Consider the following 57671-nt stretch of genomic DNA (forward strand, 5'->3'; position numbering starts at 1 on the left):
ACCGGAGGCCGTCGGGACCGGTGCGGGCGGCCTCGGCCAACCCCGCACGCGCCACCACGAGCAGTTGGGCGGGGGTGCGGTGCGGCAGCACGTGCGCGGGCACCGTGGGTGCCGGGGCCGGACTGGTCGGCATGGTTTCTCCTCCGCGTGATGGCCGGGGCGGGCGGTCGCGCGACGGGGAAAACCGTCGCCCGGTCGCCCGGAGCGGTCGGTGCGGAGGAAGACGCACCAGTGGTGGCGGCCGGCCGGGTGTGGACGCTTCCCCACACCACACCCGGCCGGCGTACCGGCGGGTCCGTCGCCCGCCGCCCGGGGGNTGTCCGAGGCCCGGTGCGGCCCGCGGAGCCGCACCTTCCGGAAGCTGGTGCCGCGAAACACCGCTACCGGAGCGTGGAACGGATGCGCGACCCGATCGCACTCGACTTGGATCGCACTCGACGTGGATCGAACTCGAATCGAATCGAACACTCGTTCTAACTACCCTGACAGTACACCTCCACACCGACGAAAACGCAACGTGTGACGCGCCCACGACCACCCCGCCCCACGCGCCCCCACCGGATCGCCCGGGGGCGGCAGACTGACGCGCATGGCTGACAAGGACGACCCGAAGACGGCACTGCGCCACTATCTCCAGGCGTGCCGCGACGACCTGATCTGGAAGCTCGACGGGGTGGGTGAACGCGACGCCCGACTGCCCCGCACCCCGACCGGCACCAACCTGCTGGGCATCATCAAGCACTGCCTCAACGTCGAGGCCGGCTACTTCGGGCCCACCTTCGGCCGCGAGTTCCCGACGCCCGAGGAGCTGGTCCCCCTCGCCGCACAGGAGGACGACCCCCAGGCGGACTGGTACGCCCGGGCGGACGAGACGAAGGACGGGCTGATCGACCTCTACCGACGCGTCGGGGCCTTCGCCGACGAGACGATCGCCCAACTGCCGCTCGACGCCCCCGGACGGGTTCCGTGGTGGGGTCCGGACGCCCCGGACGTCACCCTGCACCAAATCGTCGTGCACGTGATCTACGACCTCGCCCGCCATGCGGGGCAGGCCGACATCCTGCGCGAACAGCACGACGGGGCGATCGGCTGGCAGCGGGGGAACACCAGCCTCCCGCCGGGCCAGGACTGGCCGGCGTACGTCGCCAGGCTGACCGGGCTCGCCGACCGGTTCCGGTAGCCGGCCCGGCGGGAGGCGACGTGGGGTGGTGCGGGCCGGGTGGGCGCGGCGGGAGAGAATGACCGGCATGCAGCCACACCCGAACGTGCAGGCGGTGCAGCGGGCCCTCGACGACGCGGGGGCGCGGGACGGGTCCGGCGACGCCAGCGCCGTTCGCCTGCTGCCCGAGGCGGTGCACACCGCCGCCGCGGCGGCCGGGGCGCTCGGCGTCGACGTCGGCGCCATCGCCAACTCGCTGGTCTTCGACGCGGACGACGCGCCGCTGCTGGTGCTCACCTCCGGCGCGCACCGGGTGGACACCGCCGGGCTGGCCGCCACGCTGGGCGTGACCCACCTGCGCCGGGCCACCCCGGACTTCGTCAAACGGCACACCGGCCAGGTGATCGGCGGGGTCGCCCCGGTCGGCCACCCCGGGCCGCTGCGCACCCTGGTCGACACCGCCCTCGCCGGGTACGACGAGATCTGGGCGGCCGGCGGGGTGCCGCAGGCGGTGTTCCCCACCACGTACGCGGAGCTGCTGCGGATCACCGGCGGCGCACCGACCGAGGTGGCGTGAACCCCGAACTCGTCACGCTGCACGTCTGGCGTGTCCCCCGTCGGGCCGTACCCGGAGCACTCGCCCGGATGGCCACCCACCCGGCGCGGCTGCGCCGGGCGCCCGGTGTCCGCTTCGCCAAGCTGCTCGGCACCGGGACCGGGACCGGCTTCGGCCCGGGCGACGCCGACCTGACCCGGTGGGCCGCGCTGGTGGTCTGGGACTCCCCCGCCGCGGCGGCCGGCTTCGACGCCTTCCCGGTCGCCCGCTCCTGGGCGCGGATTGCCCGCGCCGCCGTGCGGGTGGAGCTGCGCCCGCTGACCAGCCGGGGCCGGTGGTCCGGCCGGGAGCCGTTCGGCACGCCGGCCGGCGGGCGGAGCACCGGGCCGGTGCTGGCGCTGACCCGGGCCCGGCTGCGGGCCCGCCGGGCGGCCACGTTCTGGCGGGCCGTCCCGCCGGNCTCGCCCGGTTCGGCGTCGGCGAGGCGCCGCTGGGCTGGCAGGGCACGGTGAGCGTGTGGCGTGACCCGGCGGACCTGGTCGCGTTCGCGTACCGTTCCCCCGAGCACCGCGCCGCGATCACCCGCACCCCCACCGAGGGCTGGTACGCGGAGGAACTGTTCGCGCGGTTCGCGGTGGGCGACGTGATCGGCGACCGTACGGTGCTCGGCTGGGTCGCCGCCGAGGGCGACCCCGACTCGGCGAGAGGGAACGCATGAGGCTGGTGCGGTGGACGCCGGACGACCTGGTCCGGCGGTTGGACGACGTGGTGGCCGTCTACGGGGAGGCGATGGGTTACCGCGCCGACCTGCTGGAGGCCCGACGTGGCTACATCGCCACCCACTCCCGCCGACCCGGCTTCCGCGCCGTCGCCAGCCTGACCAGCGAGGGGCACCTGGCCGGATTCGGCTACGGCTATCTCGGCGCCAGCGGCCAGTGGTGGCACGACCAGGTGCTGCGGGCACTGGACGGAGAGGCCCGGCAGCGCTGGCTGACCCACCCGTTCGAGGTGGTCGAGCTGCACGTCCGGCCGCCCGCGCAGGGGCACGGCCTGGGCACCCGTCAGCTCCGCGCGCTGCTCACCATGGCCGAGGGCGACACCACCCTGCTCTCCACGCCGGAGGCCGACGAGCGGACGTCGCGCGCCTGGCGGCTCTACCGCCGGTTCGGCTTCGTCGACGTCCTGCGTCACTTCCACTTCCCCGGCGACGAGCGCCCGTTCGGCGTGCTCGGGCGGGACCTGCCGCTGCCCGCGCCCGAGCCGGACGGGTCATGAGCGCGAGGACCGAGCCGGGCCGGCGCGCCCCGAGGGAGTGGCTACCCTGGGCGCTGCTGGCCGTGCTGGTCCTCGCGCAGATCTGCTACCCGCTCACCGGCGGCGCGACCCGGGCCGGGCTGACCGTGGCCACGGTGGTGCTGGGTTGGCTGCTCTCCGTCGGCCACGCGCTGCTCACCCGGGGTCCCCGGGCCGCGCTCGCGCTGGTCGCGGTCGCCACCGGCGGCGGCTTCGCGGTGGAGGCGCTCGGCGTGGCCACCGGGTTCCCGTTCGGCAGCTACGACTACTCCGGCGAGCTGGGCCCGAAGCTGGCCGGCGTGCCGCTGGTCATCCCGCTCGCCTGGACCTGGATGGCCTGGCCGGCGTGGCTGACCGCGGTCCGGCTCACCCAGGTGGTGTTAAGAAGGGGCCCCGCCTATACCGGAGGCGTTAACAAGGGGCCCCGCCTTACGCGGGTTGCGCTGGCGGCGGTGGGGCTCGCCGCGTGGGATCTGTTCCTCGATCCGCAGATGGTGGCCGAGGGGTACTGGACCTGGCGCGACGCCTCCCCGGCGCTGCCCGGGCTGCCCGGCATCCCGGTCAGCAACTACCTCGGTTGGCTGGGCTTCGCGGTGCTGCTGGCCGCCGCGCTGCGCCCGCTCGCCGGCCCGGCCGCCGACCGGGTCGACCGCCGCGACGCCCCGATGTTCGCGCTCTACCTCTGGACGTACGCCTCCAGCGTGCTGGCGCACGCGGTCTTCCTCCGGCTGCCGGCGTCCGCGCTGTGGGGTGCCGCCGGCATGGCGGTGGCCGCGGTGCCGCTGGCGGTGGTGCTGTGGCGGGACCGCCGGGACCGGGCCGCCACCCCGGAGCCCACCCCGCGCGTCGACACGCCAGCATGACCGCCGCCCTCGCGCTGGCCGTCGCCGTCGCCGCGCTCACCGGGCACACGCTGGTCAACGCCGTCGCCTGGCTGCGCCGCCCCACCGCCGGGCCGGCCGAGGTCACCGAGGCGGTGGCGGTGCTGCTGCCGCTGCGCGACGAGGCCGACCGGGTCACCCCGTGCCTGCGCGCCCTGCTCGCCCAGCGCGGCGTGCCCGGGTTACGGATCGTGGTGCTCGACGACGGCTCGACCGACGGCACCGCCGGCGTGGTCCGCGCGGTGGCCGACGCCGATCCCCGGGTCACGCTGCTGACCGGCGTCGCCCCGCCGCCCGGCTGGCTGGGCAAGCCGCACGCCTGTTGGCAGCTCGCCACCCGCGCCGACCCGGCCCCGACCGTGCTGGCCTTCGTCGACGCCGACGTGGTGCTCGGCCCGTACGCGGTCGCGGCGGCGGTGACCGAGTTGCGCGCGGCGGACGCGACGCTGCTGTCGCCGTACCCCCGGATCGTGGTGCGGACGGCGGCGGACCGGCTGGTGCAGCCGCTGTTGCAGTGGTTGTGGCTGACGTTCCTGCCGCTGCGCGCGATGGAACGCTCGCGACGGCCCTCCCTCGCCGCGGCGGGCGGACAGTTCCTGGTCGTGGACCGGGCCGGTTACCTGCGGGCCGGTGGGCACGCGGCGGTGGCCGACAAGGTGCTGGAGGACATCGAGCTGGCGCGGGCGGTGAAGCGCGCCGGCGGCCGGATCGCGCTGGCCGACGGCTCCCGGCTGGCCGCCTGCCGGATGTACGAGAGCTGGCCGGAGCTGCGGGACGGCTACACCAAGTCGCTGTGGGCCTCGTTCGGGCATCCGACAGCCGCGGCGGCCGTGCTGGCGCTGCTGTTCGCGCTCTACGTGGCGCCGCCGCTGCTGACCCTGGGCGCGCTGGTGGCCGGCGCGCCGGCGGTGGCCGGGGTGGCGTTCGCCGCCTACCTGGCCGGCGTCGCGGGACGCGTGGTCAGCGCCCGCGCCACCGGCGGCCGGGCCTGGCCCGACGCGCTGGCGCACCCCGTGTCGGTCGTGGTCCTCGGTTGGCTGACCGTCCGGTCGTACCATCTGCGGAAGCGACGCCGGCTCACCTGGCGGGGTCGCCCGGTCACCTAGGAGGGGCACCCCATGGCGCGCATCGTGGTCATCGGCGCCGGTGTGGGCGGGCTCGCCACCGCCGCCCGGCTCGCGGTCACCGGGCACGAGGTCACCGTCCTGGAACGGTTCGGCACGGTCGGCGGCAAGCTCGGCCGGTGGGCGCACCACACCCCGGAGGGGTCGTGGCGGTTCGACACCGGGCCGAGCCTGGTCACCCTGCCGCAGGTCTTCGCCGACCTGTTCGAGGCCACCGGCGCGAAACTCGACGAATACCTCGACCTGGTCCCGCTCGACCCGATCGTGCGGCACGTCTTCCCCGACGGTGGTCCCACCCTGGACTCCTGTGCCGACCCGGACGAGTTCGCCGCCCGGATCGGCGCCGCGTTCGGTGACCGGTCCGCCGCCGACTGGCAGCGCCTGTGGCGCCGCGCCGAGCGGGTGTGGGGTGCCTCGCACCGGGACATCCTGCGCCGCACCGTGGACTCCCCGCGCGACCTGGCGGCGCTGGCCTGGCGGCTGGGCGACCTCGCCGCCATCGGTCCCGGCCGCACCCTGCGCGGGCTGGGCCGGTCGTACCTGTCCGACCCGCGGCTGCGGATGCTGCTCGACCGGTACGCCACGTACACCGGCGCCGACCCGCGCCGCGCGCCGGCCGCGCTGGTCGCCGTCCCCTACGCCGAACTGGCGTACGGCGGCTGGTACCTGCGCGGCGGNTCCGCACCGATGCGACGGTCACCCGCATCGACGCCGCCGGCGGCCGGGTGCACGGGGTACGCGTCGCCGGGTCGGCCGCGCCGGTCCCCGCCGACGTGGTGGTGGCCAACGTCGACGCGCTCACCGTCTACCGGGACCTGCTGCCGGACCCGCGCCGGCTGGCCGCGCTCACCGACCGCAGCCTCGCCGGTTTCGTGCTGCTGCTGGGCGTACGCGGCGACTCCGGGCTGGCCCACCACAGTGTCTTCTTCCCCGGCGACTACGACGCCGAGTTCGACGCCGTCTTCGGCGACCCCGGTCGCGGGGTGCGGGCCCGCCCGGCGGCCGACCCGACCGTGTTCGTCACCGCCGCCGACGACCCGGCGGTCCGCCCGCACGGCCACGAGGCGTGGTTCGTGCTGGTCAACGCGCCCCGCCACGGCACCGCCGCGGACGCGGTGGACTGGCGGCGGCCGGGGCTGGCCGAGGCGTACGCGGACCGGATCCTCGACGTGCTGGCCGAGCGGGGCGTGGACGTGCGGGACCGGCTGGTGTTCCGGGAGGTGCGCACGCCCGCCGACCTGCACGCGTCCACGGGCGCGCCGGGCGGGGCGATCTACGGCACCGCGGGCGGGTTGCTGCGCCCGGCCAACCGGGGCCCGGCGGCCGGCCTGTGGCTGGTCGGCGGCTCCACCCACCCCGGTGGCGGCCTGCCCATGGTGACCCTCTCCGCGGAGATCGTCGCCACCGCCGTCGGGCCTGCGTGGTAAGGCGGGGGCCCCGCTTAACGTTTTCGGTAGAGGCGGGGCCCCCGCTTAACACCCGCGGCGGCGGGTCAGCCGGCGTCGACGAGAGCGCGGCGGACCGCGGAGAGCAACTGGCCGAGACCGAACCCGGCCAGCAGCACCCACACCGTGGTGGCCATGGTGATCGTGCCGGCGGTCAGGTCGACGTCGACCAGCCCGGTGAGCCCGGCGACCAGCAGCCCGACCAGGGCCACGCAGACCCGGGTCGGTCGCTCCCCCACGGTCACCGCGCCGATCTCCCGCATCCCGGCCGAGACGGACCGGGCCCGCACGTACTCGTGCAACCAGGCCAGGCCACCGGCCGCGACGACCAGCGCGCCGGGCGCGCCGAGCAGCCAGAACGCGATCAGCCAGGCCACCTCGCCCAGCCGGTCGGCGACCGAGTCGTAGACGTAGCCGAGCCGGGTGGTGCGGTTGGTGGCCACCGCCACCGCGCCGTCGACGCTGTCCGCCACGGCGGCCAGCAGCACGAACAACGCGCCCAGGAACGGCCCGTCGCCGGCCCGGCCCACCACCAGGGGTACGCAGAAGCAGAGCAGCACCCCGACCACGGTCACCGCGGTCGGGCCGACCCGCAGCCGACCCAGGACGAAGCCCACGTGGTACGCGAAGCGCAGCCAGGCGCGTACCACGGGCGCGGCCGCGCGGGGATCGAAGCCGCCGTGCAGCCGCGCCCACGCGGTCGCGTACTGGTCCCAGTTCAGCTGTGTGCCCACCACGGATCAACCGTAGAAGGGTGCTCCGGGTGTCGTGTGGCGGGTGGTCACACCCGCGCGTCGGCGCGTAGACGCTGCCAGACCTCGCGGGTGGCGGTGGACCGGTTGAGCGTGATGAAGTGGATCCCCGGCACGCCCTCGTCCAGCAGCTTCGCGCACATCTCGCCGGCCTGCTCGACGCCGAGCCGGTGGACCGCCTCCGGATCGTCGGCCACCCGCTCGAACCGCTCGGCCAGCGCCCGCGGGAACGGCGCGCCGGAGAGCTGCACCGAGCGCTCGATGGTGCCGATCTGGGTCACCGGCATCACCCCGGCGAGGATCGGGGTGTCGCAGCCGGCGGCCGCGACCCGGTCGCGCAACCGCAGGTAGTCGTCGGCGTCGAAGAACATCTGGGTGACGGCGAACTCCGCGCCGGCCCGGNGTACGGGAAGGCGGCCACCCCGACGCAGAAGTCGCCGCTGTGCCGGACCAGCCGGACCAGGTCCTCGGCGTACCGCACGCCCTCCGGGTGGACGACCCACTCGCCGCCCGGGTCGCCGGGCGGGTCACCCCGCACGGCCAGCACGTTGCGCACCCCGACCGAGGCCAGCCGGCCGATCACATGCCGCAGCTCGGCGACGGAGTGGTTGACCGCGGTGAGGTGCGCCATCGGCAGCAGGGTGGTCTCGGTGGCGATCCGCTCGGTCACCGCGACCGTGGTGTCCCGGGTCGAGCCGCCCGCGCCGTAGGTGATCGAGACGAACGAGGGACGCAGCGGCTCCAGCTCGCGGATGGCCTGCCAGAGCAGCTTCTCCCCGGCGGCGGTCTTGGGTGGGAAGAACTCGAAGGAGAAGGTCGGCCGGCCGTCACGGACCAACTCCCCGATGGCCGGTTGGGAGTTGGGAAGGACCGAGGGAAGACCGAGCGCCACGGACCGACTGTAGCCGGATCGGGACTCCGGGCCGAGAACTTCCCAGCCCGCGAGCACGCCACGGGGGCAGCGTCGTACCCCGGGGGTAGAAACGACGGCAGCGCGGTGGGGCGGGCGACCGGCCCCGGGGGCCCGCGCGGGGGCCGACACGACGGCGACGCGGCGGTGCGACACGGCCGGGCGTCGCCACCACGCCGACTCCCGGAGGACCCGATGGACCCGTCCCCGCCGGCCGTGTCCCGCCTGCTCGGGCCGCTCCTGGCCGAGCTGCGGACCGCCCGCGGCTGGAGTCAGCAGCGGATCGCCGCCGAGCTGTGCGCCGCCGCCGGCGTGCCCACGCTCACCCGACACGAGGTGTCCCGCTGGGAACGCCAGGTCCGGCTGCCCGGCGACTTCTGGTCCGCCTGGCTGGCGGCCGTGCTGGAGGTACCGGTCGAGCTGATCGCCGACGCGACCGCACGCAGCCGCCGACGCCGGCGGGGGCCGTTGGCCGCCGGGACGGGACGCGCAGCCGGCAGAGGGCGAGGGCCGCTGGCCGCCGACTCCACCGGGGCGGAATACGCAGCCGCCAGGCGGCGAGGGCCGCTGGCCGCCGACTCCACCGGGGCGGAACACGCAGCCGCCAGGCGGCGGGGCGGACGGTCGCCCGAGCCGCCCGCCCGGCGCCGTCCGGAGCTGCCCCCGGCCACCCGCCGGTCGCGCCCGGCGTCCACGATCGGGCGGCAGCGAGCGCCCGGCGTGCCGCGCGGCACGCCGGGGCGGCGGCACNGGTGACCCACGCTGCTCCCGTCTCCCCCGTCGACCGCGCCGGCCTGCGCCAGCGGATCGACAAGGCGCTCACCGAGTTCCTCGCCGGCAAGCGCGGTTGGCTGACCGCCGTCGACGACGGCCTGCTCCCCGTGGCCGAGGCGATCGAGGCGTTCGTGCTGGGCGGCGGGAAGCGGCTGCGTCCGGCCTTCGGTTACTGGGGCTACCGGGGCGCCGGCGGGGTCGACTCCGACCAGATCGTCGCCGCCCTGGCCGCGCTGGAGTTCGTACAGGCCAGCGCGCTGATCCACGACGACCTGATGGACCGGTCGGACACCCGGCGGGGCGAGCCGGCGGTGCACCGGCGGTTCGCCGCCCGGCACCGCGCAGCCGGGTGGGGTGGTGACGCGGGCTCGTTCGGCGACGCCGCGGCGATCCTGCTGGGCGACCTGTGCCTGGTCTGGTCCGACGAGGTGCTGCACTCCGCCGGGCTGGCGCCGGCGACGGTGGCCCGGGCCCGGCCGGTCTTCGACGAGATGCGCACCGAGGTGACCGTCGGGCAGTACCTGGACGTGCTCACCCAGGCCACCGGGGACACCTCGCTCGACCGGGCCGGCAAGGTCGCCCGGTACAAGTCGGCGAAGTACACCGTCGAGCGTCCGCTGCTGCTGGGGGCGGCGTTGGCCGGCGCACCGGCTGAGGTGCACGCGGCCTACTCGGCGTACGGGCTGCCGTTGGGCGAGGCGTTCCAGCTCCGCGACGACGTGCTGGGGGTCTTCGGCGACCCGACGCGCACCGGCAAACCGGCCGGCGACGACCTGCGCGAGGGCAAGCGGACCTATCTGGTGGCGGCGGCTCTGGAGACGCTCGACCCGACCGGGCGGGAGGCGTTGCTGGGCGGGCTCGGCGTACCGGACCTGGACGCCGCCGGGGTGAGCCGGCTGCGCGAGCTGATCACCACGAGCGGCGCGCTGGAGCGCACCGAGCGCCGGATCGCCGCACTGACCGAGGGCGCGCTGGCCGCCCTCAGCGCCGTCGACCTGGACACCGAGGCCCGCCAGGCCCTGGTCGACCTGGCCATCGCCGCCACCCGCCGCACCGACTGACCCCCACCCCGCACACCCCCACCCCACCGCCCCACCCGCCCAGCCCCGTTGATCATGAAGTTGACGGCGGAGTTGATCTCTTATCGTGCCGCCAACTTCATGATCGACGGAGTGACGGTGGGGCGGGGTGGGTCAGAAGGCTACGGCCTGGGCTCGCCGTTTGACCTCGCGGGCCTGGTCGCCGGCGAGCGCGGTGGCCGGGGTGCCGGGGAGGGTCGGGTCCTCCCGGTAGAGCCAGCGCAGCGCCTCCTCGTCGTCGTACCCGGCGTCGGCGAGCAGGTTGAGCACGCCGGGCAGATGCTTGAGCACGGTGTGGTTGGCCACCAGCTCGGCGGGGATCCGGCGGACGCCGTCGCGGCGCACCGCGAGCAGCTCCCGGTCCCGGATCATCTGGTGCACCTTGCTGATCGACAGGTCGAGGCGCTCGGCCACGTCCGGCAGCGTCAGCCAACCGGCCGGATCGGTCGGTCCGGGCAGGTCGGCGCCGGTCTCGGCGGGTACGGAATCGGTCACCCGACCACCCTGCCATGTGTCCGCGGCTCCCGGCGCACGGCACCCCCGGGCCGCCCGCCGAGCGAGGTGGTCCCTTCCTGTCCCACCCCGGCGGTAACATCCTGTGCAAGGTTCACCGTTCCGACACATAGACTGCCTGCCGATGGACACACAGGTCGCCGACACGTTGCTGGGCTCGCTGATCGACGGGCGCTACCGCATTCGCGGTCGCGTCGCTCGTGGCGGCATGGCGACCGTGTACACCGCCACCGACGAGCGCCTGGAGCGCACTGTGGCGGTCAAAATCATTCACCCGACCCAGGCGCCGCAGGCCCGGGCCCGGATGGCCGGCTTCGTCGAACGTTTCACCGACGAGGCGAAGACCATCGCCCGGCTCACCCACCCGAACGTGGTCGCGGTCTACGACCAGGGCATCCACGCCAACCTGCCCTACCTGGTGATGGAGTACGTCCGCGGCCGCACGCTGCGCGACGTGCTCGCCGAGCGGCGCCGGCTGCACCCCGACGAGGCGCTCGCCATCGCGGAGCAGATGCTCGCCGCGATCGCCGCCGCGCACCGGGCCGGCCTCGTGCACCGCGACGTCAAACCGGAGAACGTGCTGGTCGCCGAGGCACCCACCGGCGGCACCGGCAACCTGGTCGACAGCGTGGTCAAGGTGGCCGACTTCGGGCTGGCCCGGGCCGTCGAGGCGAGCGCCGAGGAGGAGAACGGCAACCAGCTGATGGCGACCGTGGCCTACGTAGCGCCGGAGCTGGTCACCCAGGGGCACGCCGACGCGCGCACCGACGTCTACTCCGCCGGCATCGTGCTGTTCGAGATGCTGACCGGCCGGGTGCCCTACGACGGCGACCGCCCGGTGGAGGTCGCCTGGCAGCACGTCGACCGCGACGTGCCGGCCCCCTCCACCCTGGTGCCGGCGCTGCCGCCGGTCCTCGACGCGCTGGTCGCCCACGCCACCCGGCGTGACCCGGCGGCCCGTCCGGCCGACGCCGGCGCGCTGCTGACCGAGGTGCAGGCGGCCCGCGAGGAGGTGGGCAACCCGCACGCGCACACCACCGTGCTACGGCAGCTCGGCGACGACACGGCGGTGCTGAGCCAGCCGACCCAGGTGGTCGCCGCGGTCCGGCCGGCCGAGCGTCCGGCCTGGGCCCGCCTGCCCGAGAGCGGTGGGCAGCGTCCGCACCGGCGCCGGGCCGCCGAGGAGCCGGAGAGCCTGGGCACCCGGCTGGCCGCTCTGCGTACCCGGATCATGGGCTCGCCGCGCGGCCGGCTGGCCGTCGCCGCGGCGGTCGTGGTGCTCGGCCTGATGGCCGCCGTCGGTGGTTGGTGGTTCGGGGTGGGCCGCTACACGGTCGCACCGCAACTGGTGAGCCTGACGAAGGCCGAGGCGGAGGCGCAGGCCCAGCGCGGCGGTTTCACGCTGCGCTACGCCGACCCCCGGCACGACGAGAAGGTGCCGAAGGACACGGTGCTCGGGCAGGCGCCCGGCACGGCCGCCCGGATCGTCAAGGGCGGCACCATCACGCTAACCCTGTCGCTCGGCCCGGAGCGGTTGCCCGTGCCGGACGTGGTGGGCAAGGACTTCGAGCTGGCCCAGACCGAGCTGACCGACGCCAAGCTGGTGGCGGCCAAGGGCCCCTCCCGTTACGACGACGCGCTGCCGGCCGGGGTGGTGCTGGCCACCGACCCGAAGGTGGGCACGGTGGTCAAGCCCGGGGCGAAGGTGACGCTGATCCTCAGCAAGGGCCGCGCGCCGGTGAGCGTGCCGAACCTGGTCGGCAAGAACCTCAACGAGGCGCGGACCATTCTCGGGAAGCTCGGGCTGACCGCGGAGGAGAACTTCAAGGACTCCGACAAACCGAAGGACGAGATCCTCGGCCAGAGCCCGGCCGACGGCACCGGCGTGGAGCGGGGCACCACGGTCAAGCTGGAGATCAGCAAGGGCCCGCCCCAGGTGGCCGTTCCCGGGGTGGTCGGCATGCCCTGTCAGCAGGCCAAGCAGACGCTGGAGAGCCAGGGCTTCCCGGTCAACGTCCAGCTCAACCCGAACGGCGTGGCCCGGTTGCAGAACCCGGCCGCGAACACCCCGGTTCCACCGGGCACGTCGATCACGGTGACCTGCCTGTGAGCCCGGTGGACGCGGCCGGCGGGCGCCGCTGGGTGGGCTCGCACACCCCCACCTCGGGCGGGCTGGCCCGGGCGGCCCTGCCGTACGCCGAGGCGGCGGCCTCCGAGGCGGTGCAGGTCTACGTCTCCAACTCGCGCGGCTGGGCACTGCCGCCGGGCGACCCGGCACAGGACGTGCTGTTCCGCGACGGCTGCGGCGAGCGTGGCCTGCCGGTGTTCATCCACGCCTCGCTACTGGTCAACCTCGGCTCTCCCACGCCGGCCACGGTCACCCGGTCGGCGGAGACGCTGGCCCACGCGCTGCGGCGCGGCCGGGCCATCGGCGCCGAGGGGGTGGTGTTCCACGCCGGCAGTTCGGTCGACGCCGGGCATGCGGAGGCCGCCCTGCGGCAGGTGCGGGAGTCGCTGCTTCCGCTGCTCGACGAGACCTCGGCGACCGGTGGCCCGATGCTGCTGGTCGAGCCGAGCGCCGGGGGCGGCCGGTCGCTGGCCTCCCGGGTGGAGCACCTCGGCCCCTACCTCGACGCGGTCGACCGGCACCCCATGCTGGGCGTCTGCTTCGACACCTGCCACGCCTGGGCCGCCGGGCACGACCTGGCCGCCGAGGGCGGCATGACCGCCACGTTGGACACGCTGGTCGCCACCGTGGGCGCCGGCCGGCTGCGGCTGGTGCACGCCAACGACTCGAAGGACCTGTGCGGCTCCACCCGGGACCGGCACGAGAACATCGGCAAGGGCAGCATCGGCGAGCCGGCGTTCGCCGAGCTGATGCGCCACCCGGCGACCGCCGGGGTGCCGGTGCTGGTGGAGACCCCGACCGAGAAGCACGTCGGCCACGCCGCCGACATCGCCACCCTCAAACGCCTCCACCCCTGACGCAGACCCGACCCCGACCCCGGGCCCCGGGCCCCGGCCGTTGATCATGAAGTTGACCGCGCGAATTGTCCGGTTCGATGCCGCCAACTTCATGATCAACGCGGTCGGGAGCGGGGTGGGGGTGGGGTGGGGGGTGGGGGTGGGGGTCAGGCTCGGAGGAGGGTGGTGAGGATCTCGGCGGCGCGGTCGGCTTGGGCGTCGGTGACGTCCAGGTGGGTGACCAGCCGGGCGGTACGCGGGCCGAGCACCGACATCAGCAGGCCCTGCTCGCGGGCGGCCGCCGCGAGGGCGTGCGCGTCGAGCGGGTGCTTGGTCAGGTCGATCGGGACGATGTTGGTTCGCACCCCGGTCGCCAGCACCCCGTGCGGGGCGACCGCCTCCGCCAGCCGGGCCGCCTTCGCGTGGTCCTCGACGAGTCGCTCGACGTGGTGCGCCAGCGCGTACCGGCCGGCGGCGGCCAGGATGCCCACCTGCCGCATCCCGCCACCCATCCGCTTGCGCAGGAACCGGGCCCGGGCGATCTTCTCCGCGCTGCCCACCACCAGCGAACCGACCGGCGCGCCGAGGCCCTTGGAGAGGCAGACCGACAGCGTGTCGAACAACGCGCCGTACTCGGCCAGCGGCACCCCGTCGGCGACGTGCGCGTGCCAGATCCGGGCGCCGTCGCAGTGCAGCGCGAGCCCGTGCTCGTCGGTGACCTCCCGCAGCCGGCGCAGCGTCGACAGCGGGATCACCCCGCCGCCGCCGCGGTTGTGCGTCTGCTCCACCGCGACCGCCCGGGTCGGCACCGCGAAGTAGCCGTCCGGCCGGATCATCCCGACGACCACGTCGGGGTCGATCTCCGCGCCCACCGCCGGCCAGGTCCGTGACGAGATTCCGGCGTACGCGGCCGCGGCCCCGATCTCGTACGTGACCACGTGCGCGTCGGCGTCGCAGAGCAGTTCGTCACCGGGCGGGACGAGGAGCTGGAGGGCGAGCTGGTTGGCCATCGAACCGGTCGGGGCGAACAGCGCCGCCTCGTGCCCGAACCGGGCGGCCACCTCGGCCTCCAGTGCGGTGACGGTGGGGTCCTCGCCGTAGACGTCGTCGCCCACCTCGGCGGCGGCCATGGCCTCCCGCATCCCCGGCGTCGGCCGGGTCACGGTGTCCGAACGAAGATCGATCACACTATCCACGGGGCTCACTCCTCGCGTCAGCCACGGAGCATCTCCGCGACCAGGAAGGCCAGCTCCAGCGACTGCTGGGTGTTGAGTCGGGGGTCGCAGGCGGTCTCGTACCGGTCGGGCAGGTCGAGGTCCTCGATGCCCTGGGCGCCGCCGAGGCACTCGGTGACGTCCTCGCCGGTCAGCTCGACGTGCAGGCCGCCCGGGTGGGTCTCCAGGCCGCGGTGCACCTCGAAGTAGCCGAGCACCTCGTCGACGATCCGGTCGAAGTGCCGGGTCTTGTAGCCGTTGGAGGACTCGTGGGTGTTGCCGTGCATCGGGTCGCACTGCCAGACGACCTTGGCGCCGGCGGCGGTCACCTTGGCCACGATCGGCGGCAGCGCGTCCCGGACCCGGTGGTTGCCCATCCGGCTGATCAGCGTGAGCCGGCCGGGGATGTTGTCCGGGTTGAGCTTCTCGCACAGCTCGATCGCCTCGTCGGGCGACGTGCCGGGGCCGAGCTTGACCCCGATCGGGTTGGCGATCCGGGAGATGAAGTCGATGTGCGCGCCGTCGATCTGCCGGGTCCGCTCGCCGATCCAGAGGAAGTGCCCGGACAGGCCGTACGCCTTGCGGTTGGAGATCCGAGTCAGCGCCCGGTCGTACTCCAGCGCCAGCGCCTCGTGGGAGCAGTAGAGCGTGACCGTGCGCAGCGCGTCGTCGTCGGTCATCCCGCAGGCGCGGATGAAGGCCAGTGCCCGGTCGATCTCCCGGGCGATCGCCTCGTAGCGTTCCCCGGCGGGTGACCGCCGGACGAAGTCCTTGTTCCAGTCGTGCACCGCGTGCAGGTCGGCCAGCCCGCCGGCCAGGTACGCCCGGAGCATGTTCATCGCGGCGGCCGAGTTGGCGTACGCCCGGATCATGCGCTGCGGGTCGGCGACCCGCGCCTCCGGCGTGGCCTCCAGCGAGTTGATCATGTCGCCGCGGTAGGCCGGCAGGCCGCGCGCGTCGGTGGGCAGGGACCGGGGCTTGGTGTACTGGCCGGCGACCCGGGACACCTTGATCACCGGCAGCGACGCGCCGTAGGTGAGCACGATCGCCATCTGCAGCAGGGTGCGGGCGTTGGCCAGCAGGTGGCTCTCGGTGTTGTCGGCGAACGTCTCGGCGCAGTCCCCGCCCTGGAGCAGGAACGCCTTGCCCTCGCAGACCAGTGCCAGCCGCCGTCGCAACTGGTCGACCTCGTAGGGCGCGACCACCGAGGGGACCGTGTCCAGCACGGTGCACACCTCGGCGACCTGCGCCGGGTCGGTCCAGGGCGGGGTCTGCGCACGCGGCAGCTCCCGCCAGCGGTCGAGGCCGAGGGCCGCGTCCTCGGCGGAGTCGGCGGTCGGGCGGCTGGTCTGGAGACCGGTGCTGCCCACGTCGGGGTGACTGAGCTGGTGCCACTCATGGCGCATGGGAGAAAGCGTACGGCGACCCGAGCGGTCACTCGCCGCCGAGGGGGATGGTTCCGGTCACTGGGAGGGCATCGGCGGGGCCGGCTCGCCCGGCGGTGGCCCGGTCGGATCAGGGGTCGGCTCGGCCTCGGGGTTGACGGGCACCTCGCCCGAGATGCACCAGTCCGCCCCGCTGCGGGTGACGGTGAACAGCAGCGACCGGGCGGCCGTACGCGAGCCGGCGGCGACCGTGATCGTGGCGCTGACCTCCTGGCCGTGCGGCCCGGAGCGGACGCCGGTGATGGTCGCCTGCGGCACCGTGAAGTGGTCGGCGAAGTCGCCGTTCAAGCCGGTGGCGGCGGTGTCGAAGGCCGAGTGCATGGGCTCGCAGAGCTGGCTGCGGCCGGCGGCGACATCGCGGGCGGCCAGCGCGTCCAGGTACGCCTGGACCCGCTCGCGGCTCTTCGCCGCGGCCTCCTGCGCCGGTGCCCGACCGGTGGGTGTGGCGGTGCCGCCGGCCCCGGGGGCGCCGCAGCCGGCCAGACCGACCGGCAGGAGCGTGAGCAGGGCGAACGCGGCGACCCGCCCTCGGTGTGCGCGACTCATCGACCCCTCCTCCTCGCCCGCGGACCCGTCGAGCGGCGAGTCTGACACACCGGCCGGCACCACGCCCACTTCTGCCTTCCCGGGGACGGCACACGGGCGGGGAGGGGCCGGTGCGGCCCCTCCNGCCGAGACCGCCCTTGATGGCGCTGATCAGCTCACCGTTGCTGGTGTCTCCGGAGAGCTCCCAGAAGAACGCGCCACCGAGGCCCTGGGTGTTGGCGTAGCTCATCTTCCCGCCGATGGTGGACGGGGTGTCGTAGCTCCACCAGTTGCTGCCGCACTTGGCGTACGCGGTGCCGCCGACGGTGCCGGTGGCCGGGCAGGTGTTCTTGAGGACCTTGTAGTCCTCGATGCCCGCCTCGTAGGTGCCCGGGGCGGCGCCGGTGGCGGTGCCGCCGGGTGCGGCCTGGGTCACGCCGGTCCAGCCGCGTCCGTAGAAGCCGATGCCGAGCAGCAGCTTGTTGGACGGCACGCCCTTGGACTTCAGCTTCTGGATCGCCGCGTCGGACCAGAAGCCCTGCTGCGGGATGCCCGAGTACGAGTAGAGCGGCGAGTGCGGTGCGGTCGGCCCCTGGGCCGCGAACGCGCCGAAGTAGTCGTACGTCATCGGCATCAGCCAGTTGAGGTTCGACGCCGCGCCGGCGTAGTCGGTCGCGTCGATCTTGCCGCCGTTGCTGCCGTCGGCGGTGATCGCCGCGGTGACCAGAGCCGAGGAGCCGAACTTGCTGCGCAGCGCGGAGATCACGTTCTTGAACGCGTTCGGGCCGCTGGTGTCACAGGTGAGGCCGCAGGCGTTCGGGTACTCCCAGTCGACGTCGATGCCGTCGAAGACGTCCGCCCAGCGCGGGTCCTCGACCAGCGAGTAGCACGAGTCGGCGAACGCGGCCGGGTTCTGCGCGGCCTGGGTGAAGCCGCCCGACCAGGTCCAACCGCCGAAGGACCAGATGACCTTCAGGTTCGGGTACATCTTCTTGAGCTTGCGGAGCTGGTTGAAGCTGCCGCGCAGCGGCTGGTCCCAGGTGTCGGCCACCCCGTCGACGCTGTCCGCCGCGGTGTACGCCTTGTCGTAGTCGGCGTAGCTGTCACCGATGCTGCACCGTCCGCCGGTGGTGTTGCCGAAGGCGTACAGGATGTGGGTCAGCTTCGCGGCCGAGCCGCTGGTGTGGATGTTCTTGACGTGGTAGTTGCGGCCGTAGACGCCCCACTCGGCGAAGTAGNCGGCGGCTTCGTGGTGGGCGGCGCCGTCGTGGTCGGCGGCTTGGTGGTCGGCGCGGTGGTGGTCGGCGGGGCGGTCGTCGGGGTGCTGCCACCGGCGCAGGCACCGCCGTTGACCGTGCAGTTCGACGGGCCCTGGTACGCGCCGGCGCCGTTGTAGCCCCAGCTGAAGCTGGCGCCCGGGGCGAGCGGCCCGGCCCAGCTCTTGTTGACCGCGACGTAGTGGTTGCCGCTGCGGGTCACGTCGGCGTCCCAGAAGCTGCTGATCGTGGTGCCGGAGGGCAGGTCGAACTCGAGGCGCCAACTGCTCACGCTCGCCCCGGTGCCGTTGGTGACGGTCACACGCGTTTCGTGACCGGTCCCCCAGTCCTGCACCTTGGTGAACGTGGCGGTGACGCTGCCGGCGGCCGACGCGGTGGTCATGGGCACCGCGGCGACCGCGAGCGCGACCACGGCGCCGGTGGCCCACAGGGCCCGGCGGAGCGATCTCTTCATACGGCGTCTCCCCAATAGTTAGGAAACTTTCCAGATTGGTTGCTGAGACGCTACTCACGCCGTCATCAGTTCGTCAAGATGCAGATGCTTCGATTTCGCGGGTGGCGCGCGACGACCGGGCCAGGGCCGTAGCCTCGTCGCATGACCGTTTTCGACGCGCAGATCGACGCCCTCACCGGCGGCCCGGCCGATCTCGGCCGCTACCGCGGCCGCGCCCTGCTGGTGGTCAACGTGGCCTCCCGCTGCGGCCTCACCCCGCAGTACGCGGGCCTGCAGGCGCTCGCCGACGCGTACGCCGACCGGGGGTTGACCGTGCTCGGCGTGCCGTGCAACCAGTTCGCCGGCCAGGAGCCGGGCAGCGCCACGGAGATCGAGGAATTCTGCCGGGTGGACTACGGCGTGACGTTCCCACTGACGGAGAAGGTCGACGTCAACGGCCCGGGTCGGCACCCGCTCTACGCCGCGTTGGTGTCCGCTGCGGACGCCGAGGGGCACACCGGCGACGTGCGCTGGAACTTCGAGAAGTTCCTCGTCGCGCCGGACGGCACGGTGGCGGCCCGGTTCGCCCCGCAGGTCACGCCCGACGATCCCGAGCTACGCGCGGCGATCGAGAAGGTCCTGCCGGCCTGAGCGCACGGCGCAGCGGCGTGCCTCCGGGCGAGGAGGCACGCCGCTGGCGGTTCGNCCGGCGGCGGACCGGAAGACCGGGTAGTAGCCGCCGGACTGTCCCGCGGCCGTCGGGTGGTACGACTTGGTCAGGTTCAGCACGTTCAACGCGTGCAGCCACTTCTCCCCGTAGCTGCACAGCTGGTGGCCGACGAAGGCGGACCGGACGTCGGCGAACGTGAAGCCGGCGGAGGTGGCGGCCGTCCGGGTGATGTCGTCGAGCAGGTTGATGCCCTCGTTGATCTTCGCCCGGGAGGTGGCGGTCAGCCCGACACAGACGGTGCCGAGCTGGTAGAAGACCGGGTAGCCGACGACCACGACGCGGGNTGGTTGCGGGCCACGCTCATGGCCGAGTTCACGGCCGCCACGCACTGCGTCTCACCCTGGAGCACACAGGTGCTCATGATGTTGGCGAAGCCGACGTCGTTGCCGCCGATCGTGACGCTGACCAGCGTCGTGGTCGAGGAGAGCGCGGAGAGCTGGTTGTTGATGACGTCCGAGGTGGTGGCGCCGGAGCAGGCCACCGAACGGTACGAGGCCGGTCGGATGTTGGCGTTGTAGAGCGCCGGGTAGGCGTTCGTGCTGCGTAGGCAGTTGCCGCTCTCGGAGGTGTAGCTGTCGGCGCCGACGCCGGAGGCGTACGAGTCGCCGAGCGCGACGTACCGGTCGGACGGGGATGCCTGCGCGGGCGCGGCGGCCAGGGTCAGCGTGACCCCGATCGACGCGGCCAGGGACAGGGCGAGGGTGGCAAGACGGGATCTCCGCACGTCGCACTCCAGGGGATGGGAAGTGGTGGTGGGAGATTGATACCAATGAGATCACCAAACATGGAAGATCACCGATTGGCGGTCCCTGCTCATAACGACTTGTGCCTACAAATTGGTGCCAGGCCAGCGCGGCTGAATGAAGGATTTCGCCAAGGCGAACAACCCATCGACCCGGTCGGGAATTCCGCCGGGTGCCGATCGGGTTGGCACCGACATGACGACTGTGGGACTGATCGGCAGCGGCAACATCGGCGGCACGGTGGCACGGCTCGCGGTGGACGCCGGCCACCAGGTGGTACTCAGCAACTCACGGGGGCCGGAGACGCTCCAGGACCTGGTGACCGAGCTGGGCCCTCGCGCCCGCGCGGCCACCGCCCAGGAGGCGGCGACCGCCGGCGACCTGGTGGTCGTCACGATCCCGCTGCGGGCCTACCGGGAGGTGCCGGCCGCACCGCTCGCCGGAAAGGTCGTGATCGACACGAACAACTACTACCCCGAGCGCGACGGGAACGTCCCGGAGCTGGACGACGAGTCCACCACCACCAGCGAACTGCTCCAGCGACACCTGCCGGACTCGCACGTGGTGAAGGGCTTCAACAACATCTACTTCGCCCATCTGCGCGTCCTCGGCCGCCCGGCCGGCGCGGCGGACCGCACCGCCCTGCCGATCGCCGGTGACGACGCGGCGGCCAAGGCCACCGTCACCGCGTTCCTCGACTCGCTGGGCTACGACGCCGTCGACGTCGGGCCGCTCGCCGAGGGCTGGCGGTTCCAGCGCGACACGTCGGCGTACGCCGGCATCTACGCCACCGACGGCGACTGGGAACGGCCGGCGTCGGTCGACGCGCAGCGGTTGCGGGCCGCTCTCGCGCAGGCCCGCCGCTACGCGGACGCCTGACCCCCGACACCCGGCGGCCGGTCCGTCCGGCCGCCGGGTCCGCACCGGTGGAAAACCGGTGGGTACGGGCCGGCTCGAACCGACGGGGGCGGGCCGGCCCGGATCGGGCTGGACGGCGGCTGGTCAGACCGGGCGGCGGCCGGCGAAGCCGCACTCGACCCGGTGGTACCAGCGGACGTCGGTGTCCCCCTCCAGCCAGCACCAGAGCACCGCCCGGCCGTCGCGCTCACCGGGGAAGTCGAGCAGCACCGGGGCGATCCCCTTGACCTCGATGCCGTGCTGGTGGAACTCCTCCACCACGGTGTGCAGTTGGGCTTCCAGGCCCTTGACCTCGGCGAGCCCGCCGAGCACGCTGACGCCGTGGTCGGCCAGGTCGACCCGCAGCTCGGCGAGGTCGGCCCGGAGCCGGATCAGCTCGTCGACGCGCGGCCGCAGGGTGGCCACCAGGTATCGCGCCTGGGCGAGAGTGAACACCGGGCCAGTATGCGGCACGACGTCGCGCTCGGTGTTCCGGTACCGCGGCAGTGCCATCGCCACCCGGCCCCGGCAAGCGGTGGTACGAAGCCCGGCTGCGACCATCGACGAGCGGTCACTCGTTCGACTGATCCTCCGACAGCCGCCGGCCACGCCGAATCGCTTCGTCGTAGACGCCCATGTCGATCGCATCCGCCGTCAACTCGTCCAACGCCTCACGGCGCGTTCTCGATCGGTGTTCCCCAACACCGGCAAGCCTGGTCAGGCACAGGGTGGCGGGCGGCGCCCGGTGGGCCAGCTCGACGAGGTCGATGTCCGCGACCTCGGCATCGTCACGAATTCCAACACACCTCTAGACAACCTGTAAGGAATCTCTCTGGTTTCATCAGATGACCGGCAGGTGGATGCGCTCGGCCGGCACCCCGGCGGCGAGCAGCCGCAGCCGCGACCCGGCGACCATCGGCGGCGGCCCGCACAGATAGACCTCCTGGCCGGGCCGGTGATGGTCGAGCGCCACGGTGAGCGCGTCGCCCCGCTCCCCCGGCTCGGCAAGCGGATCGTGCGAGAACGCCGGCACCAGCGTCAGCCAGTCGTGCGCGCACTGGAGCTTGTCGAGGCTGATCGCGTCGTAGAGGTCGGCGAAGGCGCGAGCGCCGACGACCATGGTCACCCGCCGCCCGGCCGGCGCCGAGGCGACCTGCTCGACCAGGGCGCGCAGCGGCGCGAGCCCGGTGCCCCCGGCCACCAGCAGCAGGTCCGCCCGCGACGCGGGGTCGAGACACAGCCCGACGTCGCGTGGCGGGCCGAGCCAGAGCCGGTCGCCGGGGCGTACCTCTTGGACCAGGGCGCGGGAGACGGCGGCGACCGCCCGGACGTGCAGTTCGATCGTGCCGTCCGGGCGTGGGGCGTTGGCCGGCGAAAACCAACGCCACCGGCCGGGCCACCGCTGCGTGCAGACCGGCACCGCCGCACCCGGCCGGACCGGCAGGCGCCGCTCGGGGCGTACCGTCAGGCTGGCGACGCCCTCGGCGTCGCGCTGGTGGTCGACGACCTGGGCCGGCTGCCAGGCCGGGCCGTCGCCAGCCCGCGCGGCGGCCCGGGTCACCGCTGCCGATGCCCGCCGGGCGGCCTCCGCCCACGCCGCCGCCAGCTCCGGCGTCCCGGGCGCGTGCCGGGCGACGGTGGCGGTGAGCGCGGCCTCGACGGTGGCCCGGTGCGGCAGCAGGCGATAGCGGCGGTAGGCATGGCCGAGTACGGCCAGCAGCGCCGCCCGGCCGGCCGGGTCGTCGCCGCCGGAGGCCAGCCGCCCCAGCGCGGCGAGGAACACGATCGCCTCCCGCTGCGGGCAGCGCTCCTCGACCGCGCGCCAGAAGTCCTCGGCCGCCGCGTCGGCGTACCGCAACACGATGGACCACGACGCGGCCAGGGCGGCGGTCACGCGCCGGCCTCGTCCGCGAAGGCCCGCCGGGCCGCGTCCACCGCACCGGCCGGCACGTCGAGCGCCCACAGCACCCCGGCCAGGTAGTCGACCACGCGGCGGTGCTGCTCCTCGGTCAGGCCCAGGCCGCGCCACGCGCCGGCCGCCGGCCCGCCGAGCGCCACCGTGAGGGTCAGCGCGAGATGCCCGGCGAGCCGGGCCCGATCAACCCCGATGAGGTACGGCGCCAGCTCGGCGTCCGCCGCCACCAGCCGCAGCCACCGAGCCACCACGTCGCGCGCCCCCGCCGGCCCGAGCGCGTCAATGGGGTACGGCCCGAGCCCGCTCACGCCCACCGCCAGGTGCCCAGCATCGCCACCATGGAGAGTCCTTTCGTCGATTTCGCGAAGTGGAGCGGCACCGGGGCGGGCGGGGACGGCGGGCGCACTGTCGGCAGCGCCCGCCGGAGCCCAGCACCCGCCCNGGCCATGGGGACAGGTTCGCGGTACGCCACAGCCAGCGTCATGACTGCCGACACATGGGCGATACGCACGCCGGGCAAGTGCGGTTCTTCGATATGCGCGCGGCGTATGACGAGTGCTCACACAGCGAGTTGAATGGATAGGCTCAGCGCAGCCCACGACGGACGGAGACGCCCGACCATGGCGAAATCGCCGGGACGTGACGCAAGCTGCCCCCGCTGCGGCGGATGGCTCGCCCGCGACAACACCAGCGGGCGCTGTGGACCCTGCCAGGCCGCCGAACGGGACCGCGTTGCCTCACCACCTGCTCTGCCCAACTCCTTCTGGGACCACGGGCCCATCCGGCAAGCGTTGGCCGAGCGTCACGTGGGCCGCACCATCCGGGCTTACCGATGCCACCCGTACCACGGCCGTCATCCACTGCCGCAGGAGACCGTGGCCCGCTGGCTCGGGCTCTCTCAGGCTCAACTCAGCCGAATCGAGAACGGCCCCGCGATCGTTCATCTTGACCGCCTGGCCCACTGGGCGCAGCTCCTACAGATCCCCGCTCGCCTGCTGTGGTTCGCGTTGCCCGAAGGCCATGAAAGTGGCAGAGCCGTCAGCTTCGCCGAGGTGGGAAAGCCGATCCTGAGGCCAGCAGGAGATCAATCCCTGCACTTCGTCCGGTCACTCCGACTGGCCGACCGCCGAGTCGGCGGGGGCCATCTGTACGCCACTGTGAGGGCTTATCTTGCGGACACGATCGCCGGACCAGTAGCCGGTGGCGCAAGCCCACCAGAAAAGACAGCATTCGCTGCTGTCGCCTCGCTCAACGAGATGGCCGGGTGGATGGCACACGACTCCGGGGCCGCGGAGCCGGCCCGCCAACACCTCGGCAACGCCCTGATCCTGGCAGGCAGGAGCGACGACCATCAACTGGTGGCGCAGGTGCACGCAGGGCTGAGTCATCTCGCCAACCACTGCGGCGACGCACACGGAGCGTTGTCCCACGCCCGGAACGGACTGGAGCATCTTCGGCAGGCTCCGTCGCACGGTCGGCTCCACGCCCGGCTCCTGGCGTTGCAGGCACGCGGTCTCGCCATCGCCGGCCAGCCGGTCGAAGCCACTCGAACGCTCGCCGACGCGGAAACATCGATGCACGGGCCGGTCGCGATGGCATCGGAATGGTTGAGCCCTTTCGACGTGACCTCGTTCGCCATCGAGGCAGCACGCTGCTTCCTTCGCGTCGGTGATCTGTCCGAGTCCCAGCGCCGGCTGCGAGCGGCCCTGGCCGTCAGCCCGGCCGATCGGGTCAGAAGCCGCGCGCTGGCTCAGCTCATGCTGGTCACGGTGTTGCTCGGCAGGGGTCAGATCGAGGAGGCGTGCGCCGTGACCCATGAGGTCATGGACGAGATCGCCAGTCTCGGATCAGGTGTGATCATCGATCAGCTACGACACGCTTCGGTACTCTTCACGTCTTACGCAACGGCATGCGCCGTGGTCCCGCCGCTCCTCGACCGCCTCCGCGACACGATTCGCGAACGGTCATGGATCGGCGCGGTGGGTGCGCTACAGGCAGGAGCAGCCGGTGACGGACAACCCGGATGATCGCCCACTCTACGAGCGGGATCCGGTTGCATGGCAGGCACACCTGGCGGAGGGAAACGCGAAGCAGGCCCGCAAGCGGGTTGGCGCAGACGTCCTGATCAGGGACGAGCAAGGCAAGGTGCTGCTCGTCAACCCCCGGTACAAACCGGACTGGGACCTTCCCGGCGGCATGGTGGAGGCCAACGAGCGACCCGATGAGGCCGCCGAACGAGAGCTACACGAGGAACTCGGTTTTCGACTGACGGTAGGAAGGCTGCTGGTCGTCGACTGGGTAGCTCCGCATGGCCCGTGGGACGACAGCCTCATGTTCATCTTCGACGGCGGCGTGATTCGTAGCGACGAAGCAGAAGCATTGCGACTGACCGACAGCGAACTACTGGCGTATCGGATGAGTTCGCATGACGAAGCGAAGCTGATGCTCCGTCCGCATGTCTGGCAACGAGTCGCAAACGCCGTCGCAGCGGTCACGCTCGGCGCATGTCGATATCTTGTCAACGGCGAGTCTCATCCGGAAGACGCCCGTTCACCCCAGGGCGACGGATCGGCGTAAGCCGTCTGGTCACGACTTGAGCAGGCTGACCACGCCCGCCGAACACGAAGTCGGAGATCCGACTCCTCCTCACCAGCTCGGCATCGGCAGCTTGTTAAGCGGGGGCCCCGCCTCTACCGAATGCGTTAAGCGGGGGCCCCGCCTTACACCTGGGCCGCCAGTTCGCGGGCGCGGTCGCGGGCGGCCTCCAGCGCCGCGAGCATCGCCGCGCGTACCCCATGGTTTTCCAGCTCGCGCACGGCGGAGATGGTGGTGCCGGCGGGCGAGGTGACCGCCTCGCGGAGCTTCACCGGGTGTTCGCCGGAGTCGCGCAGCATCACCGCCGACCCGATCGCCGTCTGCACGATCAGCTCGTGCGCCACCTGGCGCGGCAGGCCGAGCAGGATGCCGGCGTCGATCATGGCCTCGACCAGCAGGTAGAAGTAGGCCGGGCCGGAGCCGGAGAGCGCGGTGACCGCGTCCTGCTGCGACTCGGGCACCCGGACGGTGGCGCCGAGCGGGGAGAACATCTCCTCGGCCAGGGCCAGGTGCTCGCCGGTGGCGTGCGGGCCGGGCGAGATGGCGCTCATCGCCTGGTCGACCAGCGCCGGGGTGTTGGTCATCACCCGCACCACCGGGGTGCCCTCGGGCAGCCGGCGGTTGAAGAAGCTGGTGGGCAGGCCGGCGCAGAGCGAGATGACCAGCTTGTCGGCCGGGACCTTCGGGCCGATCTCGTCGAGCAACGCGGCGGCGTCCTGCGGCTTGACGGAGACGGCCAGCACGTCGGCCTCGTCGACCGCGGTCGGGTTGTCCACCACCCGGACGCCGTAGCGGGCAGTCAGCTCCTCGGCGCGGGCGGGCCGCCGGGCGGTGGCGAGCAGCCGCTCCACCGGCCAGCCGGAGCGGAGCAGCCCGGAGAGCATCAGCTCGCCGATCTTGCCCGCGCCGATCACCGCGACCGTGTGCCCGCCCACCGCGCCTCCTCGTCCAACTCCGACGACTGTTAAAAGGGGGCCCCGCCTATGCAGAAGGCGTTAAGCGGGGCCCCCTCCTTACACCTCAGCTGCCGAAGAAGACTTCGGCCTCCTCGTACCGCTCCAGCGGCACGGTCTTCAGCTCACGGGTGGCCTCGGCCAGCGGGACGCGGACGATGTCCGTGCTCTGCATCGCGACCATCTTGCCCCAGTCGCCCTCGTGCACGGCGTCGATGGCCTGGAGGCCGAGCCGGGTGGCGAGCACCCGGTCGAACGCGGTCGGGGTGCCGCCGCGCTGGATGTGGCCGAGCACCACGGTGCGGGCCTCCTTGCCGGTCTTCGCCTCAAGCTGCTCGGCGAGCCACTGGCCGATGCCGCCGAGGCGGACGTGGCCGAAGGAGTCGAGCTCCTGGTTGTGCAGCACCATCTGGCCGTCCAGCGGCTGCGCGCCCTCGGCGACCACGACGATCGGGGCGTACTGGTGCTGGAAGCGCTTCTCGACGTAGCCGGCGACCTGCTCGACGTCGAACTGCCGCTCCGGCAGCAGGATCACGTTGGCGCCACCGGCGAGACCGGCGTGCAGTGCGATCCAGCCGGCGTGCCGGCCCATCACCTCGACGACCAGCGTGCGGTGGTGGCTCTCGGCGGTGGTGTGCAGCCGGTCGATCGCCTCCATCGCGATGTTGACCGCGGTGTCGAAGCCGAACGTGTAGTCGGTGGCGCCGAGGTCGTTGTCGATCGTCTTCGGCACGCCGACCACGTTGACGCCCAGCTCGTGGAGCTTGGTGGCGACGCCCAGGGTGTCCTCGCCGCCGATCGCGATCAGCGCGTCCACGCCCTGCGCGGCCAGGTTCTCCTTGATCCGCTCCACGCCGTTCTCGATCTTGAACGGGTTGGTCCGCGAGGAGCCGAGGATGGTGCCGCCGCGCGGCAGGATCCCGCGCACCTCCGCGATGCCCAGCGGCCGGGTCAGACCCTCCAGCGGGCCCTTCCAGCCGTCGCGGAAGCCCACGAACTCGTGACCGTAGGTGGCGACGCCCTTGCGCACCACTGCCCGAATCACCGCGTTGAGACCGGGGCAGTCGCCGCCGCCGGTGAGCACGCCGATACGCATGATCCGCTCATCCTCCTGAAGCATCGGGTGAAGCCCGGATAAGCCCCAGGATATGTGTCAGATCAGACATTCGGCGCCGTTGCCGGCCCGGGGCGGGCCGTCAGTGCGAACTGTAGTCGGCGCGGGTGTACGCCGGCACCGCACCCCGGCCCGTCCCGCCCACCGGCCCGGCTACCGGTCAGTAGCCCACCTCGTGGTTCTCCCCCAGCTTCGGTGGCTTCCCGGTCACCGCCGCCTTGGCGAAACCGAGCAGGTTGACCACCGTGCTGCCGGGCGAGTCCCAGTACTCCGCCGAGCCGGCGTGCACCTTGATCAGGGTGATCCCCGGCGTCTGGAGGCCGTCCGGGAACCACGCCTTGAGCAGCGGGTTCCACAGCTCCTTCGCGCGGGCGGCGTCCCACTCCTCCTGGGCGGTGCCGGCCACCGACACCCAGGCGTTGTGCCGCTGGTCCGAGAAGCCCACGTTGACCTGCGGGTTCACCCGGATCTGGCGGACCTTGGCGGAGTCGGCGTAGGCGAAGAACCACAGGTCGCCGTCGAAGTCCGCCTCCTGCAACCCCATCGGCCGGCTGACCAGGCGGCCGTCCACGGCGGTGGTGGTGAGCAGACAGATCCGGGCGTCCCGGATCAGCTCGGTGACCTTACGACGGGCGTCGGCGGCGCTGGGCGGCTCGTTGCTCATGGACCCTCCTCGGATCGGCGTGGATGCCGCTCCCGTGCCCAGGGCAGAACGGGTCAAACCTGCACCGGGATCACCGCGCGGTCATCGCACGGTCATCGCCCGCCAGCGGGCCAGGTTGTGCCGGGCGTCGACCAACGCGTCGTGCCGGTCGGCCTCGGCGTCCGGCAGCCGGGGCCGACCCCGGTCGTCCCAGAGCTGGCGCAGCTCCTTGGTGAACCGGGGGATCTCCCGGGGCAGCGCCGGCATCGCCCCCCAGAGCTGGGCCAGCACCACATGGTCGTACGCGGCGTACCAGGCCCAGAGTTCCAACTGCTCGCCCGGGCGGTCCCGCACCGGCGCCAGCAGGAACTCGTGCAGGTCGTCCCGGATCCGCTCACGCGAGCGCCAGGCCCGGTCGGCCGGCGAGGGGAGCTTGTCCAGCACGTTGCGCCGCACCCAGGGCACCGCCCGGGAGTCGTCGAACTCGGTGGAGACCGCGTAGAACTCGCGGCCGTACTCGTCGACGACGCCGATCGACACCAGGTCGACGGTGCGNTCGCCCATCGCCCCCGCGGTCCCTCCGGCGGGGCGTCCGCCGAGGTCGACGCGGTTCCCGCCACCGGCCGGGCATGGTCACGGAAGTGTCTCCGGGGGTGTACAGCACGCGACGGGAGCGTCATGATCTGATGTGTACCGCCGTCGGGCGCCGTCCGGTTGAGCTGCCTCGTACCGGGACTGACAGCTTCACCCGGTGTGCGAGTTGTGACTTTCGACGGGGAGGGGTTGAGCCGTGGAGTCTCGTCTGCCGGAGCCGGGTGACGCGCTCACGGGCGTCGAGATGTTCGCCGGGCTGGAGCCGGAGGTGCGGCAGCGGGTCATCGCCGCCGCCGTGCCGCGCACCTACCGCAAGGGGCAGCTCCTCTTCGTCGAGAACGATCCCGGCGAGTCGCTGATCGTGCTGCGCCGCGGCGCCGTGGCGGTGTTCCGCACCGCGCCCACCGGTGAGCGCGCCGTGCTGTCGGTGATCCGCCCGCCGGACGTGCTGGGCGAGGTCTCCCTGCTGGACGCCTCCACCCGGTCGGCCTCGGCCGAGGCGATCGAGGACTGCTCGGCCCTGGCGCTGTCCCGGCCCGCCTTCATGGAGCTGGTGCACTCCAACCCGCGCATCCTCGACGCGGTGATGCGCTCGCTCGGCCAGTTGATCCGCCGGCTCACCGAGCAGAACGCCGACCACGTCTTCCTCGACCTGCCCGGGCGGGTGGCCAAGACGCTGGTCCGGCTGGCCGGCGAGAGCCAGGCTCCGATGATCACGATCGAGCTCAACCAGAGTCAGCTCGCCGAGATGGCCGGCGGCTCGCGGCAGAGCGTCAACCAGGCGATCGGCTCGTTCGCCAGCCGAGGCTGGCTGCGTACCGAAGGGCGTCGCATCGTGGTCACGGACGTGGCCGCGTTGCGCCGCCGCGCCGGGATGAGCGACCGCTGACCGGCGGGGCCGGTGGCGTCGCCACCGNGCGCTCGGGCCGGGCCCGATCTTCTCCGGCTCGGTCTTCTTGTTCGGGGTCGTCGTGGTGGTCGGGGTCTCGGTCGATCCGGGCTGTTCCACCATGCCTTTTTCCTCCAGTTCGGCGAGGGTGACGGCGTCCACGTCGACCGTGTCGCCGGAGGCCCACACCGTCCCTCGTGGATCGGTCCATGAGACGGACAGCCGGACCTGCACGGCGAATCTCCCTGTCGGCGGGACTACCTGCTAGGGGAGACTAGACCCGGCCGAACAGTCGTGATGTCCCGCCGACCCGTCGGGTACCCGACTACCCGGCCACGCGGGACACTGGGCACCTCATGCGTACGGAGCCGGACATCGACCTCACCTGTGGACATTGCTCACGGAGCGCAGGGCCGGACGACCGCTTCTGCGGCGGGTGCGGTCGGCCGCTCGCGTTGGCCTGCCCGGGCTGCGGCCACGCCAACGACGCCGGGGCCAACTTCTGCACCAACTGCGGCCAGCCGCTGCGCGACCACGCGGTCGCCGTGCAGGAGGACCGTCGACAGGTGAGCGTGCTCTTCATCGACATCGCCGACTTCACCACGTACGCCGAACGCGCCGACCCGGAGCAGGCCCGCGGGCTCCAGCAGGTCTACTTCGCCACGGTCCGCCGCCTGGTGCACCAGTACGGCGGCGTGGTCGAGAAGTACATCGGCGACGCGGTGATGGCGCTGTTCGGCGCGCCGGTGGCGACCGACAACGACGCGCTGCGCTGCGTACGCGCCGGGTTGGAGCTGCAACGGAGTCTGGCCCGGCAGCCGGCCGGGCCGCACCCGCCGCTCGGTTTCCGGGTCGGCATCGCCACCGGCGAGGCCCTGGTCGACCTGGCCGCGGCGCGCGACGGCGGCCAGGCCTTCGTCACCGGCGACGTGGTCAACACCGCCAGCCGGTTGCAGGGGCTCGCCCCGGTCGGCGGCGTGGTGGTCGACGAGAGCACCTGGGCGGCCACCCGGCGGGAGATGGAGTACGCCGACCGGCCGCCGGTGACGTTGCGCGGCCGGTCCGCGGTGAGCCGGATCTGGCTGGCGGTCCAGGCCCGGCCGCGGCCCGACGGGCAGGGCGCCGAGCTGACCCCGATGGTCAACCGCGACCACGAGCGGGGGCTGCTGGTCAGCGCGTTGCACCGCACCGTCACCGAGCGCACCTCGCAACTGCTGACCGTCTTCGGCCCGGCCGGGGTGGGCAAGAGCCGGCTGCTGCGGGAGCTGGCCCGGCACGCGGCGAACCTGCCCGGGGCCCGGATCACCTGGCTGACCGGTCAGTGCCCCCCGTTCGGCGAGAACGTCACCTACGCCGCCCTGGCCGACATCGTGCGGAGCTGGGCCGGCGTGACCGCCACCGACGACCCGGCCGCCACCCGGGAGCGCCTGCGCGAGCGGCTGGGCCGGCTGGCCGACCCGCACGCGATCCGGCTGGCCGAGGCGCTGGGCCCGCTGGTCGGCGTCTCCGGCGAGCGGCTCACCTCGGCCGAGACCGAGGCGGCGTGGCGGCGTCTCCTGCTCGCGCTGGCCGCGACCGGCCCCACCGTGCTCGTCTTCGAGGACATGCACTGGGCCGACGAGGCGATGCTCTCCTTCGTCGAGCAGCTCGGCGCGGCGGCCCGCAACGTGCCGCTGCTGGTGGTCGCGACCGCCCGGCCGGAGCTGCGCGAGCGGCACCCGGCGTGGACCGGCACGATCAGCGGCGCGATGTCCATCTCGGTGCCCCCGATGCACGACGGGGACATCGACACCCTCTACTCGCTGCTGCTCGGCCAGGCCACGCTGCCCAGCGAGTCCCGCGCGCCGCTGATCGAGTTCGCCGACGGCAACCCGCTCTACGCCCAGGAGTACGCCCGGATGCTGCTCGACGGCGGGCTGGTCGAGCGCCCGGCCGGTGCGGTGCGGCTCGACCCGGCCGGCGGCGGGATGCCGCGTACCGTCCAGGCGGTCATCGCCAACCGGCTGGACCTGCTCGACGCGGCCGACCGCGCGGTTCTCCAGGCCGCCTCGGTGGTCGGCGTGCAGTTCTGGGCCGCGCCGGTGGCCCTGGCCCTGGGCCGGCCGGTGGAGTGGGTGGAGCGGGCGTTGCACCGCCTGCAACGGCGCGACCTCGTCCTGGAGCTGGCCACCTCGACCATGCCCGGCAAGCCCGAGTACCGATTCCGGCACGTCCTGGTGCGCGACGTCTGCTATCAACGCCTGCCCCGGGCCGAGCGCGTCACCCGGCACCAGCGCACCGCCGACTGGCTGGAGCAGCTCGCCGACGGCCGGCTGCACGACCTGGCCGAGGTCCTGGCGAACCATCGGTGGGCGGCGCACGAGATCGCCCGGACGGTCGGGCTCGACCCGACCCCGTACGCCGCCGCCACCCGGTCCGCGCTGCACCGGGCCGCCCGCCGGGCCTACGACCTGCACGCGCTGGAGACCGCGGCGACGCTGGTGGACCGCGCGCTCAGCGTGGAGTACGGGCCGGACCCGGCGCTGGAGCTGTTCCACGCCGAGTTGGCGTTCTACGCCGACCGCGACGGCTTCCTCGTCGACGGGGGGACGGACCTGCTCACCGCCCTGGCCGGGCGGCTGGCCGACGCCGGTGACCTGCCCGGCGCGGCGAAGGCCTGGCGGTTGCTCTCCACCGCGGCCTGGGCGCGCGCGGACCGGTCGGAGACGCTGCGCTGCCTGGACCGGGCGATCCGGCTGCACGCCACGCTGCCGGACTCCGAGGACAAGGTCGGCGCGCTGCTGGAGCGGGCGCGGGCGCACATGCTCGACGCCGAGACGGAGCCGGCCTGCGCCGCCGCCCGCAGCGCCGCCGAGCTGGCCGAGCGGCTGGAGCTGCGCGAGGCGCGGGCCAACGCGCGCATCACCCTGGCGGTGGCCCGCTACCAGGCCGGCGTCGAGGAGGCGTACGCCGAGCTGGCCGAGGTCACCGAGGAGTGTCGGGTGGAGCGGCTCACCAGCCGCCGTCGGGCGGTGCACAACCTCGCCTGGGTGTTGCAGGAGGAGGGCGACCTGGCCGGCTCGGCCCGGCTGGTCGACGAGCAGCGCTCGCTGGACCTGGCCGGCGAGCACGGCCTGACGGTCACCTTCAGCGACCAGTGGACCCGGTCGTACTACAGCGGGGACTGGACGGCGGCGCTGCGGATGGCCGAGGGGGCCACCCGGCGACCGACCGACGAGTGGGACATGCACATCGTGGCGATCTCCGGTTGGATCCGGGCGCTCGGCGACGGCCCGGCCGCCGACGACGGGCCGGACCTGGTGGACCAGGCGCTGGTCGCCGCCCGGCGCAGCGGTTTCCACCGGGTGCTGCGCTCGACCCTGGCCCACGCCGCGCTCTGCCGGGCGGTGCAGGGCCGCCGGGACGAGTCGCTGGCGTTGCTCGCCGAGCTGGACGAGGACTGGCGGCGGACCCGGATGATCCCGTTCGCCGAGTGGGTGCCGGCGGTGGGTCACGTCGCCGGCCTGCTCGGCGGCGACGCCGCGGTCCTGGTGCGTGACCTGCTGGGCCGTGCGCCGCGCGCGACCCGCTGGGCCCGTGCGGCCGGCCGGTCGGCGGACGCGGCGCTGGCCCGGCACGACGGCGACGCGGCCCGCGCGGGCCGGCTGTTCACCACCGCGGCGGCGGGGTACGCGGAGATGACCGACGTCACCGACCAGGTCATCGCGGCCGCGCTGGCGGTGGGGCCGCTGTCCGAGGCGGACCCGCCGGCTGCGGCGGCGACGCTGGCCCGGGTGCGCGCGTTCGCGGACCGGCACGGCGCCGTGGGCCTGCTCCGGATCGCAAAGGATGCGCGAAATCCGACATAGGGGCCCGGTCGCGACCTGCACCGGGCCGCTCACTTCGTACGCCGCGCCACAACGCACTCCCGGAACCGGGCTCCGGCGTGTCAGGATTCAGGGCACGACGTCAGGCCGCGGCGAAGGGGGTGTCCGGTGGCAGGGGGCGGGGCCCGCCGAGGGCGGCGGGACAACGGGCTCGACGCGGCCGAGTACGCGGTCGCGGGCGACGTGGATCCGCGCGTCGGTGAGCACCTGCTCGACGTGCTGGCCGCCGGCGGCATCGCGGCCTACCTCCAGCCCTCCTCCGACCTGAACCCGGTGACCCGCACCACCATCGTGCCGGCCCGACCGGTCGACCGGCTCTACGTGGACCGGTCCCACCTGACGACCGCCCGCGACTACCTCACCCAGCTCGCCGACGAGGGGCCCGGCGATCCGCCCCGCCGCGACGAGCCGGACATCGAGGCCGAGTGGGCCCGGATCGTGGCCGGTTTCCACACCGCGCCGAGCGCCGGCAGCCACCCCTGGCCGGCCGCCGAGGACGTCGACGACCCGGCCACCCCGGGCGGGGCCGCCGCCGGCCGCGCGGAGGAGCCGGCCGGCCCGACCGCCACCGACGTGCGCCGACTGCCCTACGCGGCGGACGTCTCCGGCATCTCGGTCAGCCGCGACCGGCACGACGAGCCTTCGCTGCTGGACGGGCTGGACACGTTCGGCACCGGCCTGCCGGACGATCCGGACGAGCACTACACCCCGCCTCCGCCGCCGCCGCTGCCCCACTTCTCGAAGTACGCGGTGCTGGGCGTGCTCTGCATCGTGCTCGGCTTCCTGTTCTTCCTCTCCCCCACCGTGCTGTCGCTGGTCGACCCGTCGGTGGTGACCCTGCTCGGCTTCACCGGCATCCTGGCCGGCTTCGTGATGCTCATCTGGCGGCTGCGGCCGGGCGACCGCGACGAGCACGACCCGGACGACGGCGCGGTGGTCTGAGGCGGGCGACTGCCCGGATCGCGGGACGCGGTACGCCCCGCGCCGATGGCGTAACAAGGGTGTAACTTACGGTCAGTAGGAATTATCGCAACGTCACGTCCCGCACCGGCTGTCCGGTTCGCGTTTCCCCTCCGGTCGCCGGCACCCCTGCTGAGCGGAATGCCTGAGATGCGACAGAGCCCCCTCGTGGTGGTGGCCAACCGCCTCCCCATCGACGACAGTGTGGCGCCCGACGGCGCCTTCGAGTGGCGCCGCAGCCCGGGCGGCCTGGTGAGCGCCCTGCACCCCCTGCTCCGGCACACGCCCGCCACCTGGGTCGGCTGGGCCGGCGGGACCGGTCCGGCCCCCGACCTGCCCGACCTCGACGGGGTCCGGATGCACAGCGTCCCCCTCAGCGACGAGGACTTCCGCGACCACTACGAGGGCTTCGCCAACGCCACCCTCTGGCCGCTCTACCACGACGCAGTCGAGCAGCCCGAATACCATCGCCGCTGGTGGGAGGCGTACCAGCGGGTCAACCGGCGGTTCGCCGAGGCCGCCGCCGAGGTGGCCGAGCCGGGCGGCCTGGTCTGGGTGCAGGACTACCACCTCCAGCTCGTGCCCGGCCTGCTCCGCGACCTGCGCCCCGACCTGCGGATCGGCTTCTTCCTGCATGTGCCGTTCCCGCCGCCGGAGCTGTTCATGCAGCTGCCCCGCCGCGCCGAACTGCTGCGCGGGATGCTCGGCGCCGACCTGATCGGCTTCCAGCGGGCCCAGGCCGCGCACAACTTCGCCCAGCTCGCCACCAAGGTGCTCGGCCTGTCCGCCACCGACCGGCGGATCGGCGTCGACGACCGGGTGGTGCGCATCGGCGCGTTCCCGGTCGCCATCGACACCGCCGAGATGGCCGCGCTCGCCGCCCGGCCCGAGGTCGCCGAGCGGGCCCGCCGCCTGCGGCAGGATCTCGGCCAGCCGGAGAAGGTCATCCTCAGCGTCGACCGGATGGACTACACCAAGGGCATCGAGCAACGGCTCAAGGCCTACCGCGAGCTGCTGGCCAGCGGCGACGTCAAGGTCCGGGACACCGTGCTGGTGCAGGTGGCGGTGCCCAGCCGGGACCGGGTGGCGCAGTACCAAATCCTCCGCGACCGGGTGGAGCACCAGGTCGGCCGGATCAACGGCGAGTTCGGGCGGGTCGGCGAGCCGGCGATCCACTACCTCACCCAGCCCTTCGACCGGGCCGAGCTGGTCGCGCTCTACCGGGTCGCCGACGTGATGGCGGTGACCCCGCTGCGCGACGGGATGAACCTGGTGGCCAAGGAGTACGTCGCGGCCCGGGTCGACGGCACCGGCGCGCTGCTGCTCAGCGAGTTCGCCGGCGCGGCCGCCGAACTGGCGCAGGCGTACCAGGTCAACCCGCACGACCTGGACGGGCTCAAGCAGGGGCTGCTCGCCGCGCTGCGGGCCGGCCCGGAGGACGTCGCGGCCCGGATGCACGCGATGCGGGAGCACCTCGTCCACAACGACATCCACGCCTGGGCGGCGTCCTACCTGAGCGCGCTGGAGGAGAGCGGTTCGCTGTTCGGCCGCCGCGCCGCCCCCCGCTGAGCCGACGCCCGGCGCTCACCCCCCGGTGGGCGCCGGGTCCTTGTCCAGCCAGTCCAGGATCGCGTCGATCGGCTCCCGCCAACGGGCGTCGAGCATCAGGTCGTGCCCCATGCCGGGGAAGAGCAACGGCGCCGAGGCGTACCGGCGGGCCGCCCGGGTCAGCGCGCTCGCCGGCAGCACCCGGTCGTCGGGGCTGCCCAGCACCAGCACCGGCGGGCGGCCCACGGCCGGCTCCGGCCCCCGGCCGGTGAGTAGCTGCCACTGCGCGCGCCGACCGGCCCGACCCAGCCGGGCCGCGTACCGGCGGGCGTCGGCGTCGGGCAGCTCCCGGCTGAACAACTGCCGCCGGTGCAGCCGCAGGCCGGCGCCGAAGACCGCCGGCAGCGTACCGGCCGGGTTGCGGCGCAGCGCCGCGCCGAACGTCGCCCACCCGCCGAGCACCGGCGCCACCAGCACCGCGGCCCGCGCCGGGTAGCGGGCCATCGCGTGCGTCACCACCCGGGCGCCGGCGCCGTGCCCCACCAGCACCGCCTGCCGCGGCAGGCTCGCCGCCACCTGCGTCACGTCATGGGTGTACGCGCGCAGCGTCGCCTCCGGCACCGGTTCGCTGTCGCCGTGCCCGCGCAGGCTCAGCGCGTACGCCGGGAAACCGCGACCGGCGGCGTGGCCGAGCCAGTGTTCGGCGAACGCCCACGCCCCGTGGCCGAAGCCGGGCACGAACAGCAGCGGCGGCTTCGCCTCCTCCCGCTCGGGCGCGGCGGCCAGCACCTCGCGGCGCGCCGGCCGCTCCGGCCGGGCCCACTCCCAGGTGCGCATCACCCGCACGGCACTCATTTGGTGTCCTCCAGCTCGTGCAGTGCCCGCTGCAACGCGCGCAGGTAGTCGGCGTGCCCGACCTCGAACCAGTGCCGGGTGCTGTCCTTGACCTTCGCCGAGTACCGCTCGCCGAGGCCGGCGCGGACCCGGCGGTCGAACGCGGCGGCCCGCTCCGGGTGGGCGAGGCGCAGGGTGAGCAGCCGGGCGAAGAGCACGCTCTGCCAGTGCGAGATGGTGAAGATGCCGGAGTCGGGCTGCACCAGGCCGACCACGGCCAGCGTCGGATGCCCGGCGGTGAACGCGTTCAACCACAGCCGCGGCCGCCCCGAGCCGTCCTCGTCGCCGAGCACCCGGCCGGTCATGAACTCGAAGCGCGGCAGGTAGCCGGTGGCGAAGACGACCAGCTCCGGGTCGATCCGCCGGCCGTCGGTCAGCTCGACCGTGCGGTCGTGGAACCGGGCCACGTCCGGCACCGGGGTGATCTCGCCGTGCCCGACGTAGTAGACGAGCTGGCTGTTGGCGATCGGGTGCGTCTCGTAGACCCGGTGGTCGGGTTTCGGCAGGCCGAACCGGGTCAGGTCGCCGACGGTCAGCCGCAGCGTCCAGTGGTAGAGCCACTGCCGCACCCGCAGCGGCACCCGCAGCGCCAGCAGCGTGTCGTTGACCTGGTCGGCCGGGCGACCGAGGACGTACTTCGGGGCGTACCAGTAGCCGCGCCGGGTGGAGTGCCAACAGTGCGACGCCTGCTGGGCCGCCTCGACCGCGATGTCGCAGCCGGTGTTGCCGGCGCCCACCACCAGCACCCGCTTGCCGCGCAACTGCGCCGGGTCCTTGTAGGACGAGGCGTGCATGACCTCGCCGCGGAACTCCTCCAGCCCCTCGTAGCGGGGCAGCTTGGGCGACCAGTTGTGCCCGTTGGCCAGCACCACGGCGGCGTACCGGGAGGTGCGTTCCGGGCCGTAGCCGCCGGTGCTGCGGGTGGTCACGTCCCACCGGTCGCCCTCGGCCGGCTCGACCCGGACCACCTCGGTGCCGAACCAGACGTGCTGCCGCAGGTCGAAGTGGTCGGCGTAGCGCTCGAAGTAGGACAGGAGCTGGCTGTGGTGCGGGTAGTCCGGCCAGTCGTCCGGCATCGGGAAGTCCGGGAACTGGGTGAACGGCCGGGACGAGATGAGGTGCGTGCTGGCGTACACCGGGCTGCGGTCATGTCGCCAGTTCCACGCGCCGCCGACGCCGGTCTCGCGCTCGTAGCAGTCGACGCCGAACCCGGCCTCGCGGAGGTTCTTCACGGCGGTCAGACCGCTGGCGCCGGCGCCGACGACGCAGACCGTGTCACCCCGGTCGGAGACCGGACGGTCGTCGCGGCGCGGGGTGGCCGTGGGATCCGGGTCGGGGCGGCCGAGGTCGGTGGAGGAGGACACCGGGACATCTCCTTTGTGCCGCACGCGTGCGGGGTCGGTGCGAAATCCTGCCGAGAATGCCCGCCGTTGTCCAGCCGTCCGGGCCGCCGCCGTGCCCTCGAATGACGTTCCTGACGGTGGGTCACCACCCGCCCCATTCACTGAGCGTGATGGCAGGGCCGCGCGGCAGCCGTACCCGATTTCCGCCCTTTGCTCTGCAGCCACGGACGCAGCGCGGCCGCGAGCTGGGCGACCATCGTGGTCCCCGGCGGGCCGCGGCTGGCCCCAGCGATCACGCCGGGTAGCTGATGCGTATGGGGCTGCAGAGCAAAGGCGCCGACGGGCGGTTGTTCCTCCCGTCGACACCTCACTCTCCGTCAGGGACCGTCGTACGGGTCGACGGTGATCCCGGTGGACCGCCGTGCGCCGACCGCCGACGGCGCCGGTCCGGCCGGCAGCACGGCCCAGCCGGCGGCGAGATCAGGCGGTGGCGGGGTCGGCGGCGGGCAGCAGCAGGTCGACCAGGACCGGGAAGTGGTCGCTGGCCCGGCGGGTGCGCGGCGTGTCCACCACGTCGTAGTCGACCACCGTGATCCGCGGATCGACGAAGAGCGCGTCGATGCGGCGGCGCGGGTCGGCGCAGGAGAACGTGTGCCGGTCGGCCCGGTCCGCGGCCACGGCGGTGTCGGTCAGCCCCTCGGCCACCGCCCGCCAGGCCGGCCCGTCCGGCCCCTCGTTGAGGTCCGCGCCGGCCACCACGGGCAGCGTGGCCGCGGCCAGCTCCCGCCGGAACGCCGCCGCCTGGGCGGGTCGCTCCGCCGGATCGGTGGACAGGTGCGAGCCGGCCAGCAGGAAGTCGACCCCGCCCACCCGGCACTGCGCGTACGCGGCACCGCGCAGGTGCCGGCCGGGAGTCAGCGGATAGCGCTGGCAGTGGGTCGCGGTGACCCGCACCCGCAGGCTGGTCAGCAGTACGTTGCCCAGCGACGGCAGGCCGCCGGCGGCGACCACCAGGCCGAACGAGTCGGCCAGCGTGGCGCACTTCTGCCGCCACCGGAACCGGCGCGGCCCCTCCTGCACGATCACCACGTCCGGTGCGGCCTCGCGCACCACCTCGGCCAGTGCGGCGGTGTCGTCGCGCTGGCTGTGCACGTTGTACGACACCACCCGCAGCGGCACACCCGGGCCCGGCACGTCAGATCCGCCGAGCCAGGTCGGCGGCGCCGATCACGCCGGCGGTGTTGCCCAGCTCGGCCGGGCGCACCTGCGCCACGGGCAGGCGGCTGCGCTGGGCCAACGCGTCGGCGAACGACCGCCGGGTCGGGCCGAGCAGCAGGTCACCGGCGTCGACCACGCCGCCGCCGACCACCAGCACCTGCGGGTCGAGGATCTGCGCCATGTCCGCGAGGCTGGTGCCGAGCCAGCGACCGACCTGGGCGAACGCCTCGGTGGAGACCGGGTCGCCGCCCTTGGCCGCGGCGGTCACCATCGGGCCGGTGATCGCCTCGGCCTCGCCGTCGGCCAGATGCAGCAACGCGGTCGCCCGGTGCGGCTCCTGCCGGGCGGCGGCCCGGGCGAAGCGGACCAGGGCGCTGCCGCTGGCGTACTGCTCGATGCAGCCCAGTCGGCCGCAACCGCACTGGTGGCCGTCCGGCACGGTGAGCATGTGACCCAACTCGGCGGCGATGCCGTGGGCGCCACGGACCAACTCGCCGCCGAGGACGATGCCGCCACCGACGCCGGTGCCGATGGTGAACATGACCATCGAGTCGTCGGCGTCGCGGGCGGCGCCGTAGCGGAACTCCGCCCAGGCGGCCACGTTCCCGTCGTTCTCCACGATCACCGGCAGGCCGGTGGCGTTGCTGACGTAGTCGCGCAGCGGCTCGTCCCGCCAGGCCAGGTTCGGGGCGAAGAGCACGGTGGAGCGGGAGGCGTCGATCCAGCCGGCCGCGCCGATGCCGACGGCCCCGATGGTGCGGCCGGCGACCAGCTCGGTGACCACCTCGATGATGACGTCGCGGGTCTTGGCCACGTCGTCGGCGGGGGTGTTCCGGCGCGTCTGCACGAGTACCGTGCCGGTGTCGTCCACGACACCGGCGGCCACCTTCGTGCCACCGACGTCGACTCCGATGGTCAGCGTCACCGCTGCCACTCCCCTCTGCTGTGCTGCCCGGGCAGCGGCCGAACCGGCCGCGCTGCCGGGATGTCCGGTGGTCAGGCCCCGTCGCCTGGCTCGTCCCGCCCGGCGGCGTCGGTCGCGTCCTCCCCGCGGGTGGCGGTGGACCAGACATCCTGCTCGGGTACCGGCTGAGAATCATGCCCGGTACGGGTCGCCTCGCGCCACACATGATCCCCCGAGCCGGTCGGCGCGGGGCCGTCCGGCTCGGTCGGCGCGTGCGGCTCGGTCGGGGCGAACGCGCGCAGCACGCTGGCCACCCCGGCCGCCAGGTCGCCCGCGCCGGTGGCGAGCCGCTCGGCGAATTCCGGACTCGGGTCGCGCAGAGCGGCGATACCGCGACAGACCGGGCAGACGCAGCATTCCGCCGAACCGGTGGCGAAACCGGCGGGCGACGTCGGCGTGCCCGGACCTCGGCGGCCCGACCCGGCATCGCCCGGCGTGTGACCGAGGACACCCGAGAGGATCCCACCGAGCGGACCCCAGGGACCCGCGCCGGACGACGCGGCGGAGAGCCGCGCGGTGGCCAGCAGCGTGGCGACGAGGCGCTCGGCCTCTTCCCGGGCCGAACCCGGATCAGTGGTGCCCATGGTTCGGCTCCTCTACCCGGCGCTTGAGCTGCTTCAACGCCGCATCCATGATCATTTTTTCGGCCTTGCGGCGGAACATGCCGAGCATCGCCACCGACAGCTCCACCTCCAGCGTGTACGTCACCGTGGTGGTCCCGTCCGGGTTGCCGACCAGGTCGTAGGACCCTCGCTGGGACCGCTGCATCGTCGACGGCGCGACCAGGTGCCACTCGATCCGGGAGATGTCCTCGGCGTACTCGTAGGCCAGCACGTACTCGTCGGTCAGGACGCCCGCGTCCAGGGTGAACCGGACCTGGCTGGCGTAGCCGTCCTCGTACTCCTCGATCACCTCGGCCCGCCGCACCGCCTCGGTCCACTCCGGGTAGCGGGGGAAGTCGCAGATGACCGCCGCCACCCGCTCCGGTGACGCGCCGACGATGATCGACTGGGTGGAGGAGTCCGCCATGTGGGGAGGCTACCCGGCCAGCGGCCGGACCGTGCCGCTCCACCCACCTGGGCGGCCGGGTAGGTTTCGACTGAGCCGACCAGGCCGGCCCGGCGCCGGTGCGAGCACGAGGGAGTGCAGGTGCGCGAGTTCTCCGTTCCGCCGATCGTCACCGTCGGCGACGCGGCCAACCTGACCGACCCGGTCTGGGACAACGCCGAAGTCGCCCCGGACACCGTGCAGTTCGTCCGGCCCGCCGGTGAGGCGGGGTCGACGGCCCGGGCCGAGGTGACCTGCCGGCAGTTCCGCGACGAGGTCGTCGCGCTGGCCCGGGGCCTGGTCGCGGCCGGCGTCTCGCAGGGCGACCGGGTCGGCCTGATGAGCCGCACCCGCTACGAGTGGACGCTGTTCGACTACGCGATCTGGGCCACCGGCGCGGTCACCGTGCCGATCTACGAGACCTCCAGCGCCGAGCAGGCCGCCTGGATCCTCGGCGACTCCGGCGCCGTGGCCGTGGTGGTGGAGGACACCGCGCACGCGACCCTGGTCGCCGGCGTCCGGGACCGGCTGCCCGAGCTGCGCGAGGTCTGGCAGATCGAGCTGGGCGCGGTGGACGAGCTGGTCACCGCCGGCGGGGCGGTCGACCCGGCCGAGGTCGAGGTGCGCCGCTCGATGCTCAAGGCCGACGACCTCGCCACGATCATCTACACCAGCGGCACCACCGGTCGGCCGAAGGGCTGCGTGCTGACCCACCGCAACATCTACGCCGACATCGCCAACGCGGTGCCGGTGCTGCCGAACCTGTTCCGCGAGGGCGCCTCGACCCTGCTCTTCCTGCCGCTGGCACACGCGTTCGCCCGGCTCATCCAGGTCGGCGTGGTCCAGGCCCGGGCCACCATGGCGCACTGCGCGGACACCACCAACCTGGTCGGCGAGTTGCAGGCGTTCAAGCCCACGTTCGTGCTCTCCGTACCCCGGGTCTTCGAGAAGGTCTACAACGGCGCGCGGCAGAAGGCCGAGGTCGACGGGAAGGGCAAGATCTTCGACCGGGCGGAGAAGGTCGCCATCGCCTGGAGCGAGGCGCAGGACCTGCCCGGCGGGCCCGGGCTGGCGCTGCGCGCCCAGCACGCGCTCTTCGACCGGTTGGTCTACGGCAAGCTGCGCGCGGCGCTGGGCGGCCGGTGCCGCGACGCCATCTCCGGCGGCGCGCCGCTCGGCGCCCGGCTCGGCCACTTCTTCCGCGGCGTCGGGGTGACCGTCTCCGAGGGATACGGCCTCACCGAGACCTCGCCGGCCGCCGCCGCCAACCTGCCCACCGGCAGCCGGATCGGCACGGTCGGCCGGCCGCTGCCCGGCGTCACCGTCCGGATCGACGACGACGGCGAGATCCTGATCTCCGGGGACATCGTCTTCCAGGGGTACTGGCACAACGACGAGGCCACCGCCGAGGCGCTCACCACCGACGGCTGGTTCCGCACCGGCGACCTGGGCCGGCTCGACGAGGACGGCTACCTCAGCATCACCGGCCGGAAGAAGGAGATCATCGTGACCGCCGCCGGCAAGAACGTCGCCCCGGCGGTGCTGGAGGACCAGGTGCGGGCGCACCCGCTCATCAGCCAGTGCGTGGTGGTCGGCGACCGCCGGCCGTTCATCGCGGCGCTGGTCACCCTCGACGAGGAGGCGCTGCCGAAGTGGCTGGCCGGGCACGGGCGCCCGGAGACCACCACCGCGGGCGAACTGCGGGACGACGAGGCGCTGCGGGCCGAGGTGCAGACCGCGATCGACCAGGCCAACCAGTTGGTCTCCAAGGCCGAGGCGATCAAGGTGTTCCGGATCCTGCCGCAGGACTTCACCGAGGCGACCGGCGAGCTGACCCCCTCGCTGAAGGTCAAGCGGCAGGTCGTGCAGAAGACGTACGCCACGGAGATCGCGGAGATCTACGAGCGCTGACTACCATCCGTCAGGTGCCCGCCTCCACAACCGGCCAGCCGCAGACGCAGACCCTCGCGGTCGCGGCCCGCGCGGTCCTCCTCGCGCTGGTCGCCGCCCTGACCCTGTTCGCCACCCGGGACGCCACCCAACTCTGGGGCATCCTCCTGCTCGGCGTGGCCGGGCTGCCCGCCGTGCTCGCCCCGCAACATCCGCTGCTCGCCCCGATCAGCCGTTTCGCCGAGGTGGTGGTGCTCGGGCTGACCGCCAGCCAGGTCGCCGCCGACACCCACCTCACCGGCGTCACCGGTGGGCTGGGCGCCTCGGCGGTGCTGCCGTACCTCGCCGTGCCGGTCACCGTGACCGCGCTGCGCCGCCGGTTCTCCGAGGGCGCCGCGCTGCTCGTCGTGGCGGCGGCGACGCTGCTGGCCAGCGCCGCCTTCACCGAGGTGGGCGGCGAGCCGCAGCTCGGCCAGCTCGGCTACCTCGCGGTCTGCGCCCAGTGGCTGATCCTGGCCGGGCTCGGCCTCTACACCGCCGGCACGCTCCAGCGGGTGATGCGGGTCCGCAGCGAGGGCAAACCCCAGCCGTACGCCGAGGCGACCCGCCTGCTCACCCAGCTCCGTACGGTCGCCCGCCAGCTCCCCGGCGCCACGCTCGACCCGGGCGGCATCTCCGAGCACCTGCTGGAGGAGCTGCGGGTGGTGGCGAAGACCGACCGGGGCGCGGTGCTCTCCGCCAGCGGCGGCGGCCGGCTGGTGGTGCTCGCCCAGATCGGCGCGGACCGGGTCGACTGGGAGACCACGCTCGACGCCGACTCGGCCATCGCCGACGCCTGGGCCAGCCAGCAGCCGACCGTCTCGGCCCGCTCGCAGGCCCGCTCCCGGCACACCGGGGAGGTGTCCGCGCTGATCGTGCCGCTGGTGGCCGGCGTGCGCACGGTCGGCCTGGTGGTGATCGAGGCGGACACCGCCGGCGCGTACCCGCCGCCGGTGGTGTCCCGGGTGACGGCGCTGACCGGTCCGGCGGCGCTGCGGTTGGAGGCGGCGCTGCTCTTCGACGAGGTGCGGTCGCTGGCCACCAACGAGGAGCGGCAGCGACTGGCCCGGGAGATCCACGACGGGGTCGCCCAGGAGCTGGTCATGGTCGGGTACGGCATCGACAACGCGCTGGCCACCGTGCACGACGACGCCGAGGAGACCGCCGACTCGCTGCGGACGCTGCGCCAGGAGGTCACCCGGGTGATCCAGGAGCTGCGGCTCAGCCTCTTCGAGCTGCGCAGCGAGGTGGACCGGCACGGTGGGCTGGCCGCCGCCATCGCCGAGTACGCCCGTACCGTCGGCGCCTCCGGCGGCCTACGGGTGCACCTGTCCCTGGACGAGTCCACCGCCCGGCTCCCCGCCGCCACCGAGGCCGAGTTGCTGCGCATCGCCCAGGAGGCGGTGACCAACGCGCGCAAGCACGCCGGGGCGTCGAACCTGTGGGTCACGTGTGAGGTCGATCCCCCGTACGCGCGGATCGAAGTGTCGGATGACGGTCACGGCATCGGTGACCAGCGTCCGGAGGGGCACTATGGTCTTGCGATCATGGCGGAGAGGGCGGAACGTATCCGGGGCCGGTTGGAGATCAGGCCGCGGCAACCCAGCGGCACGACAGTGGCGGTGGTACTCGGTTCGTCGCCTCGGCGCGGTAAGGTGCGCGGCAGCGCCGCAGCAGCAGAAGGGGAGTAACCCGAGGATGACCACTAGCCCGACACCGGCTACCCGGACCAAGGTCCTCCTTGTCGACGATCATGACCTGATCCGCAAGGGGCTGCGGCACGCCTTCGAGCGGGACCGGCAGTTCGAGGTCGTGGGCGAGGCCGCGACGGCCGCGGAGGGCGTGCGCCAGGCCGGCGCGCTCCAGCCGGACGTCGTGATCATGGATCTGCGGCTGCCCGACGGCAGCGGCCTCGAGGCCACCCGCGCGCTGCGCAAGTCCAGCGCGTCGATGGGCATCGTGGTGCTGACCATGTACGCCGGCGACGACCAGCTCTTCGGCGCCCTGGAGGCGGGTGCGAGCGCGTTCGTGCCGAAGACCGCCCCGGCCGACGAGGTGGTGGCCGCCGCCCGGCACGCCGCCTCCTCCCCCAGCGCGTTCACCGCGGCCGACCTGGCCGAGGCGATGAAGCGCCGGCTGGCACCGTCCGGCCCGCAGCTCTCCCCCCGCGAGGGCCAGGTGCTGCGGCTGCTCGCCGACGGCATGAGCGTGGCCGGCATCGCCAAGCAGCTCTTCGTCAGCGAGTCCACCGCCAAGACCCACATCTCGAAGCTCTACGAGAAGCTGGGCGCGGCCAACCGGGCCCAGGCGCTGATGACGGCGCTGCGGTTGGGGCTGCTGGAGGCCCCGGACGCGCCGAAGTTCTGACATCCGTCGCCGCAGAGGCCCCCGTCCGCACCCCGGACGCGGGCCTCTCCGGCATTCCGGGCGCGGGTGACCGCGTACCGTGAGGGGCCGGACGCGCAGCGACGGCCCCCTTTGCACCGCGACGGCGGGCGGGCAGAATACCCGGGTGATCCGCGCGGCGTGGCGCCCGCGCATCGCCGACACCCAAGGGGCAGGGACATGCAGCGGCCGGACTGGGCACCCGAGACCATCGACATCGAGCGCCCGAGCGTGGCCCGCATGTACGACTACTACCTGGGCGGCTCGCACAACTTCGCGGCCGACCGCGCCGCCGCGCGGGCGATGGTGGAGGCGGTGCCGGAGGCCCCGCTGATGGCCCAGGCGAACCGGGCCTTCCTCCGCCGGGCGGTGCACTACCTGACCGCGGCCGGGGTCCGCCAGTTCCTCGACATCGGCTCCGGCATCCCGACCGTGGGCAACGTGCACGAGATCGCCCAGCGGATCGACCCGGAGTCACGGGTGGTCTACGTCGACGTGGACCCGGTGGCGGTGGCGCACAGCCAGGAGATCCTGGCCGGCAACGAACGGGCCGCCGTGGTGCGCGAGGACCTGCGCAACCCGGAGGCGATCCTGCGGCACCCCGAGGTCACCCGGCTGCTCGACTTCACCGAGCCGGTCGCGGTGATGATCGTGGCGGTGCTGCACTTCCTGCCCGACTCCGACCGCCCGGAGGACATCCTCCGGACGCTGCGGGCGGCGCTGGTACCCGGCAGCCACCTGGTGCTCTCCCAGGCCAGCGACGACGGCCGGGCCGGCACCGGCGAGCGGGCCGAGGCGGAGCGGGTCTACCGGCGCACCGACAGCCAGCTCTGGATCCGCAGTCGGGCCGAGCTGACCGCGCTCTTCGCCGGCTTCGACCTCGTCGACCCGGGGGTGGTGTGGGTGCCGCAGTGGCGGCCGGACGCCCCCGACCAGGCGGAGGAGGCCGAACGGGCGGTCTTCATCGGCGGGGTCGGGCGGCTCGGTGGGTGACGACCCGGCCGCCACCGGCCGCACCCGGCCCGGCGCCTTCGCCCGGGCCTGGGCCAAGGCGGTCTCCGGCACCAGCTACCTGCCGATGACCCAGGCCCAGCTGGAGGAGATGCTGCAACGGCTCACCGATCGGCTGGCGCAGGCGCTACGCGCCGACCCGTTCGACCTGCGGATCGGCCAGCAGGTGGGCGCGGAGCTGGTCCGGTCGCACATCGCCTCCGCGGAGGGGCTGGGCCGCACCGTCGAGGTGATCCAGCTCCGCCTGGTGCGCGACCTAGACCTGGTCGTCGACGACGTCGAGGACCGGATGGCCCGGCTGCTCGCCACCGTCGCCACCGGGTACGCCCGCGCCCTGCGCGACCGCACGCTCGACGAGCAGGAGTCCATCCGGCGGGCCGCCATGACGGCCCGGGCGCAGGCCGAACGGGCGCTGCGCGACAGCGAGGCCCGGTTCCGGCACCAGGCCACCCACGACCCGCTCACCGACCTACCGAACCGCACCCTGTTCACCGAGCGGCTGACCGCCGCGATCACCACCCCGGGCCGGGGGGCCGACCGGATCGGCGTCTGCTTCCTCGACCTGGACCGCTTCAAGGTGGTCAACGACTCCCTCGGCCACCAGGTCGGCGACTCGCTGCTGGTGGCGGTGGCGCAGCGGCTGCGTCAGGCGCTCGGCGAGCACCTGGTGGCCCGCCTCGGCGGCGACGAGTTCGTGATCCTGGTGGAACGCACCGCCGGCACCGACGACGCGGTGAAGGTCGCCGAGGCGGCGCTGGACGCGGTGCGCGAGCCGGCGCTCGTCGACGGGCACGAGCTGGCCGTGTCCGCCAGCATCGGCATCGTGGAGCGGCCGGTGGCCGGCACCTCGCCGCTGGAGCTGATGCGCGCCGCGGACAGCACCCTGCACTGGGCGAAGGCCGCCGGCGGGGCCCGCTGGTCGTTGTTCGACGCCGAGCGCAACCGCCGGGAGCTGGCCCGGTACGCGCTCTCCGCGGCCATCCCCACCGCCCTGGACCGCGGCGAGTTCTACCTCGACTACCAGCCGTTGACGTCGCTGCGCGACGGCCGGGTGCTCGGCATGGAGGCGCTGGTCCGCTGGCGGCACCCCGAGCTGGGGGTGCTCCGGCCGGACAGCTTCATCCCGCTGGCCGAGGAGACCGGCCTGATCGTCCGGCTCGGCAGTTGGGTGCTGGCCGAGGCGTGCCGCGAGGCGGGCACCTGGTCGGCGGCCGGCGGTGACGCCCCGTTCGTCAGCGTCAACCTGGCCGTCCGCCAGCTCCACCGGCCCGACCTGGTGCCCGAGGTGCGGGGCGTGCTCGGCCGCACCGGCCTGCCGCCGGAACGGCTGCAACTGGAGATCACCGAGAGCACCATGATGAGCACCGTGGTCGAGCCGGTGCGCGCCCTGCGGGTGCTCGGCGACCTCGGCGTCCGGGTGGCCATCGACGACTTCGGCACCGGCTACTGCAACCTGGCCTACCTGCGGGACCTGCCGGTGAACGAGCTGAAGGTGGCCGGCGAGTTCGTGACCGGCCTGCGGACCCCGACCGGCGAGCCGGGCGGCGGCACCGACGAGCGGATCCTCGCCTCGCTGGTCTCGCTGGCGCACGCCCTCGACCTCACCGTCACCGCCGAGGGGGTGGAGACGGCCGACCAGGCGGACCGGCTGCGCGCCATCGGCTGCGACGCCGGGCAGGGCTGGCACTTCGGCCGCCCCGGCCCCGCCACCGCCCACATGGGGACGTAAGGAAGGGGCCCCGGTTAACGCCTCCGGTATAGGAGGGGCCCCCGCTTAACACCTGGGACCGCGCAGGGGACGCGGCGGCGTGCGCGGGGCGCGGGGCGTCAGCTCGGGGGGCGGCGGGCGTCCGAACCGTCCAGGTAGGCCAGCACGGCCAGCACCCGCCGGTTGTCGTCGCCGGACGGCGGCATCCGCAGCTTGCTGAAGATGTTGTTGATGTGCTTGTCGACAGCCTTCCCGGTGACGAAGAGCCGGGCGGCGATGGCGGCGTTCGACCGGCCCTCGGCCATCAGCCCGAGCACCTCCCGCTCTCGCGCGGTCAGCTCACCCAGCGGCTCGGCGCCGGCCCGGCGGGCCAGCAACTGGGCCACCACCTCCGGGTCCATCACGGTGCCGCCGGCCGCGACCCGGCGCACCGCGTCGACGAACTGATCCACATGCGACACCCGGTCCTTGAGCAGGTAGCCGACTCCACCGCGCCGATCGGCGAGCAGCTCCCGGGCATAGAGCTGCTCGACGTGCTGGGACAGCACGAGCACCGGCAGCCCGGGCAGCTCGGCACGGGCCCGCACGGCCGCCTGCAACCCCTCGTCGGTGAACGTCGGCGGCAGGCGTACGTCGATCACCGCGACGTCCGGCCGATGCGCGGTCAACGCGGGCAGCACCGACGGCCCGTTGTCGACGGCCGCCACCACCTGGCAGTCGAACGCCTCCAGAATCCGGGTCAGCCCGTCCCGGAGGAGGGCGAGATCCTCGGCGATGACAACTCGCACGGCAGCTCCATGCAGATGACGGTGGGCCCGCCGGCCGGACTGGTCACCGTCATCGTGCCATCGAACGCGGCCAGCCGGCGGCCCGTACCCGCCAGTCCGCCGCCCGCCGCCGGCGTCGCGCCACCCCGGCCGTCGTCGCCGACGACCACGGTCAGCCGCCCGGCCGTGTGTCGCAACGTGACCCACGCCCGGGTCGCTCCGCTGTGCTTGCCCACGTTCGCCAGCGCCTCGGCGACCGCGAAGTAGGCCGCCGACTCGACCGGCGCGACCGGCCGGCCCGGCAGGTCGACGGTGACCTCCACCGGCAACGGCACGGCCAACGCCAGCGCCCGTACCGCGCCGGGCAGGCCGCGCTCGGCGAGCACCGGCGGGTGGATGCCGCGGACCAGGCCGCGCAGCTCGGCCAGGGCCTGGCCGCTGGTCTCCCGGGCCTCGGCGAGCAGCCGGCGGACCGCCTCCGGGTCGTCGCCCACCAGCTGCTCGGCCAGGCCGATGCTCATGCTCAACGCGACCAACCGGGCCTGGGCGCCGTCGTGCAGGTCCCGTTCGATGCGGCGCAGCTCGGCGGCCTGCGCGTCCACCGCCTCGGCCCGGGTGACGGTGAGCTGCCGCACCCGCAACGCCAACGCGGCGCCGCGGGTCGGCGGCAGGAAGAAGCCGGCGAACCGTACGTGCAGCCAGACCAGCCAGCGCCCGCTGGCCACGCCGACGGCGAGCAGCAGCGCGCCGATCGGAAAGCAGAGCAGGGCCTGGAAGGTGTTGTCGATCGGCCAGAACGGACCGTAGCCATACCGGACGCCCGCGGTGTGCAGCACCATCGGCAGCCCGACCAGCCCCTCCAGGGCGTACGCCGGCAGGGCGAATGCGACCAGGCAGACCGCGCCGGTGACCGCGCCCGGCAGCAGCCAGGCCAGGTCCCGCCAGGTCGCCGGGTCGGACACCACCCAGCGGAACCGCCGCCAGGTGCCGAACTGGGCCCCGGCCGGCGCGGGGAGGTAGGGCGCGGCCAGCTCCACGCCACCCCAGCGGGCCAGCCGGCGGTGCAGCCCGGTGCAGAGCCGGACCCCAGCGGTGACCACCGGAAAGAGCGCGAACCCGACGCCGAAGGCCGGAATCAGGGCCAGCGCGACCACGGACAGCACGAACAGCGCCACGTGCGTGCCGAGCGACAGCAGCGCGACCAGCAGCCCTTGGGCGACGGTGACCACACCGGGCCGCAGCCAGGTCCGAACAGGTACGCGTGCCGAGGCGTCCACGGTCGTCATTCTCCGACACCCGGGACCTCGGATTCGGTGGTGCTGGCACCACCGCGCCCGTCCCCCGGTCAGCGGGCGGCGCGCTCGACGGTCAGCCGGCGAGCAGGGCGGCCATCCGCTCGGCCTGGGTCTCCCAGCGCCACTCCCGCTCGACCCAGGCCCGGCCGGCGGCGCCGAACTGGCGGGCCAGGTCCCGGTCGGCGAGCAGGGTGGCCACCCGGTCGGCGAGCTGGGCGACGTCACGGCCCCGGACGACGTATCCGGTCTCCCCCTCGCGCACGGCGTCCGGTGCGCCACCGGAGTCGCCGGCCACCACCGGCAGGCCGGTCGCGCTCGCCTCCAGGTAGACGATGCCGAGGCCCTCCACGTCCAGGCCCCGGTTGCGGGTGCGGCAGGGCATCGCGTAGACGTCACCGGCCGCGTAGTGCGCGGGCAACTCGGCCGCGGGCACCGAGCCGGTGAACACCACGTCGCGCTCCACCCCGGTCTGCCGGGCGAGCTTCGCCAGCGTCGCCCGGTGGGGCCCGCCGCCGACCACCAGCAGCGCGGCGTCCGGCACCCGGCGGCGGATCTCGGGCAGCGCCCGGATCAGCGTGTCCTGTCCCTTGCGCGGCACCAGCCGCGACACGCAGACCACCACCGGCCGGTCGGCCAACCCGAGCCGCAGCCGGACCCCTGCACCGTCGACGTCGGGGTGGTAGGTGTCCACGTCGACGCCGGGCGCGAGCCGGCGCAGCTCGGTCAGCCCGTCCAGCACCCGGGCCAACCGGACCCGGGTGTACTCGCCGAGGTAGGTGGTCACGTCCACCCCCCGGCCGATCCGGCGCAGCGCCGACCGGGCGCCGGGCAGCGCGGCCCAGCCGACCTCGTGCCCGTGGGTGAGCGCCACCGCCCGCCGAATCCCGGCCCGCCGGCGCAACCCCGCCGCGAGCAACCCCAGCGGGGCCGCCGCGCCGAACCACACCGTGTCGCAGTCGTACGCCCGGGCCAGCCGGGCCGCCCGCCGGGCCACCAGCGGGGTGGGCAGCAGCACCTTGGTGCGCTCCCGGACCACCTCGAACGGCTGGTCGGCGTCGAACTTCTCCGCCCCCCGCCAGCTCGACGCGTACACCACCACCGAGCCCGGCGGCTGGCGCACCGCGAGGTTGTGCACGAAGGACTGGATGCCGCCGGGGCGCGGCGGGAAGTCGTTGGTGATCAGCAAGGTGCGACTCATCGGCCGGACTCCCTGGCGTAGGCGCGGGCGGCGGCCATCCGCTCCACGGTGGACGGGTGCGACGCCGACCACAGGTATTCCCAGCGCGGCGGATCGGGGTCGGCCAGGTTGACCCCGGCCAGCCGGCGCTGCATCGCCTCGAAGGTCGCCGGGTCGTCGGTGAGCGCCAACGCGTGCGCGTCGGCCCGCGCCTCGACCCGGCGGGAGACCAGCGCCTGCACCGGTGTGGAGAGCAGACCGGCCACCGTGACCAGCGCGATCAGCAGCGGGAACGCGCGGGGTTGGGCGATCGAGTCGACGCCGGCCAGGCGCAGCAACGGCGACCAGGAGCCGACCAGGTAGAGGGCCACCACCGCGGCGGCGGCGCCGAGCGCGCCGATCAGGGTGCCGGTCCACACGTCCCGGTCCTTCGCGTGCCCCAACTCGTGCGCGACCACACTGGTCACCTCCGCCGGCTCCGCCTCGCGCAGCAGGGTGTCGTAGACCACCACCCGCCGGGTCGGCCCGAGCCCGGAGACGTAGGCGTTGACCGCCCGGGTCCGCCGGGACGCGTCGGCGACCAGCACGTCGCGCACCGGGACGCCGTCCCGGGCGGCCATGCTGGTCAGTTCGGTACGCAGCGGGCCCGGCTCCATCGGGGTGAACCGGTTGAACACGGGCTCCACCAGCACCGGCAGCACGAACGACAGGACCATCACCAGGACGGCGGCCCCGGCCGCGCCGAACGCCCACCACCAGCGTGGGGCGAGCCGGACCACCGCGTAGAAGCCCAGCAGGACCAACGCGCCGAGGACCGCGCTGACCGCGTACGACTTGAGCAGGTCGACCGCCCAGCCGCCCCAGCCCTGGGTGTTCAGCCCGTAGCGGACCAGCACGGTGTGCCGCCACGCCGAGAACGGGAGTGTGAGCAGGTCGGCGAGGAGCAGGACGACCAGCCCGCCCAGCACCGCCTGGGCCACCCAGTGCCCGCCGAACGGCCGGCCGGCCGCCTCGACGAGCCGCCCGCCGAGCGGGGTGAGCCCGAGCAGCAGCGCCACCGCCAGCCCGACCACGATCGCGGACCAGCCGGCCGGGCGCAGCGCGCCGTGCAGGGCCCGGCCCCGGGCCACCTGATCGACCGGGAGCACCCGCAACGCCGCGAGCTGGTCGGCCCGGGGCGCCGGTGGCCGGCCCCATGGCACCAGCAACGCCACGGCCACGACCAGCGCGACCGCCAACCCGGCCAGGGTCAGCACCGCCCAGCCGCGCGGGGTCACCGCCGTACCCCGCCGTCGTGGCCCGTCCGCGTCATGCCGATCCTCTCCCGTCGTGACCGCCCATCCTATTGCCCGGCCCGGCCGGGACCGCTCCGGTGCCGACCCGCCCGGCGGCAGGGGCCGCGACGGGCTCAGGCCCCGGCCGGGACCGCTCCGGTGCCGACCTGCCCGGCGGCAGGGGCCGCGACGGGCTCAGGCCACCCGGCGGCGGGCGGCGCGGCGGGGTGCGGGTGCGGGTGCGGGTGCGGCCGTCGGTGTCAGCACCTCCACGTCGAAGCCGGCTCGGGCGAAGACCTCGATCGCGCGGTGCTCGGCCGGACCCAGGTCGGNCCGCGATTGCCGCAGTCGTCGCAGTCGATGAGCATGAACGCCTCCTGACACGGTCGCCGGTGGCGCTCGGGGAAGGGACCACCACCGTCGGTCACCGAAAGGCTAGGCGGCGGGTACGACAGAACCGGACAACGAGGCCGCAGCCACCCCGAAAACGATCATCCAGCCACCACTACGCCGAAGTGGCGCGATCAGACCGCGCTCGACCCCACCACTTCGCCGAAGTGGCGTCGATCAAGCGCGACGCGCGTGAGGTGGCGTCGATCAGGCGCGACGCGCGTCAGGACCGGGACAGGCGGCGCAGCAGGGAGTCGGCGCCGAGCGGGTACGCCCCGTGCCGGCGCACCCCGTCGGCGACCTCGCGGTCGGAGGAGACCACCACCACCGGCCGACCGGCCGGCTCGGCGCGGACCAGCCGGCGGATCAGCTCGTCGGCGGTCTCACCCTTGCGGGAGAAGAGCACCCGCACGCCGCGGGGCGCCGGCGGCAGCCCGTGAATGCGTTCCGCGCCGTCGAAGACGACGGTGACCTCGTCCCCGGTCTGCGCGGCGATCCCGCCCAACCCGGTGATCAGGCGCTTGCGCTGCTGTTCCAGGGACATCTCACCGAAGCCGCGCTTGGTGACGTTGTAACCGTCCACCACCAGGTGCGCCCGGGGCAGGGCGAGGAGCTGGTCGAGGCGGGCCGGATCGTCGGTGTCCCGGGCGCGCGTCGCGGCGCCGGCCGGCGCCGCGCCCGGCTGGTCGGCGAACGCGTCGGCGACGAAGTCGGCCGGCAGCGTGTCCACCGGGTCGAGGGCGAGCTCGCGGCGCAGCCCCACGGCCGCCTGACCGATCGTCTCCAGCAGCAGCCACAACCGCGCGTCGTCGACCGACCGGGCCTCCTTGGCGCTGGCCCGGGCCACCCCGGCGGCTGCCTCCGCCTCGGCCAGCCGGGCCCGGGCGCGGCGCAGCTCGGCGTCCGCGTCGGCCGCCGCGCGGGCCGCCCGGCCCCGTTCGGTGGCCAGCAGCTCGGCGGCCTTGCGCTCCCGGGCCTGGGTCTCCCGCAGGGTACGGGTGAGCTGGCGGGCCTCCTCGCGGAGCTGACCCAGCTCCTCCCGGACCCGGGCCAGTTCGTCGCGGAGTTTCTCGGCCTCGACCCGGGCCACCGCCCGGTCGTGCTCGGCCCGGGTGGCCCGCTGCTCGGCCTCGCGGACCAGCTCGGCCACGACCGCGCTGTCCGCCTCGGCACGCACCGCCTCGCCGCTGGCCTCGATCAGCTCCCGCCAGCCCCGGGGCCGGGCCAGGTAGGCCAGCGCGGCCACCTCGACCGGGTCGGCGGCGGCCGGCGCCGTGCCCTCCACCACCGCCGCGCCGAGATCACCGGCGTCGACCAGCACCCGGGCACTGACCCGCTGGCGGAACAGCGGGTCGGCGGTGAGCTGCGCGGCGATCACCGGGGCGCCGAGCCGGGCACGGCGGTTGGGGGCGAACTTCGCGACCCGTCGCAGCGGCACCGGCACCTCGTCGGCGGGCAGGCCGGGCAGCACCGTGGCGGTGAGCGTGACGATCCGCTGCCGGACCGGCTCGGGGAGCGCGGGCTCGGGCTCCACGGTCGGGAGGTCCTCACCGGTTTCGGGCACGCCGACCACCGGCTCCTCCGCGGAGGAGCGGTCGTCGTGCGGCTCGGTGAGGGGCATGAGGCAAGTCTCCCACCCCGAACGGGCCCACCGCCCGGTGAGTGAGCTGATCTCTCATCGTACCCATCGCGGTGACGGACGGGGCCTGTGTGACCGGAGTGTCGGACCGTGCCGTTACCGTCCGGCGGGTGACGGGAGCGGAGTACGTCCAGGAGGCGCTGGCCGGTCTGGACCGGGCGGCGGGCGGCGGGGTCGACCCCGCGCTGCCGCTCTACGCGACCACCTTCGTGGTGGTCGATCTGGAGACCACCGGCGGCGCGCCGGACGGCGGCGGGATCACCGAGATCGGCGCGGTGAAGGTCCGCGGCGGCGAGGAGCTGGGTGTGCTCGCCACGCTGGTCAACCCGGGCGTGCCGATCCCGCCGTTCATCACCGTGCTGACCGGGATCACCCAGGCCATGCTGCTCCCCGCCCCGCCGATCGAGCAGGTGCTGCCGAGCTTCCTGGAGTTCGTCGCCGATGCCGTGCTGGTCGCCCACAACGCCCCCTACGACGTGGGCTTCCTCAAGGCCGCCTGCGCGAAGCACGGCTACCGCTGGCCCAACCCGCGGGTGCTGGACACCGCCGCGCTGGCCCGCCGGGTGCTCACCCGCGACGAGGTGCCCAACCGCAAGCTGGGCACCCTCGCCGCCTACTTCCGCACCGCCACCCAACCCACCCACCGGGCGCTCGACGACGCCAAGGCCACGGTCGACGTGCTGCACGGGCTGATCGGCCGCCTGGGCGGACACCGGGTCGACACGGTCGGNTCGCCGACGGGCTGCCGAAGGTGCCCGGGGTCTACATCTTCCGGGCCGCCGACGACCGGCCGCTCTACGTCGGCACCTCCCGCGACATCGCCACCCGGGTCCGCAGCTACTTCACCGCCGCCGAGAAGCGGGCCCGCATCTCCGAGATGCTGGCCGCCGCCGAGCGGGTGGAGGCGGTCGAGTGCGCCCACTCGCTGGAGGCCGAGGTACGCGAGCTGCGGCTGATCGCGGCGCACGCGCCGCCGTACAATCGGCGGTCGAAATATCCGGAACGCCAGGTCTGGCTGAAGCTCACCGACGAGGCGTACCCCCGGTTGTCGGTGGTGCGCGACCTCGCGCCCACCGACTCGGCCTACCTCGGTCCGTTCCGGTCCAAGCAGGCCGCCGAGCTGGCCGCCGCCGGCTTCCACGACGCGGTGCCGCTGCGCCAGTGCACGCACCGGCTCTCCCGCCGCACCACCATGCCGGCCTGCGCGCTGGCCGAGCTGGGTCGCTGCCCGGCGCCCTGCGAGCACCGGATCACCCCGGAGGAGTACGAGCACCGCGCCGCCAGCCCGTTCCGCACCGCCACCCGCGACGATCCCGGGCCGGTGGTCGACGCCCTGCTCGCCCGGATCGAGGCGCTCTCCAGCGCCCAGCGCTACGAGGAGGCCGCGGTGGTCCGGGGGCGACTGGTCGCGGTGCTGCGCGCGGCGCTCCGGATGCAGCGCCTGGCCGCGCTGACCGGGATCACCGAGCTGGCCGCCGCCCGACCGGCCGCCCGGGGCGGCTGGGAGCTGGCGCTGGTCCGGCACGGCCGGCTGGCCGGGGCCGGCGTGTCGCCGCCGGGTGTCCATCCGCGACCGACGATCGCGGCGATCCGGGCCACCGCCGAGACGGTGCTGCCCGGGCACGGCCCGGTGCCGGCCGCCACCGCCGAGGAGACCGAACGGATCCTGTCCTGGTTGGAACGACCGGAGACCCGGCTGGTCGAGACGACCGACGGTTGGACGTCGCCGGTCGCCGGCGCGGGCCGCTTCCGCGACCTGCTGACGAAGGCGGAGAACGGCGGATCCCACCAACTCTCGACCGAACGCTCATGACCAAGTGTCCGATCGGACTACGTCGGCTCCCTTAGGCTGTTGAAGGAGTGCAGCAGTGCCCGATTCGCGGGTCTGCTCCCGGCCGCCGCTTTCCGGCGGCCGTGGGCCGGGGTGAGGAGGTGTCCCAGGTGGACGTCGACGCCGGACACGGCGCCGCCCTGGGTGGCGCCCTTCCGACCCCGGGGGAGTCACCGCTCACCCGCCGCCTGCGCTCCCTGCTCACCTGGCCCGCCGCCGACGGCGACCCGGTCACCACGCTGGTCCGCGCCCACCGTGGCATCCATCCCAGCGCCGACGCCTCGGTGCTGCGCCGGGCGTACACGATCGCGGAGAACATGCACCGCGGCCAGTTCCGCAAGAGCGGCGAGCCGTACATCACCCACCCGTTCGCGGTCGCGCAGATCTGCGCCGATCTCGGCATGGACACCACCACACTGGTCGCCGCGCTGCTGCACGACACCGTGGAGGACACCCGCTACACGCTCCAGGCACTCCAGGAGGACTTCGGCCGCGAGGTGGCCCACCTGGTCGACGGGGTGACCAAGTTCGACAAGGCGTTCTACGGCAAGGCCGCCGAGGCGGAGACCGTACGCAAGATGATCGTGGCGGCCGGCAAGGACGTCCGGGTGCTGATCATCAAGCTGGCCGACCGGCTGCACAACATGCGCACGCTCGGGGTCCGCTCCGCCGCGTCCCGGGAGCGGATCGCCCGCAAGACGCTGGAGGTGCTGGTCCCGCTCTGCGACCGGCTGGGCATCCAGACCCTCAAGCGCGATCTGGACGACGTGGTGCTGCTGCACCTGCAGCCCGAGGAGCACGCGCGCATCGCCCGGTTCGTGCACGACCGGCCGGGCTGGGACGCCTACCTCGCCGACGTGGTGTCCCGCACCCGGGTGGCGCTGCGCCGCAACCGGGTGGACGCCGAGGTCTCCCCCCGGCCGAGGCACCTCTACTCGATCTGGAAGGACACCGTCGCCGGCGACCACGCCACCCCGTACGACCTGCCCCGCATCGCCATCGTGGTGG

The 57671-nt window shown here is 73.8% G+C and carries 47 protein-coding genes and 7 pseudogenes (1 of these 54 only partly in view); 27 read left to right on the plus strand and 27 right to left on the minus strand.

What is annotated here, in order from left to right; genetic code table 11:
• Positions 1–133, minus strand: a pseudogene (locus tag B1205_RS32060) (SAV_6107 family HEPN domain-containing protein); the annotation flags it as partial.
• A 456-nt stretch (positions 134–589) separates the two neighbouring features.
• Between B1205_RS32060 and B1205_RS21435 the strand changes: the two are divergent.
• The 7 genes and pseudogenes from B1205_RS21435 to B1205_RS21465 all read left to right on the plus strand — a co-directional run bounded on the left by B1205_RS21435 (position 590) and on the right by B1205_RS21465 (position 6440).
• Positions 590–1180 (plus strand): DinB family protein, encoded by a 591-nt coding sequence (locus B1205_RS21435; RefSeq protein ID WP_089157241.1) that lies wholly within the window; start codon positions 590–592, stop codon positions 1178–1180.
• Positions 1181–1247: 67 nt separating this feature from the next.
• Positions 1248–1736: a YbaK/EbsC family protein gene (locus tag B1205_RS21440; RefSeq protein WP_089157242.1), complete on the plus strand. Its 489-nt coding sequence runs from the start codon at positions 1248–1250 to the stop codon at positions 1734–1736.
• Positions 1733–2433 (plus strand): annotated as a pseudogene (locus B1205_RS21445) (monooxygenase). Before B1205_RS21440 ends, B1205_RS21445 begins: the two are co-directional and overlap by 4 nt.
• The gene (locus tag B1205_RS21450) at positions 2430–2990 is read left to right on the plus strand and encodes a GNAT family N-acetyltransferase (RefSeq protein WP_089157243.1); all 561 of its coding nucleotides are present in this window, start codon (positions 2430–2432) and stop codon (positions 2988–2990) included. The pseudogene B1205_RS21445 and the gene B1205_RS21450 overlap by 4 nt, the downstream one beginning before the upstream one ends.
• Positions 2987–3871, plus strand: coding sequence for a carotenoid biosynthesis protein (locus B1205_RS21455; RefSeq protein WP_089157244.1), 885 nt, complete (start codon positions 2987–2989; stop codon positions 3869–3871). Before B1205_RS21450 ends, B1205_RS21455 begins: the two co-directional genes overlap by 4 nt.
• Complete coding sequence (locus B1205_RS21460; protein ID WP_089157245.1) at positions 3868–4995, plus strand: glycosyltransferase; 1128 nt, start codon at positions 3868–3870, stop codon at positions 4993–4995. Before B1205_RS21455 ends, B1205_RS21460 begins: the two co-directional genes overlap by 4 nt.
• Positions 4996–5007: 12 nt before the next feature.
• A pseudogene (locus B1205_RS21465) lies at positions 5008–6440 on the plus strand (phytoene desaturase family protein).
• Positions 6441–6505: 65 nt separating this feature from the next.
• Here B1205_RS21465 and B1205_RS21470 read toward each other — a convergent pair.
• Complete coding sequence (locus B1205_RS21470) at positions 6506–7195, minus strand: CDP-alcohol phosphatidyltransferase family protein (protein WP_089157246.1); 690 nt, start codon at positions 7193–7195, stop codon at positions 6506–6508.
• 44 nt (positions 7196–7239) lie between these two features.
• A pseudogene (locus B1205_RS21475) lies at positions 7240–8276 on the minus strand (methylenetetrahydrofolate reductase).
• A gap of 39 nt (positions 8277–8315) precedes the next feature.
• Between B1205_RS21475 and B1205_RS32065 the strand changes: the two are divergent.
• The gene (locus tag B1205_RS32065; protein WP_254910109.1) at positions 8316–8876 is read left to right on the plus strand and encodes a helix-turn-helix transcriptional regulator; all 561 of its coding nucleotides are present in this window, start codon (positions 8316–8318) and stop codon (positions 8874–8876) included.
• A complete protein-coding gene (locus tag B1205_RS21485) occupies positions 8873–9955 on the plus strand; it encodes a polyprenyl synthetase family protein (protein WP_089157247.1) in 1083 nt (360 codons plus the stop codon). The genes B1205_RS32065 and B1205_RS21485 overlap by 4 nt, the downstream gene beginning before the upstream one ends.
• Before the next feature lie 132 nt (positions 9956–10087).
• Here the strand turns inward: B1205_RS21485 and B1205_RS21490 are convergent, their stop codons facing one another.
• Positions 10088–10468 (minus strand): Rv2175c family DNA-binding protein, encoded by a 381-nt coding sequence (locus tag B1205_RS21490; RefSeq protein ID WP_089157248.1) that lies wholly within the window; start codon positions 10466–10468, stop codon positions 10088–10090.
• A 142-nt stretch (positions 10469–10610) separates the two neighbouring features.
• Between B1205_RS21490 and pknB the strand changes: the two genes are divergently transcribed.
• Together pknB and B1205_RS21500 are read left to right on the plus strand one after the other, a co-directional pair.
• A complete protein-coding gene (gene pknB, locus B1205_RS21495; protein ID WP_089157249.1) occupies positions 10611–12596 on the plus strand; it encodes a Stk1 family PASTA domain-containing Ser/Thr kinase in 1986 nt (661 codons plus the stop codon).
• A 5-nt stretch (positions 12597–12601) separates the two neighbouring features.
• Positions 12602–13471 carry a deoxyribonuclease IV gene (locus B1205_RS21500; protein WP_176308734.1) on the plus strand — a complete coding sequence of 290 codons (870 nt, stop codon included), beginning with the start codon at positions 12602–12604 and terminating at the stop codon, positions 13469–13471.
• Between the two features lie 146 nt (positions 13472–13617).
• Here B1205_RS21500 and B1205_RS21505 read toward each other — a convergent pair whose 3' ends face one another.
• The 4 genes and pseudogenes from B1205_RS21505 to B1205_RS21520 form a co-directional block, all read right to left on the minus strand.
• On the minus strand, positions 13618–14637 hold the full coding sequence (locus tag B1205_RS21505; RefSeq protein ID WP_089157250.1) for a threonine aldolase family protein: 1020 nt from the start codon (positions 14635–14637) through the stop codon (positions 13618–13620).
• Between the two features lie 26 nt (positions 14638–14663).
• A complete protein-coding gene (locus tag B1205_RS21510) occupies positions 14664–16070 on the minus strand; it encodes a class II 3-deoxy-7-phosphoheptulonate synthase (RefSeq protein WP_089157251.1) in 1407 nt (468 codons plus the stop codon).
• A gap of 57 nt (positions 16071–16127) precedes the next feature.
• Positions 16128–16655, minus strand: a complete 528-nt coding sequence (locus B1205_RS32070; RefSeq protein ID WP_089157377.1) for a hypothetical protein — start codon at positions 16653–16655, stop codon at positions 16128–16130.
• 124 nt (positions 16656–16779) lie between these two features.
• A pseudogene (locus B1205_RS21520) lies at positions 16780–18365 on the minus strand (glycosyl hydrolase family 18 protein); the annotation flags it as partial.
• 141 nt (positions 18366–18506) lie between these two features.
• Here B1205_RS21520 and B1205_RS21525 point away from each other — a divergent pair.
• Positions 18507–18995 carry a glutathione peroxidase gene (locus B1205_RS21525; RefSeq protein ID WP_089157252.1) on the plus strand — a complete coding sequence of 163 codons (489 nt, stop codon included), beginning with the start codon at positions 18507–18509 and terminating at the stop codon, positions 18993–18995.
• A gap of 299 nt (positions 18996–19294) precedes the next feature.
• On the opposite strand, the gene B1205_RS21530 is transcribed toward B1205_RS21525, so the two are convergent.
• On the minus strand, positions 19295–19798 hold the full coding sequence (locus B1205_RS21530; RefSeq protein WP_254910110.1) for a GDSL-type esterase/lipase family protein: 504 nt from the start codon (positions 19796–19798) through the stop codon (positions 19295–19297).
• Positions 19799–20012: 214 nt separating this feature from the next.
• Here B1205_RS21530 and B1205_RS21535 point away from each other — a divergent pair, with 214 nt between their 5' ends.
• Positions 20013–20696: an NADPH-dependent F420 reductase gene (locus B1205_RS21535; protein ID WP_089157253.1), complete on the plus strand. Its 684-nt coding sequence runs from the start codon at positions 20013–20015 to the stop codon at positions 20694–20696.
• 123 nt (positions 20697–20819) lie between these two features.
• Here B1205_RS21535 and B1205_RS21540 read toward each other — a convergent pair whose 3' ends face one another.
• Positions 20820–21170, minus strand: coding sequence for a DUF2203 domain-containing protein (locus B1205_RS21540; protein WP_089157378.1), 351 nt, complete (start codon positions 21168–21170; stop codon positions 20820–20822).
• A gap of 31 nt (positions 21171–21201) precedes the next feature.
• Here B1205_RS21540 and B1205_RS29270 point away from each other — a divergent pair, with 31 nt between their 5' ends.
• Entirely contained in the window at positions 21202–21537 is a 336-nt protein-coding gene (locus B1205_RS29270; protein ID WP_140158118.1) for a hypothetical protein, read from the plus strand.
• A gap of 18 nt (positions 21538–21555) precedes the next feature.
• On the opposite strand, the gene B1205_RS21545 is transcribed toward B1205_RS29270, so the two are convergent.
• The gene (locus tag B1205_RS21545) at positions 21556–22608 is read right to left on the minus strand and encodes an oxidoreductase (RefSeq protein ID WP_089157254.1); all 1053 of its coding nucleotides are present in this window, start codon (positions 22606–22608) and stop codon (positions 21556–21558) included.
• Positions 22605–22937: a hypothetical protein gene (locus B1205_RS21550; protein ID WP_089157379.1), complete on the minus strand. Its 333-nt coding sequence runs from the start codon at positions 22935–22937 to the stop codon at positions 22605–22607. The genes B1205_RS21545 and B1205_RS21550 overlap by 4 nt, the downstream gene beginning before the upstream one ends.
• A 567-nt stretch (positions 22938–23504) precedes the next feature.
• On the opposite strand from B1205_RS21550, the gene B1205_RS21555 reads away from it, so the two are divergent.
• Positions 23505–24656, plus strand: coding sequence for a helix-turn-helix domain-containing protein (locus B1205_RS21555; RefSeq protein ID WP_254910111.1), 1152 nt, complete (start codon positions 23505–23507; stop codon positions 24654–24656).
• Entirely contained in the window at positions 24637–25206 is a 570-nt protein-coding gene (locus B1205_RS21560; RefSeq protein WP_089157256.1) for an NUDIX domain-containing protein, read from the plus strand. The genes B1205_RS21555 and B1205_RS21560 overlap by 20 nt, the downstream gene beginning before the upstream one ends.
• 143 nt (positions 25207–25349) lie before the next feature.
• On the opposite strand, the gene proC is transcribed toward B1205_RS21560, so the two are convergent.
• The 4 genes from proC to B1205_RS21580 form a co-directional block, all read right to left on the minus strand.
• Positions 25350–26159 (minus strand): pyrroline-5-carboxylate reductase, encoded by an 810-nt coding sequence (proC, locus tag B1205_RS21565; protein WP_089157257.1) that lies wholly within the window; start codon positions 26157–26159, stop codon positions 25350–25352.
• Positions 26160–26244: 85 nt separating this feature from the next.
• Positions 26245–27273, minus strand: coding sequence for a 6-phosphofructokinase (locus B1205_RS21570; protein ID WP_089157258.1), 1029 nt, complete (start codon positions 27271–27273; stop codon positions 26245–26247).
• 178 nt (positions 27274–27451) lie between these two features.
• Complete coding sequence (locus B1205_RS21575; protein WP_089157259.1) at positions 27452–27955, minus strand: pyridoxamine 5'-phosphate oxidase family protein; 504 nt, start codon at positions 27953–27955, stop codon at positions 27452–27454.
• Between the two features lie 81 nt (positions 27956–28036).
• Entirely contained in the window at positions 28037–28498 is a 462-nt protein-coding gene (locus B1205_RS21580) for a polyadenylate-specific 3'-exoribonuclease AS (RefSeq protein ID WP_089157260.1), read from the minus strand.
• A gap of 226 nt (positions 28499–28724) precedes the next feature.
• Here B1205_RS21580 and B1205_RS21585 point away from each other — a divergent pair, with 226 nt between their 5' ends.
• The 4 genes from B1205_RS21585 (at position 28725) to B1205_RS21605 (ending at position 35812) form a co-directional block, all read left to right on the plus strand.
• Positions 28725–29417: a Crp/Fnr family transcriptional regulator gene (locus B1205_RS21585; RefSeq protein WP_089157261.1), complete on the plus strand. Its 693-nt coding sequence runs from the start codon at positions 28725–28727 to the stop codon at positions 29415–29417.
• A gap of 356 nt (positions 29418–29773) precedes the next feature.
• Positions 29774–33265: an ATP-binding protein gene (locus tag B1205_RS21595; RefSeq protein WP_089157262.1), complete on the plus strand. Its 3492-nt coding sequence runs from the start codon at positions 29774–29776 to the stop codon at positions 33263–33265.
• Between the two features lie 126 nt (positions 33266–33391).
• Positions 33392–34225 (plus strand): DUF308 domain-containing protein, encoded by an 834-nt coding sequence (locus tag B1205_RS21600; protein WP_089157263.1) that lies wholly within the window; start codon positions 33392–33394, stop codon positions 34223–34225.
• A gap of 168 nt (positions 34226–34393) precedes the next feature.
• Positions 34394–35812, plus strand: coding sequence for an alpha,alpha-trehalose-phosphate synthase (UDP-forming) (locus tag B1205_RS21605; RefSeq protein ID WP_089157264.1), 1419 nt, complete (start codon positions 34394–34396; stop codon positions 35810–35812).
• Between the two features lie 15 nt (positions 35813–35827).
• Here the strand turns inward: B1205_RS21605 and B1205_RS21610 are convergent, their stop codons facing one another.
• The 6 genes and pseudogenes from B1205_RS21610 to B1205_RS21635 all read right to left on the minus strand — a co-directional run bounded on the left by B1205_RS21610 (position 35828) and on the right by B1205_RS21635 (position 41239).
• Positions 35828–36646, minus strand: a complete 819-nt coding sequence (locus B1205_RS21610) for an alpha/beta hydrolase (RefSeq protein WP_089157265.1) — start codon at positions 36644–36646, stop codon at positions 35828–35830.
• A complete protein-coding gene (locus B1205_RS21615) occupies positions 36643–38049 on the minus strand; it encodes a flavin-containing monooxygenase (RefSeq protein WP_089157266.1) in 1407 nt (468 codons plus the stop codon). Before B1205_RS21615 ends, B1205_RS21610 begins: the two co-directional genes overlap by 4 nt.
• A gap of 459 nt (positions 38050–38508) precedes the next feature.
• Positions 38509–39222 carry an endonuclease/exonuclease/phosphatase family protein gene (locus B1205_RS21620; RefSeq protein ID WP_089157267.1) on the minus strand — a complete coding sequence of 238 codons (714 nt, stop codon included), beginning with the start codon at positions 39220–39222 and terminating at the stop codon, positions 38509–38511.
• A gap of 1 nt (position 39223) precedes the next feature.
• Entirely contained in the window at positions 39224–40171 is a 948-nt protein-coding gene (locus B1205_RS21625) for an ROK family glucokinase (protein ID WP_089157380.1), read from the minus strand.
• A gap of 113 nt (positions 40172–40284) precedes the next feature.
• Positions 40285–40794, minus strand: a pseudogene (locus B1205_RS21630) (hypothetical protein); the annotation flags it as partial.
• Positions 40781–41239 (minus strand): SRPBCC family protein, encoded by a 459-nt coding sequence (locus B1205_RS21635; protein ID WP_089157268.1) that lies wholly within the window; start codon positions 41237–41239, stop codon positions 40781–40783. The pseudogene B1205_RS21630 and the gene B1205_RS21635, both read right to left, overlap by 14 nt.
• A 120-nt stretch (positions 41240–41359) precedes the next feature.
• Between B1205_RS21635 and B1205_RS21640 the strand changes: the two genes are divergently transcribed.
• From B1205_RS21640 to B1205_RS21660, 5 genes are all read left to right on the plus strand, one after another.
• Positions 41360–43168 (plus strand): AMP-dependent synthetase/ligase, encoded by a 1809-nt coding sequence (locus B1205_RS21640; protein WP_089157381.1) that lies wholly within the window; start codon positions 41360–41362, stop codon positions 43166–43168.
• Positions 43169–43182: 14 nt separating this feature from the next.
• Entirely contained in the window at positions 43183–44877 is a 1695-nt protein-coding gene (locus tag B1205_RS21645; RefSeq protein WP_089157269.1) for a sensor histidine kinase, read from the plus strand.
• Positions 44878–44884: 7 nt separating this feature from the next.
• Positions 44885–45553 (plus strand): response regulator transcription factor, encoded by a 669-nt coding sequence (locus B1205_RS21650; RefSeq protein WP_007072219.1) that lies wholly within the window; start codon positions 44885–44887, stop codon positions 45551–45553.
• A 198-nt stretch (positions 45554–45751) separates the two neighbouring features.
• Positions 45752–46564, plus strand: a complete 813-nt coding sequence (locus tag B1205_RS21655; RefSeq protein ID WP_089157270.1) for an SAM-dependent methyltransferase — start codon at positions 45752–45754, stop codon at positions 46562–46564.
• An 85-nt stretch (positions 46565–46649) separates the two neighbouring features.
• Positions 46650–48311: a putative bifunctional diguanylate cyclase/phosphodiesterase gene (locus tag B1205_RS21660; protein ID WP_254910124.1), complete on the plus strand. Its 1662-nt coding sequence runs from the start codon at positions 46650–46652 to the stop codon at positions 48309–48311.
• A gap of 98 nt (positions 48312–48409) precedes the next feature.
• Here B1205_RS21660 and B1205_RS21665 read toward each other — a convergent pair whose 3' ends face one another.
• The 5 genes from B1205_RS21665 to B1205_RS21685 form a co-directional block, all read right to left on the minus strand.
• The gene (locus tag B1205_RS21665) at positions 48410–49078 is read right to left on the minus strand and encodes a response regulator (protein WP_089157272.1); all 669 of its coding nucleotides are present in this window, start codon (positions 49076–49078) and stop codon (positions 48410–48412) included.
• Entirely contained in the window at positions 49030–50343 is a 1314-nt protein-coding gene (locus B1205_RS21670; protein ID WP_089157273.1) for a sensor histidine kinase, read from the minus strand. Before B1205_RS21670 ends, B1205_RS21665 begins: the two co-directional genes overlap by 49 nt.
• An 82-nt stretch (positions 50344–50425) precedes the next feature.
• Positions 50426–51550, minus strand: a complete 1125-nt coding sequence (locus B1205_RS21675) for a glycosyltransferase family 4 protein (RefSeq protein WP_089157274.1) — start codon at positions 51548–51550, stop codon at positions 50426–50428.
• Positions 51547–52806, minus strand: coding sequence for a M48 family metallopeptidase (locus B1205_RS21680; RefSeq protein WP_089157275.1), 1260 nt, complete (start codon positions 52804–52806; stop codon positions 51547–51549). Before B1205_RS21680 ends, B1205_RS21675 begins: the two co-directional genes overlap by 4 nt.
• Positions 52807–53416: 610 nt before the next feature.
• The gene (locus tag B1205_RS21685) at positions 53417–54814 is read right to left on the minus strand and encodes an NYN domain-containing protein (protein WP_089157276.1); all 1398 of its coding nucleotides are present in this window, start codon (positions 54812–54814) and stop codon (positions 53417–53419) included.
• A gap of 128 nt (positions 54815–54942) precedes the next feature.
• On the opposite strand from B1205_RS21685, the pseudogene B1205_RS21690 reads away from it, so the two are divergent.
• Together B1205_RS21690 and B1205_RS21695 are read left to right on the plus strand one after the other, a co-directional pair.
• Positions 54943–56645 (plus strand): annotated as a pseudogene (locus B1205_RS21690) (DEDD exonuclease domain-containing protein).
• Positions 56646–56773: 128 nt separating this feature from the next.
• Positions 56774–57671, plus strand: partial view of a RelA/SpoT family protein gene (locus B1205_RS21695; protein WP_089157382.1) — the 5' portion only. The gene runs 890 nt beyond the window's last position; the window shows 898 of its 1788 coding nt (coding positions 1–898); the start codon lies at positions 56774–56776; its stop codon lies beyond the right edge, outside the window.

The organism is Micromonospora sp. NBS 11-29, assembly GCF_002140155.1.
In the GTDB taxonomy this organism is placed as follows: Bacteria; Actinomycetota; Actinomycetes; order Mycobacteriales; family Micromonosporaceae; genus Micromonospora.

Excerpts from the sequence above, each read along its gene's own strand:
- B1205_RS21435 (WP_089157241.1), top strand. The coding sequence starts at position 590 with ATGGCTGACAAGGACGACCCGAAGACGGCACTGCGCCACTATCTCCAG.
- B1205_RS21440 (WP_089157242.1), top strand. The coding sequence starts at position 1,248 with ATGCAGCCACACCCGAACGTGCAGGCGGTGCAGCGGGCCCTCGACGAC.
- B1205_RS21450 (WP_089157243.1), top strand. The coding sequence starts at position 2,430 with ATGAGGCTGGTGCGGTGGACGCCGGACGACCTGGTCCGGCGGTTGGAC.
- B1205_RS21455 (WP_089157244.1), top strand. The coding sequence starts at position 2,987 with ATGAGCGCGAGGACCGAGCCGGGCCGGCGCGCCCCGAGGGAGTGGCTA.
- B1205_RS21460 (WP_089157245.1), top strand. The coding sequence starts at position 3,868 with ATGACCGCCGCCCTCGCGCTGGCCGTCGCCGTCGCCGCGCTCACCGGG.
- pknB (WP_089157249.1), top strand. The coding sequence starts at position 10,611 with ATGGACACACAGGTCGCCGACACGTTGCTGGGCTCGCTGATCGACGGG.
- B1205_RS21510 (WP_089157251.1), bottom strand. The coding sequence starts at position 16,070 with ATGCGCCATGAGTGGCACCAGCTCAGTCACCCCGACGTGGGCAGCACC.
- B1205_RS32070 (WP_089157377.1), bottom strand. The coding sequence starts at position 16,655 with ATGAGTCGCGCACACCGAGGGCGGGTCGCCGCGTTCGCCCTGCTCACG.
- B1205_RS21525 (WP_089157252.1), top strand. The coding sequence starts at position 18,507 with ATGACCGTTTTCGACGCGCAGATCGACGCCCTCACCGGCGGCCCGGCC.
- B1205_RS21535 (WP_089157253.1), top strand. The coding sequence starts at position 20,013 with ATGACGACTGTGGGACTGATCGGCAGCGGCAACATCGGCGGCACGGTG.
- B1205_RS21570 (WP_089157258.1), bottom strand. The coding sequence starts at position 27,273 with ATGCGTATCGGCGTGCTCACCGGCGGCGGCGACTGCCCCGGTCTCAAC.
- B1205_RS21575 (WP_089157259.1), bottom strand. The coding sequence starts at position 27,955 with ATGAGCAACGAGCCGCCCAGCGCCGCCGACGCCCGTCGTAAGGTCACC.
- B1205_RS21595 (WP_089157262.1), top strand. The coding sequence starts at position 29,774 with ATGCGTACGGAGCCGGACATCGACCTCACCTGTGGACATTGCTCACGG.
- B1205_RS21605 (WP_089157264.1), top strand. The coding sequence starts at position 34,394 with ATGCGACAGAGCCCCCTCGTGGTGGTGGCCAACCGCCTCCCCATCGAC.
- B1205_RS21610 (WP_089157265.1), bottom strand. The coding sequence starts at position 36,646 with ATGAGTGCCGTGCGGGTGATGCGCACCTGGGAGTGGGCCCGGCCGGAG.
- B1205_RS21635 (WP_089157268.1), bottom strand. The coding sequence starts at position 41,239 with ATGGCGGACTCCTCCACCCAGTCGATCATCGTCGGCGCGTCACCGGAG.
- B1205_RS21650 (WP_007072219.1), top strand. The coding sequence starts at position 44,885 with ATGACCACTAGCCCGACACCGGCTACCCGGACCAAGGTCCTCCTTGTC.
- B1205_RS21655 (WP_089157270.1), top strand. The coding sequence starts at position 45,752 with ATGCAGCGGCCGGACTGGGCACCCGAGACCATCGACATCGAGCGCCCG.
- B1205_RS21660 (WP_254910124.1), top strand. The coding sequence starts at position 46,650 with ATGACCCAGGCCCAGCTGGAGGAGATGCTGCAACGGCTCACCGATCGG.
- B1205_RS21670 (WP_089157273.1), bottom strand. The coding sequence starts at position 50,343 with ATGACGACCGTGGACGCCTCGGCACGCGTACCTGTTCGGACCTGGCTG.
- B1205_RS21675 (WP_089157274.1), bottom strand. The coding sequence starts at position 51,550 with ATGAGTCGCACCTTGCTGATCACCAACGACTTCCCGCCGCGCCCCGGC.
- B1205_RS21685 (WP_089157276.1), bottom strand. The coding sequence starts at position 54,814 with ATGCCCCTCACCGAGCCGCACGACGACCGCTCCTCCGCGGAGGAGCCG.